This is a genomic window from Marinobacter lacisalsi, assembly GCF_042651045.1.
In the GTDB taxonomy this organism is placed as follows: Bacteria; Pseudomonadota; Gammaproteobacteria; order Pseudomonadales; family Oleiphilaceae; genus Marinobacter; species Marinobacter lacisalsi.
In genome coordinates, this window is the sequence record NZ_JBHSDI010000062.1 from 1 (window position 1) to 57,671 (window position 57,671).

Here is a 57,671-nt window from a genome sequence, read left to right on the forward strand (position 1 = left end):
ATCTGGCTGTCGGAAAAACGTGACCTCTTCATGCAGAATCTCCCTGCGTGTAGCTTACGGAAAATTCTACTTTTGATCACCGCTGTTTTTCGGGGGGATTACCATCGGAATTCTGACCGACCCACTACAAGCAAAGCTCGGAGTCCATCAAAAACGGTTGCGAAAACTGGTGAGGGCCATCGGGAGCGATTTAAGCGGAAAGGAGGGCTCAGACTTCCAGCTAAGAGAAAAGTACGCAGGGCGGCTCTTCGACATTGTTGATATCTTGTCCACGGTTGGGCGTTCGCTATAAATGACTTTGAGGCGGAGGGTGTGCGCCTAACAAGTGACTGTGGCATCAATCGAAATTACGCCAAAGCAGAGTAGCCACCAGGCGGGCAGAACAACCTCTAACCCGCCCGGCACCCCCACACTCACTGCTCACTCAACCAAACCCCCAACTCCTCCCGCTCCCCCTCACTCATCCCAGTACTATTCCCCAACGGCATATAATGCGTATCCACAGCCGCTTGTCTGACCTTGCCGTTATGGTCAGCCAGTAGTGACAGGCTGTCGAGCCGGATACCCGCCGGCGCGGACTGAAAGCCCGGATTGGATGGCGATTCGGCATGACAGGCCACACAGTGGGTTGTCACGATCCGCATCACGGCCTCGTCGCTGACAGCGGCGGTGCCGGTGCTGGCGGATGTAGTTGGCGTCGGCGCGATTACCCAAATCAGCAGCACAGTCATGGCCGCTGAGGCCACCAGGATCGAGGGCCGGTGGATGTCCCGGTGCTTCAGGTTGAAGTAGTGCCGTGCGAAAGCGGTGATAAAGCCTATAGCCGCCAGTATCGCCCAGCCGTGGGGGTGGCCGTACAGCATCGGGTAGTGGTTGCTGATCATGATGAAGATGACCGGCAGGGTCAGGTAGTTGTTGTGGGTGGAGCGTAGTTTGGCCAGGGCAGCCAGGCGGGCGACCCGTTCGTCCGGTTCCTTGCCCTCGTTGATGGCGTTCACCAGCGCCCATTGGGACGGCACGATGCCCAGGAAGACGTTGGCCACCATGATGGTGCCGATCACGGCGCCCACGTGGATATAGGCGCCCCGGCCGGAGAACACCTGGAACAGGCCCCAGTCCACCAGCAGCAGGATGGCGAACAGTACCAGGCCGAAGGCCTTGCCGTTATGGGCCAGGGGGCTGCGGATCAGTGCCTCGTACAGGGCCAGTACGGCGGCGATGGTGCCCAGGCCAATGGCAACGCCGGTGCCCAGGCTGATGTCGGCCTTGGACGGGTCAATCAGGTAGCCCGGTGAGCCCAGGTAGTAGACGATAAACAGCAGTGCGGTGCCGCTGAGCCAGGTGCTGTAGGCCTCCCACTTGAACCAGTGCAGTTCCCGGGGCATCTCCTTCGGCCCCAGCTGGTACTTGGCCACCTCGTAGATGCCGCCGCCGTGGATGGCCCACAGGTCGCCCTTGATGCCTTCCTGTTTTTTCCACTCCGGTGGTTCCCGCAGGTGGTTGTCCAGCCAGACGAAGTAGAACGACGCGCCGATCCAGGCGACGCCGGCAATCACATGAAACCAGCGGACCATCAGGCCAAGCCATTCGCTGAGGTATGCTTCCATCAATCAGGCTCCTTGGGTGGGGGATACGGGCGTCGGGGCGGTTACAGTCGCGCCGTCGGGCCTGCAATAGCGGACTTCGCCGGCCACGGCGGTGGCGGCGATGGCCCGGTCGTCCCCCAGGATCATAAGGTTGAACAGGGTGTCTGCCAGGGTGTGGCTGTGGGCCTGTTTCATGTTCAGGGCGGGTGAGGCGTTCTGGTCGAGCACCACGAAATCGGCGTGGCGACCGGGCCGGAAGCTGCCGGTCTGCTCCGCCTGGTGCAGCACCCGGGCATTGCCCAGGGTGGCCAGGTAGAAGGCCTGCCAGGGCGTCAGGGTCTGGCCCCGCAGGCGGCAGACCTTGTAGGCCTCGGCCATGGTGGCCAGCATCGACAGGCTGGTGCCGCCGCCGACGTCGGATGCCAGGCCGACGGTGATGCCGGCCTCCCGGGCGGTTCGGAAGTCGAACAGGCCGCTGCCCAGAAAGGTGTTGGAGGTGGGGCAGAAGGCGATGCGGGCGTCGGTTTCGGCCAGCCGCTGGCGGTCCCGGCCATCAATATGGATGCCATGGGCCAGCACCGTGCGATTCCCCAGCAGGCCGTAGTGGTCGTACACGTCCAGGTAGCTGTGGCGCTCCGGGAAGAGCTCGCTGATCCACTGGATTTCGCCGGTGTTCTCCGCCCAGTGGGTCTGGACCATGACATCCGGATGATCCGCGGCGAGCCGTCCGGCGAGGGTGAGCTGCTCCGGAGTGGAGGTCGCCGCAAAACGCGGGGTAATGGCATAGCGCTGGCGGCCGTGGCCGTGCCATTTCTGCAGCAGCGCCAGGCTATCGTCGTAGCTGCCCTGGGTGGTGTCGGTGAGGTTGTCCGGGGCGTTGCGGTCCATCATCACCTTGCCGGCGGTGAGGCCCATACCCCGGCTTTCGGCGGCTTCGAACAGGGCGTCCACCGAGGCGGGGTGGGAGGTGCAGAACACCAGGCCGGAAGTGGTGCCGTGGGCCAGCAGCAGGTCGGTGAACCGTTGCGCCTCGGCCCGGGCCCAGTCGCCATCGCTGAAGCGGGCCTCGTGGGGGAAGGTGTAGGTCTGCAGCCAGTCCAGCAGTTGGGCGCCGTAGCTGGCCATCACCCCCAGTTGCGGCATGTGCACGTGGGTGTCGATAAAACCGGGCAGGATCAGGCCGCCCTGCCAGTCGGTGACCGGGGTGCCTGCGGGCAATTGTGGCAGCAGGTCTTCCGCCGGACCGGTCGCGAGCACCTGGCCGTTCAGCACTACCAAAAGGCCGTCACCGAAATAGTCCAGGCTGCCGTCCCTGGGATCCGGCTCGTTGTCGGGGTCGTCGAGGAAGTGGAGCAGGGCGCCCCGGTGGGCCTCGCAGCCAGCCGGGAACGCGGTGTGGGTTGTCCTGGTCATCAGCTCCCCCGGTAGGTTGAGTAGCCCCATTGGTTCAGCAGCAGCGGAACGTGATAATGGGCGTCGGTGTCGGCCACGTAAAAGTCCAGGCTCACCTCGGGGAAGAAGGTCTCCAGTCCCTGATCCTGATACCAGGTACCGGTGGCGAAGGTCAGCCGGTGGTGGCCCACGTCCAGGGCTTCGTCGAACCAGTTCATGATGCGGCCGTCCTCGTCGGTGACGCCTTCGGCGATGAGGGTCTCCTTGCCACCCAGCACCTTGTTGAGGGTCACCGCCACGCCGGCGGCGGGGCGACCGGCGCCCAGGTCCAGGATGTGGGTGGTGATGGGGCTCTTTGCGGTCATGCCAGTTTCTCCAGTCGTAGCTCGGTGATCTTTGCCTGTTCCCGGGCGGCGATCTTCAGTTCCATCCCGCGGCCGTTGGGCAGCCTTGCCTCCAGCAGGGCGAGCATCTCGTCGGCAGACTTGCCGGTGGCGCACACAATGAAGATAAAGCCAAACTTCTCCAGGTAGGCGTCGTTGCCCTGCTTCAGGCGTCGCAGCACGTTTTCATCGGCGCCCCGGGCACCGGCCTGCTCGCCGCTGGCCAGGGCTTTGGTGCTGGCGTATTTCCTGCGCAGGCTGTCCACATCACCGATCTGCGGGTGGGCTTCGAAGGCCTGCAGCCAGTGGCTTTCGGTGAGTGTGGGCCACAGGCGATGGCATTGTTCCATCATCGCCTCGCTACTGACGTAGGGGCGGTTGTCCACCATGCCTTTCACCCAGGGGTCGGCGGCGCAACAGTCCCGGAAGCGAGCCTCGGCCTGGTCCCGGGGCAGGGTGTTCAGTTCTTCAAGACTCATTCGAATTGCTCTCTTTGGTTGACTGGCCGGTGTCGGGGTTCTGGATCAGGCCTTTCAGTTCCTTCCAGGGCAGGCCGCGGCGGGTGGCGGGCTGGTCCGTGGTGGCGGTCAGGCTGAGCAGTTCGGCGCTGATGGACACCGCCACTTCCATGGGGCGTTTGCCGGGTATGTCGGAGCGACCCACCGGGCAGCGGATGGTGTCGATCTGCTCCGGGCTGAAGCCTCGATGTTCGAGCCGCTGGCGGAATCGCTCCGCCTTGGTGTCGGAGCCGATCAGGCCGATGCCCGCGCAGTCTCCCGCCCTCAGCAGGGTGCGGCACAGGTCGAAATCCAGCTGGTGGTTGTGGGTGAGGATCAGCACTTGCTTGTCGTTGCACAGGGCCGGGGCGTCCCCCACCGGGTCATCGGTGTGGTGGACGCGCACATTGGCGGGCACCTCGGCGGGGAACTGGTCCGCCCGTTCGTCCACCCAGGTAACCCGCCAGGGCAGGTCCCCGAGGATGGTGACCAGGGCCCGGGCCACGTGGCCGGCCCCGAAGATCACCAATTCCTGCTCGCAGCCTGGGTGGGCCTCGATCAGTACCGATACGCTGCCGCCGCAGCACTGGCCCAGGCTGGCGCCCAGGGGGAAGTGGGCCAGCTCGCTGGTGTAGTCCTGTTTTGCCAGCCGCTCCCGGGCCTGCTGGCAGATACGGTATTCCAGGTGGCCGCCGCCAATGGTGTCGTAGCTGTGCTCGCCGGTGACCACCATCTTGCTGGCGGGCTCCCGGGGCACCGAGCCGGTTACCCCCAGCACGGTGACCAGCACGTAGGGTTCGCCATGGTCCTCGCAGTGGGCCACGGCCTGGTACCAGTTCAGTCGCCGTTCCATCACGCGGTCTCCTTCTGTTGGGTCAGCCACTGCTGGCTGGCGGTCACCGCCCCCAGCACCCGTTCCGGTGTCGCCGGGGTGTCCAGGGGCGGTCTGTAGCGATAGTCGGTGACGCTGGCGACCGCGTCCCGCAGGGCGCTCCATACGGCAATGGCCAGCATCAGCGGGGGTTCGCCCACGGCCTTGGAGTGGAAGACGGTGGCTTCCCGGTTCGGGCTCTCCGGCAGCAGGTCCACCCGCAGGTCCGGCGGGCAGTCGGACACGGCGGGGATCTTGTAGGTGGCGGGGCCGGTGGTCATAAGCCGGCCCTCGTCGCTGTAGACCAGCTCCTCGGTGGTCAGCCAGCCCATGCCCTGCACGAAGCCGCCCTCGATCTGGCCGATGTCGATCTCCGGGTTCAGGGAGCGGCCCACATCGTGGAGGATGTCGGTGCGCACCACCCGGTACTCCCCGGTGAGGGTGTCCACCACCACTTCGGAACAGGCGGCGCCGTTGGCGTAGTAGAGGAATGGCCGGCCAGTGCCGGTCTCCGGGTCGTAGTGGATCTTCGGGGTGGCGTAGAAGCCGGAGGACCACAGGGACACCCGATTCATGTAGGCGGTCTGGATGAAGGTTTCCCAGGGCACGGCCAGGCCACCAAGCATTACCTGGTTGTCGGAGAAGCTGATCTGTTCCGCCGGGGTCGACCAGTGTTCTGCAGCGAAGGCCACCAGCCCTTCCAGGATTTTCTCGCAGGCATCCAGCGCCGCCATGCCGTTCAGGTCCGAACCTGATGAGGCTGCCGTCGGCGAGGTATTGGCCACCTTGTCGGTGCGGGTGGCCGTCACTTTGACCCGTTCCAGATCCACCTGGAAGGCGGAGGCCACCACCTGGGCAATCTTGATATACAGGCCCTGGCCCATCTCGGTGCCGCCGTGGTTCACCACGATGCTGCCGTCGGTGTAGATGTGCACCAGCGCGCCGGCCTGGTTCAGGTGCTTGGCGGTGAAGGAAATGCCGAACTTCACCGGGGTCAGGGCCAGGCCCCGCTTGAGCACCGGGCTGGACTGGTTGTAGGCGGTGATCTCTGCGCGACGCTGGCGGTAATCGGAAGTTGTCTCCAGGGTGCCCATGAGCTGGGCCAGTACATGCTGCTCCACGGTCTGGCCGTAGTGGGTGGTGTCACGCCCGGGCCGGTAGAGGTTGAGCTTGCGGATATCCAGCGGGTCGCGGCCCAGGTGCCGGGCGATGTCGTCCATGGCCTGTTCGATGATCATCATGCCCTGGGGGCCACCAAAGCCCCGGAAGGCGGTGTTGGACACCGTATGGGTCTTGCAGCGGTGGCCCACCACCCGGGCCTGGTCCAGGTAATAGGCGTTGTCGGCGTGGAACATGGCCCGGTCGACAATGGCGTCGGACAGGTCCGGGGAATAGCCGCAGCGGCCGGCCACCATGATGTCCGCGCCCTGGATCAGGCCGTCGTCGTCGAAGCCGATGTCGTAGGTGTTGTAGAAGTCGTGGCGCTTGCCGGTCTGCATCATGTCGTCCGGCCGCGACAGTCGGTACTTCACCGGCCGGTGGGTGACATTGGCCAGCAGGGCCGCCACGCAGGCCAGGGCGGCCGCCTGGGTTTCCTTGCCGCCGAAGCCACCGCCCATGCGCCGGACCTCTGCCTGCACTTCGTGGATGGGCAGGCCCAGCACTTCCGCCACCAGTTTCTGCACCTCAGAAGGGTGCTGGCTGGAGGTGTGCACGAACATGCCGCCGTCTTCGGTGGGCTCCACCAGGCAGGCCTGGCCCTCCAGGTAGAAGTGCTCCTGGCCGCCCACGTGCTGCTCGCCTTTCAGGCGATTGGGCGCTTCCGCCAGGGCCCGGTCCGGCTCGCCCCGTTGCTGGGTATGGCTGGGGCGCACAAACAGCTGTTGCTCAAGGGCCTGTTCCACGGTGACCACGGCATCCAGCGGCTGGTAGTCCACTTTCGCCAGTCGAGCGGCCTTGCGGGCGGCCTCGTGACTGGTGGCGGCCACGGCGAAGAGGGGCTGGCCGATGTGTTCCACAATGTCGTCCGCCAGCACCAGGTCACCGGGGAACACCGGTCCGATATCCAGATGGCCGGGCACGTCCTTCGCGGTGAGCACAGCCATCACGCCGGGGTAGGCCCGCACGGCCTCAAGGTCCATGGACAGGATGCGGGCATGGGCCTGTTCGCTGTGGCCCACAGCGGCGTGGAGCAGGGCCTCCGGCATGGGCAGGTCGTCGATATAGCGGGCCTGGCCACTGACGTGCTTCCAGGCGCTATCATGCTTGACGCTGTGGCCGGCCAGGCCGCGGGCGCTGTGGGCCGGCGTCGGGGTGTTCAGGGGCAGTTTACGCATAGTCGGTCACCATCAGTGTCTCGCTGGTGTTGGCGTCTGACGCCAGCAGCGCCCGGCGCAGCAGGTTGCCGGCCACCTGCTGGCGGTAGGTGGCAGAGGCGCGTACGTCGGTCATGGGCGTGAAATCATTGGCCAGCGCCGTTATCGCAGCAGTCACGCTGTCGTCGTTCCAGGGCTGGCCTTTCAGGGCGGCTTCGGCTTTGGGCGCCCGGGCCGGGGTGGCGGCCATGCCACCAAAAGCCAGCCGGCAGTCGGCCACCACGCCGTCCGCCACGGTCAGGCGGAAGGCGCCCAGCACCGCGGAGATGTCGTCATCCAGCCGTTTGGAGATCTTGTAGATATAAAGCTGCTCGTTGGCGCGGGGCACGGGCACCCGCACCGAGTGCACGAACTCACCGGGTTTCAGGTCGGTCTGCTTGTAGCCGTGGAAGAAGTCCTCTACCGGCAGCTGCCGTTCGCCCTCCGGGCCGTCCAGCACCAGGGTGGCGCCCAGGGCAATCAGGGGCGGGGGCATGTCACCGATGGGGGAGGCGTTGGCAATGTTGCCGCCGAGGGTGCCCCGGTTGCGGATCTGCAGGGAACCCAGGCGCTCCAGCATCGGGTCAAACGCCGGCCACAGCTCTGACAGCGTTCCACGGAACTGCTGGTAGGTGGCGGCGGCGCCGATCACCAGTTCATCCCCGTGCTGCTCGCAGCCTCTCAGTTCCTCAACCCGTTCCACGCTGATCATGTGGTCCAGGGTTTTCAGTTGCTGGGTGATTTCCAGGGCCAGGTCGGTACTGCCGGCCACCAGACGCGAGTCGGGGAATTCCCGACGCAGGGCCCGCAGTTCATCCAGGCTGACCGGCGCGTTGTAGCGGGGGCCGTCTGGCACGTCCAGTGTGATGCTGTCCTGGTGGATGGCAGTCAATACGCCGTTAACCTGGCCACCATCCAGGCCGGCGGCCGGATGTTCTGCTCCCGGTGTCCATTCCTGCACCAGGGCCTGGCGGCCGGCGTCGATGATCGGCCGGTAGCCGGTGCAGCGGCACAGATTGCCGGACAGGGCTTCCAGCAAACGATCGTCGTTTGGGTCTGTGCCTTCTTTATTGGCGTGCAGGGCAATCAGCGACATGACAATGCCCGGCGTGCAGAAGCCGCACTGGGCGCCGTGCTTCTCCATCATGGCCCGCTGCACCGGGTGGCCCGGTTCCTGCTGGAAGGCGTCAACCGTAACCAGTTCCTTGCCGTGCAGGCTGCCTACCAGGCTGATGCAGCTGTTAATGGCCTCGTACCAGATCTTGCCCTGCTGGTCAGGGGTTCCGGTAATCACCGTGCACGCGCCACAGTCACCCGAGGCGCAGCCCTCCTTGGTGCCGGTGAGTCGCATTTTGGTGCGTAACCACTCCAGGATGCTCAAATTTGGGTCGACCTGGTCAACTTTTTCGATTCGACCGTTCAGAAGGAATTCGATCACGGCTCTCTCCGCTTGCAGGCTATTTGCGGTGTTTCACGGCTTCCTGTCTTTACTATAGACAGGCTTTCCGCTGCTTATAGGCCGGTTTCTGCAAAAATCTGACCAATTGGTTCATTTCGTCTTTTTCGGCCCCGGGTTAACTATTGGCAAGCATATTGCTCCGACTGGAAATGTTGATTGGTTGGTCAGTTTATGAATTGGCCAGGCCGGAATGCGGAACTAGAAGAGGCTGTGTATGACTGCGGCGCTGCGCCTGAAACTGGAAAACATCGTCAAGGAGTACCCGGGATGCCGGGCCAACGACGGTATTGATCTGACGGTGGAATCCGGCGAGATCCATGCGCTGCTGGGCGAGAACGGCGCCGGTAAAAGCACCCTGATGAAGGTGATCTACGGTGTGGTGCAGCCGGACGAGGGACGCATGCTGTGGAACGGGCACCCGGTAAAAGTGGAGAGCCCCGCCCAGGCACGGTCCATGGGTATCGGTATGGTGTTCCAGCATTTTTCGCTGTTTGAAACCCTGACCGTGGCGGAGAACATTGCCCTGGGGCTGCCTGCGGGTGAGGTCCGGGACCGCAGCGAACTGGACCGTCGCATTGGTGAGGTGTCCAAGCGTTACGGCATGGCCCTGGACCCCAGGCGTTATGTCAGCACCCTGTCGGTGGGCGAGCGTCAGCGGGTGGAGATCGTTCGCTGCCTGATCCAGGAGAGCACCCTGCTGATCCTCGACGAGCCCACGTCGGTGCTTACCCCGCAGGAAGTCAATGATCTGTTCGCCACGCTGCGCAAGCTGGCGAAGGAAGGCTGCAGCATCCTGTTTATCAGCCACAAGCTGGAAGAGGTCCGCAGCCTGTGCCACAACGCCACGGTGTTGCGCCAGGGGCGGGTCAGTGGTGACTGCCGGCCGGCAGAGGTGTCGGCTGCGGATATTGCCCGCCTGATGGTGGGTGACGATACGCCCATTTCCACCCGGGTGCCCGCTGCAGAGGCCGGTGACGTGTTGCTGCAAGTGCGCAACCTGAGCTGGAAGAGCAGCGATTCCTTCGGTACCAGCCTCCGTGACATCAGCCTGGAGCTACACCAGGGCGAGATTGTTGGTATCGCCGGGGTGGCGGGTAACGGTCAGGACGAACTGCTCAAGGCCCTGTCCGGCGAAGTCCGCACAGACCCGGACGATATGATGCTGGGCGGCATGGCTATTGGTGCCCTGTCGCCGGGACAACGCCGCAGGCTCGGTGTCGCCATTGTGCCCGAGGAGCGACTGGGCCGCGGTGCGGTGCCGGCAATGTCGCTGGCGGAGAATGCCCTGCTGACGGCCTCGGGCCAGGGGCTGGTGGACCGGGGGCTGGTCCGCTTCGGCCAGGTTCGCGAATTCTCCCGCGAGGTGATCCGTCGCTTCGGTGTGCGCTGTACCGGCGAGGACAGCACCGCTGCCAGTCTGTCCGGGGGCAACCTGCAGAAATACATTATTGGCCGCGAGGCGTTGCAGAACCCGAAGCTGCTGGTGGCGTCTCATCCCACCTGGGGGGTGGATGTGGGCTCGGCAGTGGCCATCCATGAGGCACTGGTGAAACTGAGGGACGAGGGTGCTTCGATCCTTCTCATTTCTGAAGATCTGGATGAACTGTTCCAGCTGTGCAGTCGCATCGGGGCGCTGTGCCATGGCCGGCTGTCGCCGATGGCGCGCACCGCCGACCTGAGCATCGAACAGCTGGGTGAATGGATGGCTGGCGGTTTTGAGACCGGGGAGGCGTCCCATGCTGCAGCTTGAACGTCGCCCCGTCGACTCGACCCTGATGCGCTGGACCTCCCCGGTGCTGGCGCTGGTACTGACCATCATTACCGGGTTCGTGCTGTTCCTGGCCATGGGCAAGGACCCGGTGGAAGGGCTCACCTTCTTCTTTATCACCCCGGTCAGTGACCTGATCGGCCTCGCCGAGCTGGGTCTGAAAATGGCGCCGCTGTTGCTGTGCGCGGCGGGCCTGACCGTTTGCTATCGCGCCAAACTGTGGAACATCGGCGCCGAAGGCCACTTCCTGATGGGGGCCCTGGGCGCCAGCGTGGTCGCGGTTCAGCTGGTGGATAGCTCTGGCTTCTGGGTTCTGCCGGTGGTGCTGCTGGCAGGCATTGTGGCCGGCGCCCTGTGGGCGGCCATCGCCGCCGGACTCAAGACCCACCTGAACTGCAACGAAATTCTCACCACCATCATGCTCAACTACATCGCCCTGAACCTGCTGCTGTATGCGGTGCATGGGCCGCTCAAGGATCCCTATGGCTTCGGCTTTCCCCAGTCGGTGATGTTTGGCGAGGCGGCCCTGCTGCCGAACCTGATTGCCGGAACGCGCCTGCACCTGGGGCTGGCGTTCGGGCTGCTCGCTGCCGTCAGCGTGTGGGTGCTGTTCGCCCGCAGCTTTATCGGTTTCCAGCTCAACGTGGTGGGGCAGGACCATCGGGCCGCCGCGTTTGCGGGCTTCAGCGCCCGCCGCCTGACCTGGTTCGCCTTCCTGGTGGGGGGCGCCACCGCCGGCCTGGCCGGGGCCTCGGAAGTCACCGGCCCCATTGGCCAGCTGGTGCCCCAGGTGTCCCCGGGTTATGGCTACACCGCCATCATCGTGGTGTTTCTCGGGCGCATGCATGCCCTGGGCATTATCGCCGCCAGTGCCCTGCTGGCGCTGACCTTTATCGGCGGTGAAATGCTGCAGATCGCCATGAACATGCCCAAAGCCATCACCGGGCTGTTCCAGGGGCTGCTGCTGTTCTACCTGCTGACCTGCGATGCCTTTATCCACTACCGCATCCGCCTGAAGCGGCCGGCGCGGCAGTCCACCCCGAAAGCGGCCATTGCCGCCACCCAGGAGGCCTGACATGGAACTGCTGGTTAATGTACTGGCGGCCACCGTGGTGGCTGGCACCCCGTTGCTGCTGGTGGCCTTGGGCGAACTGATCTGCGAGCGCTCCGGGGTTCTGAACCTGGGCCAGGAAGGCATGATGCTGATGGGCGCGGTGGCCGGTTTCGTGGCCACCCTGACCAGCGGCAGCCTGGTGGTGGGCGTGGCCGCCGCGATCCTCGCCGGGGTTGCCATGTCGCTGCTGTTCGCCTTCATGGCGGTGACCCTGGCCGCCAACCAGTACGCCGCCGGCCTGGCGCTAACCATCTTCGGTATCGGGCTGAGCGCCTTTGTGGGTGCCGGTTTTGTGGGTGAGTCCATTGATGGTTTCACCCGGGTGGCCATTCCGGTACTCAGCGACATCCCGGTGATTGGCCGGGTGCTGTTCGACCAGGATCCGCTGGTCTATGTGTCGCTGCTGGCTTTCGCCGGTGTCTGGGTGTTCCTGCGCCATACCCGTGGCGGCCTGCTGCTGCGGGCGGTGGGGGAAGACCCGGAAGCCGCCAACGCCAATGGCCTCAAGGTGCTGGTAGTGCGCTACCTGGCAGTGACCTTCGGCGGTGGTATGGCCGGGCTGGCCGGCGCCTACCTGTCCCTGGCCTACACCCCCATGTGGACCGAAAACATGACCGCCGGCCGCGGCTGGATTGCCCTGGCCCTGGTGGTGTTCGCCACCTGGCGCCCGGAGCGGGTGGTGCTGGGGGCCTACCTGTTCGGCGCCGCCAGCATTCTGCACCTGGTACTGCAGGGGCTGGGCTGGAACATCTCCACCGAGCTGCTGGCGATGCTGCCCTATATGGTCACCATCCTGATGCTGGTGCTGCTGTCCTGGAACCCGGCCCGCACCCGTCTGAACACCCCACTTTCCCTTGGCCAGCCCTATCGGCCGGGACGATAACAAGAACGATCCGACGCCCAACAATGACTCAAAAAGACAATCACCTGAAAGACTGTAACCAGAGAGGTATCACCATGAATGCATTTCGTAAGACACTGATCGCCAGCTGCGTGACGGCAGCTTCCTTTGCACCTGCGGCTCACGCCGAGAAGTTCTTCGGTGGTTCCAGCATCTCCATCCTCCACAGCAACCAGTACCAGGGCGTGGAATTTGACGCCGGCGGTGACGGTGGCATGGAATACGAGGCCACTTACTTCACCTTTGAGAATGCGACAGCCCATAACTGGGGCGGAACCTTCTTCTTCATTGATCGCGATCAGCCCCAGGGCGACCTGGAAGGCACCGATGAGGTCTATGGTGAATTCGCGCCCACCCTCAGTGGTAACTGGCTGACCGGTCAGGATCTGTCCTTCGGCCCGGTCAAGGATGTGGTGCTGGCAGGGCAGTACGAATTCGGTGGCGGTACCGAGGTTAACAACTACATGACCGGTTTCGGACTGGTGTGGGACGTGCCTGGCTTCAACTACTTCAACACCGCGTTCTACTATGTGAACAACAGCGAGGTCGCGGATGACTGGCAGACCACCGTCACCTGGGCCGTGCCTGTCAACGTCGGTCCGGCGCTGTTCCTGGTGGACGGGTACATCGACTGGTCCACCTCCGCCAGCGACCACGAGTCGGAGTTCCAGTTCACCCCGCAGATCAAGCTCGACGTGAGCAACTTCTGGGGTGAGCCGGGCGTTCTGTACGCCGGTATGGAGTACCAGTACTGGAACAACAAGTTCGGTCTGGACGATACCCTGATCGATACCCAGAGCTCCGTCAGTGCCCTGGTGAAATTCCACTTTTGATCCGTCACGGGAGTCCGGCAGAATATCCCTGCCGGATTCCTGAACACATGGACAACAAGTGAGAAGCCAATGACCAGTAACTCAGTTGCAGACGCTGTCGTATCAGCCGGGGATGGCAACAACGGCAACGGCCGAAAATACCGACCGGGCCGGATACGGGAGCGTAACAGGGAAAAGATCCTGCAGGCTGCGGAGGAAGAGTTCGCCCTGAACGGATACAAGGGCGCCACCATCCAGAATATTGCCGAGCGGGCGGGCCTGCCGAAGTCCAACGTGCTGTACTACTTCAGCAACAAGCAGCGCATGTACGCTGCCATGTTCGATGACATCCTGGGGCGCTGGAACAAGGTGTTCACGGATATCAAACCGGAGGACGATCCGGCGCAGGCGCTGGCCAGCTTTATCCGCGCCAAGGTCGAGATGTCACGCCGCTATCCGCTGGCCTCACGATTATTTGCCATGGAGATTATCCAGGGCGCGCCGTTCCTCATGGACCACCTGCGTACCAACATGCGGGAATGGGTGCGGGGACGAGCCGAGGTGATCCAGCACTGGATCGACGACGGCCGCATGGCACCCGTGGATCCGGTGCAGCTGATCTTCCTGATCTGGTCGTCCACACAACACTATGCCGACTTCCAGGTGCAGATCCTGATGGTGGAAAACAAGGCGGAGTATGAGCAACGGGACTTCGACCATGCCGCCGACTTTCTCACCGGGGTGATCCTGCGGGGGTGCGGCCTTGAGAAACCGACATGAATGACGATGTCTTATACCCCGGGGCCTCGTACCCGAGGGACATGCGGGGCTATGGTGAACACCCGCCCCACGCCTGCTGGCCCGGTAATGCCCGGGTCGCCGTGCAGTTTGTGCTGAACTACGAGGAAGGCGGCGAGAACTGCGTGCTCCATGGCGACGAGACCTCCGAGACCTTCCTGTCCGATATCGTCGGTGCCGAGGCCTATCGCGGCCGGCACATGAGCATGGAATCGCTCTATGAATACGGCTCCCGCGCTGGGGTCTGGCGCATCCTGAAGGAATTCCGCAAGCGCAGCCTGCCGCTGACCGTATTTGGTGTGACCATGGCCATGGCCCGTAACCCGGAGGCAGTGAAAGCGTTCATCGACGATGGTCATGAGATCGCCTGCCATGGCATGCGCTGGATCCACTACCAGGACATGAGCGAGTCGGAAGAGCGCCGCTACATGGAGCTGGCCATTGAACAGCACACCCGCCTGACCGGCGAACCGCCCCTGGGCTGGTACACCGGCCGCGACAGCCCCAACACTCGTCGCCTGGTGGTGGAGCAGGGTGGTTTTGAATACGACAGCGACTATTACGGCGACGACCTGCCTTTCTGGACCACCGTGACCACCCGGGACGGCGCCGAGGAGCCCCACCTGGTGGTGCCCTATACACTGGAAGCCAACGACATGCGCTTCACTTCACCCCAGGGTTTCAACTCCGGTGAGCAGTTCTTCCAGTACCTGAAGGACAGTTTTGACGTGCTCTACGAGGAAGGTGACGAGGTGCCGAAGATGATGTCCGTGGGCCTGCATTGCCGTATTATCGGTCGCCCTGGTCGTTTTCGCGCGCTGCAGCGTTTTCTGGACTACATCCAGCAGCATGAGCAGGTCTGGGTGTGCCGGCGTATCGACATTGCCCGCCACTGGAAGCAGCACCATCCTTACGAACCTGATCGGAGTCGCAGCGAATGAACGATGTCATGGTAGCCCCGGACGTGGACGGGCCCGAGTTTACCCGCACCGGCCTGAATCTTGCCGACGGATCCCTGGGAGCTGAGGTCCTGTACGTGACCGATGAGTTCTTTGGTGCCAGGGAGCGAATGCTGAACCCCGAACCACCGGTGTTCTATCCCGACAAGTATGATGACCACGGCAAGTGGATGGATGGCTGGGAAACCCGCCGCCGTCGCACCACCGGCCACGATTGGAGCATCATTCGCCTGGCCATGCCCGGGGAACTGACGGGGGTGGATTTCGATACCAGCTTCTTCAGCGGCAACTTCCCCCCGGCCGCCGCCCTGGATGCCTGTTACTGCCCGGAGGGCGACCCCGACGAGAGCACCGAGTGGAAATCGCTGATTCCCGCTACGCCCCTGCGGGGCAATGACCACTGCTTTCGGGAGATTGCTTCCGGGCGGCCCTGGACGCACCTGCGGGTGCATCTCTACCCGGACGGCGGCCTCGCCCGGTTGCGTGTCTATGGCAAGCCCCACCGGGACTGGAACAACCTGGATACCAGCACCGCGATCAACCTGCTTGCCCTGGAGAATGGCGGTGACCAGGTAGCCTGGAGCGATGCTCACTACGGCGAACCCCGCAAGCTGCTGCGGCCGGGTCGTGGCATCAACATGGGGGATGGCTGGGAGACCCGCCGACGGCGCGAGCCCGGTAACGACTGGTGCATCCTCGCCCTGGGCCACAAGGGTATTGCCGAGCGTGTCGAGGTGGACACCGCTCACTTCAAGGGCAACTTTCCGGCTACCTGCTCGATCCAGGCGGCCTGTGTGGAAGCCGGCGCTGAAACCGAACAGTCGCTGATCACCCAGAGCATGTTCTGGCAGACACTGATGCCGGAGCAGCCGCTGACTGCCGACGCCATCCATGAATTTATGGAGCTGGCGGACCTCGGGCCAATCACCCACATTCGCCTCAACATCATTCCCGATGGCGGCGTCAGCCGGGTGCGGCTGTTCGGGAAGCCGGTTCTGTGACTGGCCCCCGGGAAATCGTGGCCGAGCCGCTGACCCGGGAGGCCTTCGCGCCGTTCGGGGAGGTGATCGATACCAACGGCGCAGACTCGTTTCCCATCAACCAGGGGCGCACCGAACGCTTCCACGCCCTGGCGACCATGGAACTGCTGGGGGATGACCCCCGGGGGATCCTGTCCATTTTCCGGGGGCAGCCCCTGGATCCCCTGGAAATCACCCTGATGGAGCGCCATTCGCTGGGTAGCCAGGCGTTTGTGCCCATCAACGATGGCGCCTTCCTGGCAGTGGTGGCGCCCCCGGGCGAGTTTGACGAAGCGGCCGTGCGGGTTTTCCTGGTCAGGGGCGCGCAGGGTGTGAGCTACCGGGCCGGTACCTGGCATGCGCCGCTGCTGCCGCTGTTTGCGGATTCGGACTACCTGGTGGTGGACCGCCAGGGGCCGGGTAACAACTGTGATGAGATCGAACTGGCGAGGCCAATTGCCCCGGTTTTCCCCTCCCGGTAAAGAGAACGTCGGAAGCGGGGCTCGCCCTGTCAGCTGTTGCCGAGGCCGATCACCGGATTTTCCTCAACCGCATCGTTGGCCGCAGCCTGTGCTCGCAGCGAGCGAATGCGCCGGCTGAAGGCCAGCCTCGCTTTCTGTTCCAGTTCAAAGGCATGCATCACCCGTGCGCGGGTATGGGCCTGTCGTTCCAGGGTGGTGGCGTACTCCCTGGCGGCGCTCAGCCCCAGTACCATGGGCCACCGGGTCCGGGCCGATGTTGAGATGGGCGAGTCGGCGGGCAGGCCGGTGGCGTCTGGCAACAGCCTTTCGATGGCCTCCATGGGGGCCGGGTCCAGGGCCAGGGCATAGGCGATGATCCGCTCGGGGATGTCATCGGTGCTGGCATGGAACTCACTGACCCAGTGGCCCCACTCCGATTCCGGCGACCAGGTCGCGGTGGTCATGCCCAGCGTTTCCAGGTGGGTCAGCAGTTGCTGGCTCTGCCTGTCCTGGTCGGCCAACAGGGCGCCCAGGCCCGCCAGCCGTTCGTTGCCGGGGGTGCCGCTGAGCCATGAGTCGATAAAGCGGCTTTCCTCCTGAAGGTACCAGTACCGGAACTGGAGCCACTCGATCAGCTGCAGGCGGGTCAGGGGACACTCCCCCTCCGACAGGCTGGGTGTTTGCTGCAGTGCTTCCCTGCGTGCCTTGACGGTCTGGGCCAGGTCGTCGAAAAAGGCCGTCGGGTCCTTGGCCGGTCGTGGTCCGAGCGTTGCGGAATTCATTTGGTCTGTCCTTCTGTTCGCCTGGCTGGAGTCGCGGGTGTAACCGGAGTTACCTACTTTGGACGGGTTTTGCAGGATGTGTGCCAGCCAGAGGCGTTAATTCGTTTGTTGTTAAGATCCTTGTAAATTAGTGAACAGGCGGTCAGTAAAGCTGACTTGTTGTGGTGCAGGTCGGTTACGAGTGGTCGTCGGCGGTGCGTGCCACGCCGTATTGGCACGTAGAAAAGGGCGACAGGCAGGGCGTGGCGGGCTCCCCATCGTGGCACATGGATTGCTCAGAAAGCTGAGCGATTGGGCAGGTTATAGCAGGAATGTGCCATGCCCGGTTTTGATGGTCGGTCGGTGCGGGCCATAGAAGGTGGCAAAGTAGGAGGGGGCACCGGCTGAGGGCAGGGAAGGGCCGAGTTTCAGAAGATCCAGGCGATCAGCAGCCATAGCACAATGAAGAACAGGAAGAAGCCCAGCAGCATGAACTGCAACTCGCCCAGCAATCCGTCCCCGGCGGCTATGGCGAAGATGACAAGCACCACCATGGTGGTGGCAAAGGCAATAATGGCGGCATCTTTCAGGTCGACGCCGGACGCCAGGTAGGCCTGGTTGAAATCGGCCAGCATGGGCATGGCCAGCAACGCGGCGCCCGCCAGTGCTGCGAGCAGGATGAGCAGCACAATGGCGAGGGTTCTGGCTTCCTTCTTGTCCTTGGAGTCGTTATCAGTCGTCATTATTACGCCTGCTGCTGTGCCTTGATCAGCGTTCTGAGTTCGTGGGGGTTGGGCAGCCCGGCCACTTCAATCTCAGGATTGTCGCCGGCGGTATAGATGGAAATCTTGCCGACACCGAAGATGCGGTTGAAAAACGACTGGTACACGTTCACCGACCGTATCCGCCGCACGTCCAGCTCCATCCGTGCCTTGCTGAGCAGCCCTTTCTCGAGGACGAGATCATTGCCCACGAACTCCAGTTTGGTGGACATGCACTGAAGGTACCACCACAGCAGGATCAGGATCCCGACGGCGACCGGAATCAGTAGGATGGCCAGGATGAACCCCAGGGGATTGTTGCGGAACATGGACGGATGCTCTGAATATTGTGGCTCCACACGGGACTCCTTGAGATAGCGGCAAAATGCACAGGCATTAGACCACCTGTGGGCGCAAATTTCGACTCTGGTCCACGGCTTCCCTGTCTGTAACCGGGCCGAGCGGTCCAGCGTCCTGTTATCTCTCCAGCAGCCTGGCCGCCATCCGGTTCTGCTCCTCAATGATGTGGGGCAGTGACCGGGGCAGCAGCTGGCCATCCTCGATAACCACTCGACCATTGATGATGCTCCAGCTGACCCGGGGCGGGGTACAGAACACCAGTGATGCGATCGGGTCGCTCTGGCCGCCGGCCATGGCAATATCATCCGTGCGGAAAGCCACGATGTCGGCACAGTAACCCACCTGAATCCGGCCCAGGGCATCGTCCCGGCCCAGCACTTCAGCGCCGCCCCGTGTGGCCATGCGCAGGGCTTCGCGGGCGGTCATGTCGCCGGCGTTCTGCTCCCGTACCCGCGCCGACAGCATCGCCAGCCGGGCTTCGTCCAGCAGGTTGCCGCTGTCGTTGGAGGCGCTGCCATCTACCCCCAGGCCCACCTTGACGCCCGCGTCCAGCATTTTCCTGACAGGGGCGATGCCGGAGGCCAGCCGCATGTTGGAGCAGGGGCAATGGGCAACGCCGGTGCCAGTGCGGGCGAAGAGGGCGATACCGGGTTCGTCCAGGTGTACACAGTGGGCATGCCAGACATCGCTGCCCACCCAGCCCACATCTTCGGTGAACTCCGTCGGTGTCATGCCGTAGCGCTCCTGGCTGAACGCCACGTCCTTCCAGTTCTCAGCGGTATGGGTGTGCAGGCCAACCTTGAGGGACCGGGCCATGGTGGCGGCTTCCCGCATCAGGTCAGTGGTCACGGTAAACGGTGAGCAGGGCGCCAGCGCCACCCGCACCATGGCGTCGGGGCTGTGGTCGTGGTGGGCCTCCACCACCCGCTGCATGTCCTCCAGGATGGCACCCTCATCCGCTTCCACTAACGCATCCGGCGGCAGCCCGCCCTGGCTCTGGCCCAGGCTCATAGCGCCCCGGGCGCCGTGAAAGCGCATGCCCATTTCCGTGGCCGCCTGAACACTGTCGTCCAGGGTGATGCCGTTGACGTGCAGGTAAGCGTGGTCCGCCGCTGTGGTGCAGCCGGACAGCATCAGCTCCGCCATGGCGGTGCGGCTGGCGGCCCGTTGCATGGCCGGGGTGATGTTGCGCCACACCGGGAACAGGGCACTGAGCCAGTCAAAGAGTTCGCCGTTCTGGGCCGCGGGCAGTGCCCGGGTCAGGGACTGGAACATGTGGTGGTGGGTGTTGATCAGCCCGGGGATGACCACGTGACCGCTCAGGTCAATCGTGCGGTCTGCGGTGTCCGGGCATTCCGCCATGGGGCCGAGCGCGTCTATGCGGTTGCCTCTGATCAGAATATAGCCGTCATTAATCTCGCGCTGATCATCGTCCATGGTGGCGATAACTCTGGCGTTCTTCAGTAGCAGTGTTTGCGTCATTGCTGGAATGTTCCTGTGGCGGAGACTGGAGTGCTTTCCCTATGCAAGAGTAATGCCTCGCTGCATCGGCCGAAAGGCTGACTTATTGGTCATAAAAGTGGCACTTCGCACCTGTTTGAAGCACGCGTAGCCGAGGAAGTACCTATAAACAGGCGCATCGACGTGTTTTACGAGGTGGCATAGCCGTTGCAAATAACCTGACCAGTTGGCTAATAAACTTAAGGGAAAGCGGAGGCAGTATGGCGGATAAGGTCGGGAGAATTCCCGTTATTGATTTCGGGCCTTTCCTGGAAGGAGATGAGGCAGAGCAGCAGGCGGTCGCTGAACAGATGCGCCAGGCCAGCCGGGACTGGGGCTTCTTCTACCTGGCAAATTGCGGAATGCCGGCGGACCAGCTGGCAGAGGCCTTTGCGGCGTCGAAGGCGTTCTTTGCCCTGCCGACGGAAGAGAAGAACCAGGTTGCCTGGCAGAGCGCGGAAAGCAACCGTGGTTACGTGGGGATCAAGCGGGAGCGACTGGATCCGGCCCGGCCGGGTGACCTCAAGGAAGCCTTTAACCTGGCGCCGGAACAGCCGCAGCCGGACGCCCACAGGAACCTCTGGCCCGAGGGACACCCAAAGTTCGAGAAGACCATGACCCGGTTCCTGGATGAGTGCATCCACACCGCGGACCGGGTGCTGCAGGCATTTGCCCTGGCCCTGGGGCAGTCCGCAGACTTCTTTGTGGACGCCCACAACCTGCACCATCACACCCTGCGGTTACTCCATTACCCGCCGCTGCCCGAAGGCTTCGAACCTCATGATGGCGAAAGCCGTGCCGGCGCCCACACCGACTATGGCAGCATCACCCTGCTGTTCCAGGACGATGTGGGTGGTCTGGAGGTGCGCACCCGCGCCGGCGAGTGGATCCGGGCCACCCCGATACCCGGCACCGTGGTGGTGAACACCGGTGACCTGATGCACCGCTGGACCAACCACGTGTTCTGCTCCACGCCCCATCGGGTGAACGTGGCGCCGGAACATCGTCATCGCGACCGCTATTCCATCGCCTTTTTCTGCCATCCCAACAAGGATGCGGTGATTACCTGTATCGACACCTGTGCCACGGCGGAGAACCCGCCTCTCTATGGTCCGATCACCGCCGGGCAGCATCTTCACGAAAAGCTCACCAATACCTACGGAACCTGATTTTCCCAAACGAGGAAGTAATCATGACAAGATTGAAGACACTGGCAGCCGGAATCACCCTGTCCTTCGGCGCGCTTTCCGGTTTTGCCAAGGCGGAGGAACTGATCCCGGTCACCGTGGCGACCACCTGGTACGCCCAGGCGGAGCACGGCGGCATCTATGCCGCCAAGGCCATGGGTATCTACGAGGAGCACGGCCTGGATGTGACCATCAAAATGGGTGGCCCGCAGGTGAATAACGTCCAGCTGCTGATGGGCGGCTCGGTGGACTTCATCATGGGCTACGCCCTGCAATCCTTCAATGCGGTGAGCCAGGATATTCCGCTGGTTACGGTGGCGGCCTTTTTCCAGAAAGACCCCCAGTCACTGGTGGTGCATACCGGGGTCGGGCATGACTCGCTCGAGGACCTCAAGGGCAAACCCATGCGCGTACCCACCGCCGGCCGGGTGGCCTACTGGCCCTGGCTGAAGACCGAGTACGGTTACACCGACGACCAGTTGCAGGCCTACGACTACAGCTTTGCGCCGTTTATCCAGAATGATCAGACCATCCAGCAGGGCTATGTCACCAACGACGGCTTCTTCCTGGAACAGGCCGGGGTTGAAGGCAAGAGCCTGCTGCTGGCGAACTACGGCTGGGAAGCCTACTCCGCCACCCTGGATACCACCCGCGAGATGGTGGAAGAAAATCCGGAGGTGGTCCAGAAGATGGTGGCCGCCACGGCCGAGGGCTGGAAAGCCTACTTCGAGAACCCTGAGCCTGCCAACGCCCTGATCAAGGAAGACAACCCGGAAATGCAGGATGAATTGCTGGCGTACAGCCACGCCAAGATGCAGGAGGAAGGCATCCTGCTGTCCGGCGCAGCTGAGGAAGGCCAGTACGGCATGATGACTCGCGAGCGCTGGCAGGCCTTTTTCGAGGATATGGTGGCGGCGGAGACGCTGCCGGAGGACCTGGCCTGGGAAAAGGCCTTTGACCTGAGTTTTGTGGAAGCGGTTTACGCTGACTGAGTGGTGAGTCAATCAATGAGAAAAGGGGCGTACGTTGCGCCCCTTTTCTCGTTACGCTTATTCCGACGGCATCCATCGGTGGCGCCTTGTCAGAACCTGCCCTTGGAGGATTCTTCCTGTAAACGTTCCACCAACCACACCTTGATGATGGATTGGCGGGTAACGCCGATGCGGGCAGCCTCCCGATCAAGCGACTCTACAACCCAAGCCGGAAAATCGACGTTGATTCGCTTGGGCTCCTGATTCACCCGGCGAGCCGTGGATAAGTCGAGATCTTCAACGATATCCTCCTCGCCTTCCTCAAATTTCTTATCGAAGTCTTCAGCTTTCATAGAGCTCAACCTCCGCTTTGCGAGACCGCCTGACTGATATCAGTCGAATACGCTCCCCGCGATATGTGATGACAGCCGACCAATGCTTGTCATCAATTTTTCCGACCAGCAGGAATCTTTCTTCATCATCAGATTTTGCCCGGATTTCGATCAGGTATGGATCGTTCCAAAGCCTCTGGGCGGCCAGAAAATCGATGCCGTGCTTATCCTTGTTGGCCTTGCTTTTGTTCTCGTCGAACTCGAACGCTTCCATGAGTATAAATTATTCCCTTTTTACTCATGCTGCAATAGTTGGTGGTCACCGTCAATGGTCGACAAACGCTGCGAGGGCTTCGGCCACGGCCCCTGGAGCCGCCACCTGCGGTACATGACCGGTATCCAGAGACACCACCTGTGCCCCGGGCACCAGGGCCTGCATTCGACGCTGCACGGGCAGGATTACCGAGCGGTCCTGGCGGGCCTCCACGTAAAGCCTTGGCAGTTGCCCGAATCGCTCTGGGGTCCATTGGGGCACCAGCACACGGCTGCCTTCCGCCTGCGGACCGAAGCGGGGGATTGCCTGTTCTGCCTCCGATTCACTGACATCCTGCAGGAAAATATCGCGAATGGCGTGAGCGGGAACCCGGGAGACCTGCCGCCCGGCGTCCCAATGCAGATACGGGCCGATGCCGGCCGCTGCCGGGTGTTCATCCACCATTTCGGCGACGACCTCGCCAAAGCCGGTGCCAGAGGGGAGCATCATACCCGCCAGGTAGGCGACGCCAACGACCCGCTCATGGATCGCCTCAGCCAGTTGCGTGGCCACGGCGCCGCCGCCGGAATGGCCCACCAGCAACAGCGGCCCATCCACGTTTTCCAGACGCTGTTCGAGATCCTTCACGCATTGGTGCAGTGATGCTTCCTGCGGCTTACCCAGCCGCTCGCCACAGCCCGGCAGGTCCGGTGCGAGCACCATGAATCCACGTGCCTCAAGCAGCGGCGTGATGGTGTCCCACACCCAGCCGCCGGCCCAGGCCCCATGGATCAGCACCGCCGTCATCCTGGGTTCAGGCATAGGTCCTCCGGTACATCTCCATCAAATGAGCTTCCACGGTAGTCGGCGGGTAATGAGTTTGGTCACCTTCCGCGAGGCACGCCGGCAGGCAGGTCACCTCGTGGTCCGGGTTGCCGCTGTAGAAGAAGGGCACCGAGTAGCGTTCCGCGCCCGATGTATTGACTACCCGGTGCAGGGTGGAGCGGTAGCGGTCATTGGTCCAGCGGGCAATCATGTCCCCGAGGTTGACCACGAAGGTCCCGGGAATCGGCGAGGCGTTGATCCAGCGGTTGTTGGCGGCATCCCAGACCTGAAGGCCGGGATGGTCGTCCAGCAGCAGGATGGTGACACCGCCGAAATCGGTATGGGCACCGCAGCCTTTTTCCCCGGGAGCGGGGCTTGGGGGTTGCGGCGGATAATGCAGCAGCCGCAGGGTGGACATGGGATTGTGACAGAAGGCGTCGAAGTAGTTGCGGGGCAGGCCAATCGCCAACGCCAGTGCTTCCATGATTCGGGCACTCAGGTCGTTCATGGTTTCAAAGTATTTCGTCATGGTCTCCTGGAACGCAGGCAGACCTTCTGGCCACTGGTTGGGGCCCTGATTGAAGCGCCCTGCCTGAACCCGCGGGTCTGACTCGTCCAGCTCCTCGCCAATATAGAAGCCTTCCTTGAGGTCCGGCGGGCTGCCCGGCTCCAGGGTCTGTCCCCTGAGGGGCTCATAACCGCGGTTGGCACGGGAACGGGCCTTGTGAATCGCCTCCTTTTGCTCCGTAGGCAGGTCGAACAGGGCACGGGACTCGCGAAACACCGCCGCAATCAGCTCGTCGGCAATACCGTGGTTGCTGACATAGAAGAACCCCGTGTGCAGGCAGGCGTCGTTAAGGGCGCTGGCCAGGTGGTCCCGCTCCTGATCGGTTCCCGCCAACAGGGAAAGGTCGATGACGGGCAGGGCGGTGCCCGGTGGGTGCGTGCTCATGGCATGGCTCCAGGTTGGTCGTTCTATATTGTCCGAATGGTCAGCAATTCATGAAGCGTGCCAGAGCCGCCGTGGTTGCCCCTGGTCATTCATTCTTGGCAACGGTGCCTGGTGACCGTCTTTAACGCTGAGCTAGCTGCGGTCGTACAGCCTCATATCGGGGCGTGTCGTGTTTTTATGCACTGGATTCGGGCGCATCGCCAGGCCTCTTGAGGGATGAATCGTGGAGCTGGGCTTCGCGGCTGGTCGGTATCTGTCTCCGTCACCTTCCCGGCGCCAACGAAAAACGCGCGATTTTCAGCGCTTTTGACAATCGGTGGCGGGATTGTTGCAGCAACACCATCAAGCTGGCCTGCCCTTTGCTTTCTTTAGATAAAACCTGACCGAATGATCAATAAATTCGGCGAGCGATAAACCATGAAAGGGGAAAGCACATGCGAAAGGGTTTCACACACTCATTACTGCTGGTCGCCTCACTGGCTGGCGGGCTGATCAGCCAGGCCGCCCTGGCTGCCGACCAGGTGACCTTCCAGTTGGACTGGCTGCCGGGCGGGGACAAATCCCCGGTCTATGTAGGCGTTCAGGAAGGCTTCTTCGAGGAGGAAGGACTGGAAGTGAACATCGCCAGCGGCCGTGGCTCCACTGATGCCATTACCAAGATCGCCACCGGCCAGTCTGACATCGGCAGCGCTGACATCGGCGCCCTGATGGCGGCCAAGGCCCAGGACGACAGTCTGCCGGTGAAGGTGGTTTACAGCATCTTCAACCAGGCTCCCCATGCCTTCTTCACGCTGGAGAAGAGCGGCATCACAGAGATGACTGACATGGATGGCAAGAAAGTCGCCACCTCGCCGTTCACCTCGTCCAATGCTTTCCTGCCGTTGGTGCTGAAAGAGAACGGCATGATGGAAGGCGCCGTCAGCCTTACCAAGGCAGATCCGGGGGCGCTGGGGCCCATGCTGATGAGCGGCGGCACCGACGCCATTATCGCCTGGGTGACCAACATCGCCCTGTTTGAGGATCAGGCCGAGGCTACCGGAAACGAGCTGGTGGTATTGCCCTGGTCGGACGCTGGTCTGGAACTGTATTCCTCGTCCATTGTTGCCAGCGAAAAATTCCTGAATGAGCGTCCGGATGTGGCCAAGCGCTTCATGCGCGCCTTCGACAAGTCCCTGAAGTTCACCCACGACAACCCCCGCCAGGCAGCGGAAGCCCTCAAGACCATGGTGCCGGAAGTGGATGTGGACGTTGCCACCGCGCAGATCGGAGACACCATGAAACTGGTGGTCAATGATGTGAGCGAACGGGATGGTCTGGGCGCGCTGACCGAAGAGCGGGTGGCACTGACCTGGAACTGGGTCTCCCAGGCGGAAAAGCTGGATGCCGACGCCCTGGACCCGGAAGTGATCGTTGATCGTACCCTGCTTGAGGCCCTGTAAGCATGACCGAACCGGCCACCAACCGTTCGTTTGTCCGGCTCAGCGGAGTCGGACACCGGTATGACCCCGATCCGTCGGTACCACCGGCTGTAACCGGCATTGACCTGGATATCCGCCGCCATGAATTTGTGGCGGTGGTGGGGCCGTCTGGGTGTGGCAAGTCGACCTTGCTGCGGATGATCGCCGGGTTGCTAACACCGTCCGAAGGCGAGGTCTCCGTGCTCGGCCTGCCGGTCACGGGCCCCCGGGATGATGTGGGCATCGTGTTCCAGAAGCCGACCCTGCTGCCCTGGCTGACGGTGCGCAAGAATGTCCTGTTCCCGCTCAGGCACAAGTTCGGTCGCTACGGCCGTGACGATGAAAAGCGGGCCGACGAACTGCTGGCCATGGCGGGGCTGGAGAGCTTTGCCGACAAGATGCCGGATGAGCTGTCCGGGGGTATGCAGCAGCGCGTCGGTATAGTCCGCGCGTTGCTGCTGAATCCCGACATCCTGCTGATGGACGAACCTTTTTCAGCCCTGGATGCCATGACCCGGGAGCAGATCGGTTTCGACCTGCTGAAAATCTGGGAGGAAAACCCCAAGACCGTGTTGTTCATTACCCACTCTATCGCCGAGGCGGCGCTGCTGGCGGACCGGGTGCTGGTGATGAGCAAACGCCCCGGCACCTTACTGGAAATGATAGACGTCGACCTGCCGCGGCCACGCACCACCCGGACGATCTCCGAACCCCGGTTCGGGCAACTGACCGAACGCCTGAGGAAGCATATCTATGAACCTGACGCTGCCTGAGGGCAAGGCCAGGGCCTCGCTTCTGATGGTGTCGCCCTGGCTGTTTTTCCTGGCCCTGATCCTGTTGTGGGAGCTGGTCTGCCAGGTGTTCTCGTTGCCCGAATACGTGCTGCCGGCACCGACAGCCATTGTGGATGCCTTCTTCAAGGTGGAAATGAGCCGATGGTTCACCCATCTGTGGGTGACCCTGCGGGTGGCACTGATGGGGTTCGCGGTCTCGATTGTGGTGGCGATCCCCATTGCCATTGCCATGATGCGTTCGGAGCTTCTCAGCCGTACGCTCTACCCCCTGCTGGTGGTGATCCAGTCAACGCCGGTGGTGGCGGTGGCGCCTCTGATCATCGTACTGATGGGCTCCGACGATCCGTCACGGGTGCTGATCACCTGCCTGCTGACCTTCTTCCCGTTGGTGGTCTCCACCGCTACCGGCATCAACGAGACGCCGTCAGAACTCGTCGAGCTGAGCCGCTCACTGGACGCGCCGCTGCGCCGGGAAACCTGGCAGATCCGCATACCCTATGCCGTCCCCCACATCTTCAGTGGCCTGCGGGTGGCCATCACCCTCGCCATTATCGGCGCAGTGGTGGCGGAGTTTGTGGCGGCGGAGGAAGGGCTGGGCTATTTCATTCAGTTCTCCACATCGTTCTTCCGCATTCCCCAGGCTTTCGCGGGGCTGTTCTTCCTGGCCGTGGTGAGCCTGTTGCTGTTCAAGTCCGTGCAGTGGACGCAGCAGTGGTTCTTTCCCTGGAGCCTGCCCCGCAAGGGCGGCCATTGACCAAGAGGAGTGTTCCTTTGGCGCAGACAATGCAACCAACCGAAGACGATCTTCGGCTGATCCGCAAGACCCTGGACCTGGCCGGCAGCGCTGCGGCCCAGGGCATCCACCCGTTCGCCGCCCTGCTGGTGGACGAGCAGGGTGAGGTGTTGATGACCCAGGTGAATGCCTACCTGCCGCACCAGGACATGACCGGCCACGCCGAGCGGGTGCTGATGACCCGTGCCAGTCAGACCTGGCGCCCCCATGAAATGGCCGGTTTCACCATGTATGTATCGGTGGAACCCTGCTGCATGTGTGCCGGCGCCGCCTACTGGGCGGGGCTGGGGCGGCTGGTGTACGGCGTCAGTGAGCACCGTCTGAAACAGATGACCGGCAACCATCCCGAAAATCCCACGCTGGACCTTCCGTGTCGTCAGGTATTTGCGTCCGGCCAGCGGGCGGTGGAGGTCCTTGGACCGTTGCTGGAGGACGAAGCCGCAGAAGTCCATGAAGCCTTCTGGCGCAACCAGACTCAGTGAGAATGTCATCATGAACGAAAGTCGCGTCACTATCGTGGTGGACTCCCGCTACGGCAGCACCCTGGCTCTGGCGAAGGCCATTGCGGATGGCGCCCGCAGCGAAGGTGCCGAGGTTCGCCTGTGCCGGGTGGAGATTGATGAGCCAGAGTTCAGTGTGGACACCGAGCGGGATGACTTCATAGCTGCCCAGGCGGAGTATCGCGACCTGCCAAGGGCCAGTGCTGCTGACCTGGAGTGGGCCGGGGGCATCCTGTGGGGTTCGCCCACCCGCTATGGCCTGATGAGTACGCCGCTGCGGGCTTTTATCGATGAAGTGGCGCCGCTGTGGCGACAGGGTGCGTTGATCGGCAAGGTCGGAGCCGCCTTCACCTCCACGGGAGGCATGCATTCCGGTAACGAGATGACCCTGCTGTCGCTGCTGCTGCCGTTCCTGCAGCACGGCATGGTGCTGGCCGGCGTGCCCCACAGCGTGCCGGAACTGGTGCGAACCACCAAAGGCGGCTCACCTTACGGTGCCTCGGTGGTTACCGGCTTTGACGGCACCCTGGGCGTGGATGCCAATGAACTGGCCATCGCCCGTGCCCTGGGTGCCCGGGTCGCACGCCTGGCCCGGTGGGTTGAGGCGGAACCGGCCTCGGTGGAGCTGGCTGCCTGTTCCGGATCCCCATGAACTTTCGAAGCGTTGTCTTCCTTTGTTGCCGCCTCCGGGCGGCTTTTTTATGTCTGATCGGGTCGGGCTGAGGGTATTCGTGCTGGGCGATACCGGTGCAGTGAGCCTGCATCCGGTTCAGTCTGGTGCATTCATCTGGTTCTTGTGAGTCTTCAAGGCACTGAAAAATAGGAGTTATTCGTTGATCTGGTGACTGGCACGGCGGTTGCTTTTGAAAACCTGAACAAATGGTCAATTAAAGCGCCGCGGCAGTCGCCGGTGCTCACAGGAGAGACTCAATGGCACCAAGAAACCCCATGGCCCTCGGTGGCCCGATCATGATCGCTGGCTTGCTGGCCCTGTCTCCGGTGTCTGCCGAAGAGCTGGACAAGGTGGTGTTCGGCACCAACTGGTACGCCCAGGCCGAGCACGGCGGGTTTTATCAGGCCCTGGCCACCGGCCTGTACGAGGATTACGGGCTGGATGTGGAAATCAGGATGGGCGGGCCGCAGGTCAACGGCACCCAGTTACTGGTCACCGGGCGTTACGATCTGCTGATGGGCTATCCCATTGGCAACGTCAATGCCGTCGAGAAGGGCCTGCCGGTAATGACCGTGGCGGCGTCCATGCAGGGCGATCCGCAATCGCTGATTGCCCACCCCCACGTGGAATCCCTCGAGCAGGTCAGGGAAGAGGGGCTGCCGGTGTATGTGGCCACCTTTGCCCACTCCACCTTCTGGCCCTGGCTGAAGGCGGAATACGGGTTCACAGATGACGTGGTGCATGCCTATACCTTCAGCGTCGCGCCGTTTCTCAATGACAAGGATATCGTCCAGCAGGGCTACCTGTCGTCAGAGCCGTTCGCCATCCGCAAGGGCGGCATCGAGCCCAATGTCTTCCTGCTGTCGGACCATGGCTACCCTCCCTACGCCACCACCATTGAAACCACCACCGACATGATCGAGGAGCGGCCGGACGTGGTGAAGCGGTTCGTGCAGGCCAGCATGGAGGGCTGGAAGAGCTACCTGGAAAATCCGGCTCCGGGTAATGAGCTGATCCGCAAGGAGAACCCGGAAATGACACCGGAGCAGATCGCCTACGGCATCGAAAAGATGAAGGAATACGAACTGGTGACCGGAGGCGATGCCCAGACCATGGGCATTGGTGTGATGACCGAGGCGCGCTGGCAGAAGATCAAGGACTTCATGGTGGAAGCGGGCCTGGCGTCTGCAGACCTGGACCTGAACGACGTCTACACCCTGGAGTTCCTGCCCGAAGAGCCGGTTCTGCCGTAGAAAATCAACACCCTGATGCCGGCCGGGCAACGGGCCCGGCCGGCCTGGAGAGAAGATTATGACAGCGACCAAGGTAACGCCCCTGAACCCGGCGCCTGAACCCGAGCCTGCGGTGGATGAAGCCGGCGCTGGTGCCCGGCGTCCGGTCCTTGAGGTGGACGGCGTCAACAAGGTTTATGGCAACGGCACCGTGGCCCTGAAAGGCGCGGATCTTACCGTACGGCAGGGGGAATTTGTCAGCCTGCTGGGCCCCTCCGGCTGTGGCAAGAGCACGCTGTTGCGCATCATGGCCGGCCTGGGGGAGGTGTCCACCGGATCGGTCAAGTGGTGGGAGCAGGACTACAACGTGGTGGGCAGCAAGGGTCGCAAACTGGCCTTCGTGTTCCAGAATGCCACCCTGATGCCCTGGGCCCGGGTTCGCAAGAACGTGCGCCTGCCCCTGGACCTGGAACACGCCGGCAAGTCGCCGGAGGTGGACCAGAAGATTGACGATGCCCTCGACATGGTCGGACTGAAAGGCTTTGACAACAGCTTTCCACGGGAGCTGTCCGGCGGTATGCAGATGCGGGCCTCCATTGCCCGTGCCATGATTACCGAGCCCAACCTGCTGCTGATGGACGAGCCTTTCGGCGCCCTGGACGAAATGACCCGCAACAAGCTCAACGACGACGTGCTCCGGCTCTGGAAGGCCAAGGGCTGGACCATCGTGTTCGTTACTCACAGCGTCTATGAGGCGGTGTATCTGTCCAGTCGCGTGGTGGTGATGGCGGCCCGACCGGGGCGGATTGTGGATGACATCGCCATTGATGAACCGTACCCGCGGTCCCCCGACTTCCGGGTATCGACGGAATTTGCCGGCTACTGCCGTCAGGTCTCCCAGGCCCTGGAACGTGCCAGCGCCATGGGCGAAGACCGCAAGGAGGACCAGGCATGAGAACTCCCCTGATTCGCAATGAACGCTTCGTGCAGATTGCCGCGCCGGTTCTGGTCGGCGTACTGGTACTGTTGGTGTGGCAACTTTCGGTGATGGCATTCGACGTACCCAAGTACCTCGTGCCCAGTCCGGTGGATATCGGCCACTCCCTGGTGAACGATTTTTCCTCCCTCTTCAATGCGCTGCTGATGACCCTCAAGATTACCTTCCTGGCGTTTGCCATTGCGGTCATCCTGGGAGTGGCGGCGTCATTGCTGTTCGTGCAGAGCAAGTGGATCGAGATCAGCCTGTTTCCCTATGCCGTGTTGATGCAGGTAACGCCGGTGGTGGCCATTGCGCCGCTGATTATCATCTGGGTCAACGACACCACCTGGGCGCTGACCATCTGTGCGGTGATCGTCGCCATCTTCCCGATCATTTCCAATACCACCCTGGGCCTGCGCAGTGTCGACCCGAACCTGCTGAGCATGTTCCGCATGTACCGGGCCAGCCGCTGGCAGGAGCTGATTCGCCTGCGGATACCGGGCGCGCTGCCATACTTCTTCGGTGGTCTGCGCATCAGCTCAGGGCTGGCACTGATCGGGGCCGTGGTGGCGGAATTCGTGGCGGGCACCGGGGGCGCCAAAGCAGGGCTGGCCTACATGATCCTGCAGTCCGGCTATAACTTGCAGATTCCCAGGATGTTTGCCGCCCTGATCCTGATTACTGTCACCGGGATCCTGCTGTTTGCGCTGATGGTCTGGATGTCTGACAGGGCCCTGCGTAACTGGCATGAGAGCGCGCTGAAGGTTGAGCATTGATCATGTCCCGGGTCATCGCCCGGCACGCTGCTCCATCAGTCGGGCTATGTCCAGCAACAGCTCGCGGTCTTTCTGGAGGAGGGACACGAAGACAGCGTTGAGGGCGACCTGGGAGGTGTCCTGACTGGCCTTTTGATCGCCCGTTGCCAGGAAGATGTCCGCTACGGAATAACCCAGTGCGCCGGAAATGCGATACAGCAGCTCCAGGCTGGGGTTGGCAAGATCCCGCTCGATACGGGACAGGTTGCCCACGTAGGACCCGGTCTGTTCTGCCAGTTCTGACAGGGTAAGACCCTTCTGTTTCCTGAGTTGGCGTATTGCCTGACCTAGATTCATGGTGCCATTGCCTGCAACGAATGCGCATTTATCTCTTCAATAATGCATGGAGCGCACTTATTGCGGAAAACTATGCATTCATTAAAAAATACTATTAAACAGGTAAAATAATCTCAGGTTTTGAAGTCACCAGGCAAGAGGGATTGCGGTTAGTTGCAGGGTAATTGATGTGTATCACGCTTCGGTTGAATGGCGGATAAGCTGACAGGCATCGCTCACCGAAACAGGCCTCGACAGATAAAAGCCCTGTACCCGGTCACAGCCCATCTCTTCCAGCATAGTCAGCTGCGAGGCTGTTTCCACGCCTTCGGCGGTAACCAGCAGGTCAAAGGCCTTGGCAATCAGCACCACGGCCTGCAGCACGGTTTTACCAGTATGGGTCTCCAGTTCATCGGTAAACGACTTGTCGACCTTGAGCTCATCCACCTGCAGGTTCTTGATATAGCTGAGGGAAGAGTAGCCGGTGCCAAAGTCGTCGATGGCGACGCTGACGCCCGCGGCCCGCAGTGTGGCCAGGTTATTGGTGACGTTGGCATTGGGCGTCAGGAACACCCCTTCTGTCAGCTCGACCTCCAGCAGGTGCGGACTGAGTCCTGACCGTTGCAGCTGGTCCAGTATGAAGCCTGCCAGGTCCGGACTGGAAAAGTGTGGCGGGGTGATGTTGACCGCAACCGGTAGTGGCCTGTCGCTACTGGCGGCGACGTCCTGAATGGCTGCTATCGCTTTGCGGATCACGTAGCGGTCGAAACGCTGCCCGAGTTTGGCGTGCTCCACCAGTGGTACAAATTCCGCCGGTGAAATGGGACCCAGCTCCGGATCATTCCAGCGGATCAGTGCTTCGAATCCCGAGATGCGACGTGAGGGTATGGCGTATTTGGGTTGCAGGAGGATGTGCGGAATGCCTTCTTCCATCGCCCGTTTCAGCGCCTGTTCGATGTCGAGGCGGCGGCGAAGCTGACTGTGCGACTCCTTGTTGAACAGGGCGATTGCTTCCCTTTGTGTCCGGGCGTCTTTCATGGCCGATTCGGCCAGGTTCGGCAGGTGCTGGATATCATCGCTGTCGCCGGGATAGAAGGCCACGCCCATGGCCGCGTCGATAGACAGGGTTTCGCCGTCCACCTGGAGGTTCCGGCGGATGCCGGAAGCCAGGCGGCCGGTGAGGTTCTTTACCTCCCTCAAGGTGGAGACCGGAGCAGCGACCAGGAAGTCATCGGCCCCGCTCCTGGCAATCAGACAATTCTTGCCGGCGATGGTTCTCACCCGTTTGGCAACCTCCCTGAGCATATGATCGCCGGCCTCGAACCCATGTTTCTGGTTTACCAGCCCGAAGTTGTCCAGGTCGATGTGAATCAACGAGCAGGTTGACTCCGCTTCGGCCCAGGCGGGCAGCGCAGCCATGAACGCCTGCTTGTTGTAGAGGCCGGTCACCGTATCGAAATTGCGGAAGTAGTTCGCTTCGCGCCGGGCCTCCTCCCTCTCGGAGATATCGACACCAAAACCCTGGAGTTCGATGCTGTCACCGTTGCCGGTGCCTGGCCGGGTAAAGGTCCACTCCACCTGCGGGTTACCGGGCGGCGCCGCCATGGTCATCTTCACGGTAAGCTGCCGGACACCCCCGGACGTGAACAGCTGGGTCAACAGGTCGCGGATGGCGGCCTCGTTGTCTATCGCGAACTGATACAGGGGGGTGCCGATGAGTTCCCGGTGGGATTTGCCGAGGCAGTCCATGAATGAACGGTTAACGAAGGTGATGTTCAGGTCCGAGTCAACCCGGCAGATCATCTGGGTCTGGCTGTGGACGATATCCTTGTAGCGTTTCTCGGCCAGTGCCAGTTTCCGTAGTGCCTCGTGGTAGTCGGACAGGTCGTGGCAGATACCGATAAAGTGCTTCTCATCGTGGTGCCAGGCTTCGCCGACGGACAAGTGCAGGGGGAAGCGGGACCCGTCCTTCCGTTGTCCCACCACATCACGGCCGATGCCGATGATCCTGGCCTCGCCAGTGCGCAGGTAGTTGTCGATGTAGCTGTCGTGGTTCTTCGCGTAGTGCTCGGGCATCAGCATGGCGACATTCTGGTCCAGCACTTCAGCCCGGGTGAAGCCGAACAACGTCTCTGCGGCCTGGTTGAAAGAGCGTATACGTCCCTGGGAGTTGATAGTAATGATGCCGTCGACCGCAGCGTTAAACAGGGCGCGATTCAGGTTGATGGCGGACTGTCTTTCAAACCCGTTTTCGTACTGTGCAGAGAGGTCGCGGCAGACGCACACGAGCCGGCGGTATTCCGGCAGTTGCGTTTCACCGATTTCCAGGGCCATGGGGAATTCCGCTCCCTGGCTGCTCCGGGCCACAACCCGATAACAGGAGACGTTGGAAGACGTCCCGCCATTACCCAGTTCCGCCAGGCGTTCCCTGATCTCCTGGTCGTAGCCGGCGGCGAGGAGTGTTGTCAGGTGAGTGCCAACACAGGCGCTGGCCTCAACCCCGAACAGATTCCCGGCTGCCTGGGAAAGGTGTTCAATGTGCCCCCGGGTATCGACCATGATCATGGCCTCCGCGGTGGCATCCATCAGGTCCTGGGTGACGTCCCCCATCCGGGTTATGTCATTCATGGATCAGCTCCTGCCGTTAGCTGAATGACGGGCTGCTGTCGCCTGATGGATCCGTCACTGGTCCGGGAGTCGGTGAATGAAAAACAGGAGCGTAGGTATCACTCAAGAAGAGCTGCCTGACTTCCCCGACCTGCGATCCGTTCGATGCCGGCGACTCACGACAGTATGGTTCAGGATGTGCGTTCTGGAAAATATTTAATGTCCTGATTGCATTTTGTGGGCTCTCGATCTGGACGGTCGGGCACGGCCTATTGAGTTCTGCGGTTCAGTCACAGATGATTGTCCGCTGTTGTCGACCAGGAGCCGCAGGTTGTATGGGCTGCCCATGCTATAGGTCGTAATGACATCCGGACACGGGTACCGCAGGCTTCCGCATCGATAGTCAGCTATATTGCTACGCTCAACCAGAATGACGTATCTCTATCGGATTCGTCCTTTGCCCTGAATGGGCCCCGTTATATGTTTGCGAGTGTGTTATGCCGGTGCCTTTTTCAGGTCGTGTGGAGTTTACTGGGCAGTGGCGAGCCGGTCTTTTCCGGTGCCGTTTTACTATGGCCAGGGTGGTTTTTCTGCTGATCGTCCTGTGCCAGGTGGCAGAGGGCCATGCCGCCACGTCAACGTTGACACTGGGCCCCGATCTTTCCTATCGGGTCATTGCCGAGGACGGCAAGCCCCTCTCGTTTCAGGAGGTGAGGCAGAAGTTCGAGGAAGCTGACGCCGGCCCCTATCAGACGGACATTTTCTCGGCCGGATACTCAGACACCACCTACTGGCTGACTTTCCACCTGCCACAGAAGGCCTTCGCGGAGGGGAAACGGTTGCTCCGGCTGGCCCCGACCTATCTGGATCATGTGCGGGTGCACTACCGGGAAGTGGCCGCCGGCGATGCACCGTGGCGCATCTATAACACCGGTGACCTGTCTCCCATGCCGCGGGGAGACCTGGATTACCGGTTTGCCGTTATCGAACTGCCGGTTCCGGATGCCGGACGTGGCTATGAGTTCCTGATTCGCGTCCAGAGCACCAGTGCCACGCTTTTGCACGCAACCTTCTGGAGTGAAGCGAGCTTCGCCAACTCAACGGCATCCGCTGACAGTTTCTGGGGCTTCTATTTCGGACTTGCTATCTTCTCTTCAACTTTTGCTTTGTATCTCGCACTGGTGTTCTCAAGCCGACTTTTGTGGGCGGTGTTTTCATTTTCTGTGAGTTACGTGCTGGTTGCCTGTATCCAGGGCTACATTGACTGGCTGAGTCCGCTGCCATCACTGCACCTGCAACACTATCTGACCAGTACTTCGGTAATGTTGTCGTACCCCGTGCTGATCTGGATGGCTGCCGAGAGTATCCGCCTCCGTGAGCATCTTCCGGTGCTATACCGTTATGTCACCCGGACGGCGTTCGCCATGGCGTTTATTCTGCTTAGCATACCCTTGGGTTTTTTCGGTCAGGGGATGGCGATACTGGTCTCCATCTATCTTGTCCTGGTGTTGGTTCTGCTGGTTTCTACCGGTTATGTGATCTGGGTAGAGCGTTTCAGACTTTCCACGCTGCTACTGGCAGCGGGGCCTTTGATACTGATGGGGGTCAGTGGTATCGCCTTGTCATCGGCATTCGGGTTTATCAGGTTCAATGCCAACATCTATCTGATCTGGCAATACATGCTGGTGGTTAATATGATGTTGGCGATAGGCATCACGGTGGCCCGGATTGTCGGTCAGAAACGGGAACAAGCGGACAAGGAAAAGCTGGCCCTGGAGCTGGATATCGAGCGGGAAGCACGGTTCCATCAGCGGCAGTTTATGGGGCTGGTCTCCCATGAGTTCCGCACGCCGCTGTCGATCATTTCCGCGACACTCCAGAATCTTGAGGGGGGCGAGGTACAGAGTGAGGCGCTGGCGATGCGGTACCGCAAGATGAGCCGCGCCATAGACCGCTTGATCCAACTGACCGATAATTGTCTCGCCGATGCACGCCTGGCAGCACAGTCGTTATATGTGGATCGACAGCCCACACTCCTGCATGTTCTGGTTCATTCTGCGGCTGCGATTGTCGGCCTCTCTGAACGGCACCAGCTCCGGGTGACCGTGGACGGATTAGATCGTTCCGACACCGAGGTGTTCGGGCCGACGGTGCTGGTAGATACCGCCCTGATGAAGATTGCCTTGTCCAATGTTCTCGATAACGCCGTAAAGTATTCGGAGGGCGGCGTGGTACACCTTGACTGCAGGACTGGCCGGGAGAGACTGACGATGTCGGTGATTGATCAGGGCTGTGGCATATCGGAATCGGAAGCCCCTTACGTCTTCGAACAGTATCACAGGGTGAGTGCCGGTGGCGGCTCTGGAAGGCAGGGCGTAGGGCTGGGGTTATTCGTTGCGCGACAGATCGCGGAGTCCCACGGCGGTAAACTCGAACTCACCGATTCCGGGGCGGAAGGGTGTCGCTTTGAGTTTACGATCCCTTTCAGGGAAGAAAGTGACCGGGTGCAGTGATCTGGCTGCCCCGCAAGCGTAACCGTTGCCCCTGATCGACAGTGAACCCTACGGAGGAGGGATGGTACTTCAATGAATGTTTCAAAGCCGGCAGTGGCGGTGATCGAAGACAATGAAGACCTCCAGGAAGAGTTGGTCTTTTTCCTGGAAAACAGAGGGTACAGTGCCTGGGGCGTGAACAGCGCTGAAGCATTCTGGAAGCAGCTGCATGTTCAGGGCACCGATATTGTCCTTGTCGATATCAGCCTGCCGGGTGAAAACGGCTTCCGTGTGGTTGAGTACCTCAGGCAGATGGACCGTCACGGGCTGATTATTGTCTCGGCCCGGGGAGATCAGGAGTCCAGCTCAAAGGGACTGGAGCTGGGGGCGGACCTGTATCTCGTGAAGCCAATCAGCTTTCCGCACCTGCTCTCGTCCATCGAATCCCTTTGGCATCGCATGGTTAAGCACAATGATGCTGCAGCTGGTGACAATGCCCGGAATCCGGTTCGTGCCGGTCAGTGGAAGGTGGACCCTGTCGCGAATACGCTGGTCGCTCCGTCGGGCTCAACGATCAGGCTCTCGCATCAGGAGTACGCCCTGATGGCTATCCTGCTTCAGTCCCCCGATGTGGTGATGTCGAAAGAGTCTCTGGGCGAGCAGATGTTCCGGCATGACAATGAACCCGATGGTCACCGGATTGATGTCATTATGAGCCGGCTGCGGAAAAAGGCCCGCGAGCAGAAGCTCAGGCTGCCCATAAACGCGATATTCGGGAAAGGCCTGGTGTTTGTCAGCAACGGAGCCTGACAGTCGTAATGGTTATCATTTTGGGACGGCAGATCAAGATTTTACAACGGTTAACAAGAAAAGACAGATGCCACCCCTGTTATCGAGAGTTTTGAGAGTTTTGTGAGTGGGGGGGCGTAAGCGTCTCGCGTAGATTTCCCTGTAAGCCTTTTCACCCCCTGCGGGTAAAAACAACAGGACCGAAATCTCCGATGTTCTCCAAAAAAATTCTCGTTGCTTGTATTTCCTTCGCCGTCGCCGGTTGTTCCGTTTCCCCTGAGCAAATCAGTCAGCAGGAGGTCAGTCGTGTTGTCGACTCTGACGTCAGCCAATTGTCAGAGCACCCTCCGGTAACGCGGCCTGTCACGCTGGAAGATGCCATCGCCCGCGGCCTGCTGAACAACCGCGACAAGCAGCTGAAGGCCCTGGAGGCCGCCCTGGCCCAGGGGCAGATTAGCCTGGTACGCCACGAAATGCTGCCCAGCCTGACCGCTTCGGCCGGCTACTCAAGGCGCGACGAATACGCCGCCTCCGCCAGCGTCAACTTTACCGACGGGGAGCCGGATGCCCTGGGGTCAGACCCTTCCTATTCCATCTCCCAGGAGCGTGAACGGTACACCTCGGATGTGACCTTTTCCTGGAATGTTCTGGATTTCGGGCTGTCCTACGTGCGCGCCAAGCAGCACGCCGACCGCTACCTGATTGCCAAGGAGCGCGAGCGCAAGGTCGTTCACAATATCTCCCAGGATGTGCGTGCGGCATACTGGCGGGCGGTTTCCGCCGAGCGCCTGCTGGTCAAGATCAATCCTCTTATCGATCAAGTGAACGAAGCTCTGGGCCAGTCCCGGGAAGTGGAAAGCCGCCAACTCCGGTCGCCCCTGGAAGCCCTTTATTACCAGCGGGAACTGCTGGATATCCTGCGGGCGCTCCAGTCCATCCGGCAGGATCTCATGGGTGCGAGAACCGAGCTGGCCAGTCTGATGGGGCTCAGGCCCGGAACCGCCTTCGAACTGGCCGACGTCGAGGCGCCTTCCTTTGAGGTACCGGCCTTCCAGCTGCAGCTTGAGCGCATGGAAGAGCTGGCGCTCAACCAGCGCCCCGAGCTGAAGGAAACCCATTACCAGAAGCGGATTTCCGCGGCTGATACCCGGGCGGCCCTGATTGATATGTTGCCTGGCATCAATCTGACAGCCGGTATCTATCAGGACAGCAACGACTATCTGCTTAATCAGGACTGGACCAGTGTGGGCGCGCAGGTCAGCTGGAACCTGCTCGATGTGTTCAAGTACGGGGCAGAGCGTGACCTGGCCGAGACCCGGGAGGCACTGGCCGAACAGCGTCGACTGGCCACGTCCATGGCGGTACTGACCCAGGTCCACCTGTCGCGGATCCGCTACCAGCAGGCCGTCAAAACCTTCGACCTTTCCGATGATTACCTGCAGGTGGCGCGCCGTATCGGTGAGCATACCGAAAACTCGGCCCGCGCCCAGCGCTCTTCAAAGCTTGACCTGATCCGGGAGTCGCTCAACACCGTGCTGGCAGAGCTCCGCCGTGATGTCGCCTACGCCGAGGTACAGAACAGCTATGGTCGTCTGTTTGTGACCATCGGTATGGACCTCGTGCCGGAAGCGTACAACGGGTTGTCGATAGACGAGCTTAGCCAGCAGGTGGGGACACGATTTGAAGACTGGAAATCAGGCCAGATGACCCCGGTTCCCGAGGCGCCCCTGCCCGAGTCAGGCGCGGAGAAAGGTGTCTGACCATGAAAATTGCCGCCATGTTGATCGCTTTCGGGGTCGGTTGCTCGGCTGTCACGCCGGCTCTGGCCGAGTATAAGGCCAGGGCGGTGGTTCAGGCGGTCAATCGCGCCGAGCTGTCCAGTGAGCTGGCCGGCAGAATCACCCGCCTGCCGCATCGTATGGGTGATGCTTTCAGCAAAGGCGACGTGCTGGTCGGTCTGGATTGCCGGCTGTACGAGGCCCAGGCCTCCAAAGTGGCGGCTGAGCTGGACGCCGCCAAGGTAAAGCTGGAGAGCACGGAGGAGCTGAAGGAACTCAACGCCATTGGCGATATGGACGTGGCCCTGGCGGAGTCGGAATACGCCCAGTCCAGGGCGGAGCTGTCTATCGCCCGGATCAACACGCGCCGGTGTAATGTCCAGGCCCCGTGGGATGGTCGCGTGTCCGAGCTTCGGGTCAGCCGCCATGAAAACGTCCAACAGCAGCAGCCTCTGATCATCATTGTCGATGACTCATCACTGGAAGCTGAAGTGGTGGTCCCGGCTGCCTGGCTGGCCTGGCTTGAGCCGGGCCAGGAGGTGGAGCTTCGGGCTGAAAGTCTTGGGGTGACAGCCGAGGCCAGGGTTTCTGCCATTTCCCCGGCCATTGATGCTGTCAGTCAAACCGTTCTTTTACGCGCGACTCTGTCGCCGGATGCCGCGCTGGTGCCTGGTATCACCGCCACTGCGGTCTTCCTGCCAACGTTATCGAAAGATCAATAAGAAAGGACGCCTGTCCTCTCGTGGAGAATAGCTATGAGTAACCGTTTCCCCCATGCTCTGGAAAAATTTCGCCGCAAGCCTCTGATCACGGCGCTGGAACCACGGGTGCTGCTCGATGGCGCTGCTCTCGCTACCACGATGGAGATGGCGACAGACGTTGATCATCAGGTAAGCGATTCCCAGGCCACAACTGAGTCGATGGTCCACTTTGCCGCCCCTGCACCCACGGGTGGTGACGCCAGCCAACGTCGTGAAATCGCCTTCGTCGATCGGGGAGTAGAGGATAGCCAGGCGCTGGCCGACGGCCTTGGTGACAATGTCGAGGTGATCTACCTGGACGCCGACACCAACGGCCTTGAACAGATGGTTGCGGCTCTTGAAGGGCAGCAGGGTATCGATGCGGTGCACGTGCTGTCCCATGGTGATGTCGGCGAACTGAAACTGGGCACACTTACGCTCAACGGCGATAACCTCTCAGACCATGCCTCAACACTGGAAACCCTTGGCCAGAGCCTGAGCGAATCCGGCGATGTGATGCTGTATGGCTGCTATGTGGGCGCAGATGACAGTGGTCGCCATTTTATAGACGCCTTTGCTGGCTTGACCGGCGCGGACGTGGCCGCCTCCGATGACCTGACCGGGGCAGCGGCTCTCGGCGGGGACTGGAACCTGGAGGTGGAGAGCGGATCCATCGAAACCAGCGGCGCGGTTGTTGCGGAGTACAGCAGGACACTCGCTCCTCTGGTGGTTTCGAACCTTTCTGATCTCAATTATGTGGAAGGCGACGGGACCGTGCTGATCGATGGCGATGTGGCTATCGGCGGCAGCACTGACTACACCGGTGGCTATATTGACTTCGCCATCGATAGTGCCACCACCGACGAGTCGCTGGGTTTTCAGACCGATAATGCGCCTTCCATCGTTAGCGGTCAGATTTCTATCGTAGGCTCGACGGTATTTCGTGGCGATGGCACCAATTCCGTCGTTATCGGCAGCGTCGATGCCACCCTGAACGGCCAGAACGGTCAGCCATTACGCATCAACTTCTCCAATGCGTTCGAGAACGGCGACTTCCAGGATGGTACTGACGGGTCCACTGTCATCAAGGGCTGGACGTCCGTCCAGCAAAGCGTCCGCCTGGATGGAGTTGATCAGATAGCAGGCCAGAATACGCCGATTGACCAGACCTACACGAACGAAAACCTCACCGATGCCAAAAATAATAACGGTGGTCAGCCTATTTACGATGACACCAGTGGAGGGTCTTTCACTAAGACTGCAACGCTTTCCAGTTATGACGCAACAACGGCTGATGATCTCGCGATACGCATGAACACCGGTGAGTCCTCCATCAGTGAGGGCTATGGCGTGATACGGGGGCCGTATGTGTATAGCGATGGGACAGTCTCATTGCAGGCGGGTGACTCGGTATCATTTGACTGGAAAGCGTTGAGCGGTGGCGACGCCTATGATGCCTACGGCTATATAATTGACGTCAATACCGGCGATACGATAACCATTCTGGATTCCACTGGTAGCAGCTCCAACCAGGAAACCAATTGGGCCAACGAGGTTATTACCATCGGTCAGGGAGACGAGGGCGTGTATCGTTTCGTCTTTGTGGCAGGCTCGTATGACTTTACTGGCGGGCGCCTGCTGGGTGGCGAGCTGATGATCGACGACATCCAGGTCACTCAGGCCAATCCGCCCGGTTCCGTTGGCGATTCAGACATAACCTCAATCTCTCAGCGTGTTACCTATACAAATACGGCTGTTGACCACCAAACCCTGACCCGCAATCTGACGGTATCCGTTAGGGATAAGGCTGGAAATACCGGCGCAGACACAAGCACGATCAACCTTTCCGAGCAAAACAACGCCCCAGCTTTCAGCGGAGACGCCAGTCTTACCCCGGTGGCTGAAGATACGGCGGCTCCATCCGGAGACTCGGTCGTGAATCTGTTCGGGGCGCTGTTTTCCGATGTTGATACCCAGTACGAGCCCAGGGACGACCTGGCCGGAATCGTGATCACAGGTGACGCCAGCTCCGCCTCGGAGGGGGAATGGCAGTACTCGACCGATGGCAGTACCTGGTATTCGGTGGGAGCCGTATCGAATGACGCTGGCCTGTTGCTTTCTGGCAGTTCCAGCCTTCGTTTCGCCCCAGCTGCCGACTACAACGGCACTCCGGGCAGCCTCAGTGTCCACGCGGTAGATAGCTCCAATTCAGCCATTACGTTCACCAATGGCCTAACGCGCGCGACGTTCGACACCCTTGCCACTAATGCCACTGGAGGAGTATCTGCCGTTTCAGCCGGGTCGGTCAGCCTGGACACCAGCATCACCCCTGTAAACGACGCTGCGGCTATTACCAGCAGCCCCGTGACGATTACGCACACTGATACGGCTACCAACGACAGCTTCGGGGTGGTCAACGGCACGGTGACGGCCAGCGATGTGCACGGCAGCGCCCCCAATGAAAATGGAACGCTGAGCTTCAGTCTTCTGGGTGGCACGGTCGGCAACGGCGAGTCCGTTCTGGCGGGCAGTTATGGCTCGCTGACACTGAACACCCTCACCGGCGATTACACCTGGACCCCGGACAGCGCCGTGATCAACAGCCTGCCGGCAGGCAGTCGTGTAACGGACAGCTTTACCGTTCAGGTGTCGGACGGACAGGGCGGGCTTACCGATCAGACCTTTACCGTCAATGTGGACCCGGCCAATGACACACCCACGGTAACGACCCCGGCTGACATCAATATCACCGAAACATCCGGGGCGACGATCGTTGGCACCATTGCCGATACCCTGCAGGCCAGCGACCTGGATACCGGCGCCGCTCTGGTTTTTGCGATCAAGAGCGCTTCGGGCTCCCTCCAGTCATCCAATGGTCAATTTGGCAGGCTGGAGCTGGATTCTGGCACCGGCCAGTACACCTTTACCCCGGATCTGGCGGCGCTGAACGCCCTCGACAGCGATACCACCGAGACCTTCACCCTGGAGGTGAGCGACGGTACCGATACGGTTGAGACAGCGCTGAACATCAATGTCACCGCGGCCCCGGACACGGCTGCCAACTATGTGGAGCAGGGCTCGGCCATCCCGGTGCTCGACGACACCGCCATCGATACGGACCTGTCCTACGGTGGTGGTTACATCGATTTTGACCTGGATAGCAGCCAGGGCACTGAAACCCTGGGGCTACAGCGCGTGGCCCAGGCGGATACCACTGCCGGGGCCGTCAGCATCGTGGATAATGCGGTGTACCTGGGCGACGGCAACGCCGCACGGGTGATCGGCCAGGTGGACAGTGTCCGCAACGGACTGGATGGCCAGCCGCTGAGAATCAATTTCAGCGTGGATTTCGTCAACGGCAGCTTTGAAGACAGTTCCGCTGGCCGCGTGACCTCGACGCTGGGTGAAAAGGTGGAAATCACCGGCTGGACGGTCGTCAATGACCGCGTCACCCTGGGGGCGGAACAGCACTACGACTATGTGCAGGACAAGTGGATCGACAACACCATTGCCGGTCTGGCCACTCCGGAGGACACCACCTATCCCACCGGCAACCTCAACCGCACGCAGCCGGATTCCGGCAGCATCGGGTCTGAAGCGACTACGGACAATGGTGGTACCAACCCGTACGCCGGTGGCATGCAGGACTTCGGTAACCTGGATAGCCAGAGCTACTACTCCAATATTGCCTCAGGCACTGTGTCTAATGGTGGTAGCGGCAACTCACTGCAGATGGGTAGCCGCCTGAATTCCGAGGCCGGATATGAAGTGATCCGGGGTCCATACGTCCACAGTACCGGTACGGTCAGTCTTGAGGCCGGGGACGAGGTCGCCTTCAGCTGGAAAGCTGAGGGAGGCGGTGATGCCTACGACGTATTCGGCTACATCGTTAACGTCGAAGACGCCAGCGACTACCAGGTCATCCTGGATGCCACCGGAAACAGTCCCCGTGCCCAGACGGCCTGGGCCCGTGAGTCAGTGTCGGCGGACAGCGCGGGTGAATACCGCTTTGTGTTCGTCTCCGGCACCTTCGATGCGACCGGTGGCGAGGTCCTTGGGGCCCAGTTGTACATCGATGACGTTGAGGTTCAGCAACAGAACCCGGCCGGCAACATCGGTTCGGATGTTCTGCAAGCCCTGGCGCGTCAGGTTACTTTCGCCGACAGCTCGGATCTTTCGGCAATCAATGGCACCGACAGCCGTGTTCTCAAGGTAACCACTGCCACGGGCGGGGATTCTCCTGAAGTTCATACCAGTGAGAAGGCCATTGCCATCGGCGAGGTGAACGATCCGGTTGCCCTGGATACCCCGGCCACGATTCGCTACACCGACACCGCGGCCATCGACAGTTTTGTCGCCACGTCCGGGCAGCTGAAGGCTACCGATGCGGATGCCGGAACCACCTTCGAGTTCGGGCTGGGCGGCAATGACGTAACCATCGAGAATGGTCTGGTGACGCAGACCGGAGCGTACGGCACGCTCAGCGTGGATTCCACCACTGGCGAATACACCTACACGCCGGATGCCAGCAAGCTGAATGCCCTGGTTTCGGATGCCACGGATACCTTTGTCGTGCGGGTAGCGGACGGCAGTGGTTCTTCCGACGAGCAGACCCTGACGGTGGAACTGCAGGCGGCCAACGATGCGCCGCTGCTGGGGGGTAACGCTTCTACTCCTGTCTTTGTGGAAAATGGCGCCCCTGTCCAGGTGGATGCGGGCATCACCATTGCCGATCCCGAAGGTCTGCCCTTTGACGGTGGCAGCCTCACGGTCTCCAATACCGGTGGCGGCGAATCCTCTGACCAGTTGTCCGTGCTGGCCCTTAACGGCGTCAGCCGTGACGGGGCTGAGGTGAGCGTGGGCGGCGTAGTGGTCGGTCGCATCGACAGCCATTATAACGGTGACAATGGCAAGGCGCTGCGGATCGACCTGAATGGCAACGCCAATGCGCTGCAGGTACAGGCACTGGCAAGGGCCATTGCCTTCAGCAACGATACGGACACCGTCGGTGAGTCGGTTCGCGATTTCCACATCGAAGTCAGCGATGGCGGCGGTGCAGAAAAGCCGCTGTACAGCAGCCGGTCCGCCCAGGTAGAGGTTCAGGCGATCAACGATCTGCCGGAAATCACCCTGTCCGACAACGCGTATGTGGTTGAAAAGGTGGTGGGCACCAACCCGGACGGCCGCATGCAGCTGACTGGACTGCAGGTCAGTGACGCCGACCATGATACGCTGAGCGTCACGCTTGCCACTTCGCAATACGGTTCCTTGACCGTGCTGGATAATGTCCCGGGCGGGCTTGCCCCAGCACAGATTAGCGACAATGGCAGCCGGTCCCTGACCCTGACCGGCACCCAGGCAGCGATCAATGCAACGCTGGCCGCCTCCCTGGTGTACGAAGCGGGAAGCGGCAATGACATCGTGACCCCTGGTGCAGACTACTTGCAAGTGACCGCCCGTGATGCGGCCAACGGCGAAACCCTGGCCAGTAAGCTGGTGACTGTGGTGCCGGCTGTGCCAAATGCCGACAGCGCGGCTCGGGTGGCGGCGGAAGATGCTGTGATCTCGGTGAACCTGCGTGACCTGGTGGCGGATATCAACGACAACGCTGGCTATTACGAGCTGGGAACAGGCACTGCCGATCAGACCGATGGCAATGATCAGGTGATGGCACCGGGCAGCCTGTCCGCTTTTGATCCCGCACGCCTTATCTATGCCGATCACGATATCGATGGCGATGGCGACATTGACGCCAGTCAGGCGATCGGTTTCCGGCTGGATCACGGACAGCTGATTCTGGGCAATGACGAAGTCCTTGAGCAGGTCAACGGCAACTGGCGAATCCCCGGGGACGCCCTGGCCAACCTGACCTACACGCCGGATGCCGACTGGTCGGGTACCGAACAGTTCGTTTACCAGTACACCTCAGGCGATGGCAACCGGCAGTCCCATATTGCCGAAGTCGCTTTCTATGTCACCGCCGTGAATGATGCGCCGGAGCTGGAGGCGCCATCCGCCCAAACCGTTAATGAGGACACACCGCTGGTATTCTCGGCGGCCCAGGGCAACGGTATCGGCCTGGCGGATGTTGATGCGCAGGGCGGTGAGCTTGCCCTCAGTCTCAAGGTTGACCGGGGTACTCTCAGCCTCTCCGGCGAACAGGGTCTCACGGTGCTGGAAGGCAGCAATAACAGCGGTCAGATGACGGTGAAAGGAACCCTGGCGGACCTGCAGGCGGCCCTTGAGGGCCTGACCTACACCGCCATGGCGGACTACCACGGGCAGGATATCCTGGCCGTCACCCTGGACGATCTGGGTGGCAGTGGTGATGGCGGTGCTGCCTTCGCCACGGATCAGGTCAGCCTCACGGTCGCGCCGGTGAATGACGCGCCCCAGGTGGGTGTTGTGGATGCCAGCGGTTCCGTTCAGGAAGACGTGGCTACCGTCACCGATAACCCGAATACCGTTGAGGTTGAGGGAGGATCCTTCCTCGTCGATAGCGGCGCCATAACGTTCAGTGATGTGGATGTGAGTGATAGCTCAACCGTAACCTGGACTCTCAGTGACGGAGGCATTCGCTACAGCAGCGGCGTTGAAGGCACTGCGGCTTTCGAGGCTGCATTGGCCGGCGCCCTGAAGTTGTCAGGCGATACCCGGGGTCAGCAATTCGGTACCGTGAACTGGCAGTTTGCACTGGACAACAGCCTGGCTCAGTTTTTACCGGAGAACGGATCCGCTGAGGCTGAATACACCCTGACGGTCACCGACAGTCAGGGCGCGACAGCGAGCTCGACGGTGACCCTGACGATCACCGGTACGAATGATGCACCGGCTTTAGCAGCTGACGTGGCAAACGACATTGCAGAAGTGGCGGGTGATTCCAGTACCCAGAGTCTCGGCGATAGCGGCGTTGTCCGTTTTGATGATCTCGACCAGACCGATGTCGTGGATGTCAGTTTTGTTTCCAATAGCGATACTGCCTGGAAGCGTTCGGATGGAAGCCTGGTTGAAGGCTTGCCGACTGACCTGGCCAGTACGCTCGTTGCCGGTTTCAGTACCGGAGCCAATGGTCTGCCGAACACCGGCCAGATCGACTGGAGTTATGAGGCTGCCAATCTCGATCTGGACTTTCTCAATGCCGGTGACACTCTGAGCTTCAGCTATACGGTCACAGCGAAAGACAGCCAGGGCGCCAGTGCTTCGGAGGTTGTCAGGGTCACCGTGGTCGGCACCAATGACGCACCGGAAGTGGCCCGTCAGTTCACCAGAGAGGACAGCAACGTTCAGAAAGGGGCTGACTACCGAGTGGATGTCGGCACCCTGTTCACGGACAAGGACAGTAAACTCAGTGGCGAAAGCCTGGGCTACAGCGTTACAGGCCTGCCGCGCGGAGTTGTCTTTGATCCGTCGACCAATACCATCAGCGGAAAGCCCTCCGAAGCGGGCGTGTTCACAATCACCGTGACAGCCGTTGACGCCGAGGGGGCCACTCTCTCGCGGACCTATGGGTTGACCGTAACGGCGGTCGTCGACGGTGACACACCAACCACCCCTGGTGAGACAAATCCGCCACCAGCGCCTGACACCACCTATCAGCCTGTGGATGTTGGCAGCGTCGCGTCCGACGGCCTGCCAGACGGTCTGGTCGGTCAGGTTGAATCCGGTGACCCGGCAGACAGCAGCGGGTTCGTCTCCAGTGAGCCGGTAACGGAACGATTGGAGTCCCCGGACACGGACGGTGAACTCGGAGAACCGGTCGAGGAGTCAGCTGAATCCGGAGCCCGGCCGGGTGAGCGGGTGCTGCTTGCAGAGGAGGGAGCCCTGGTTGTCCAGAACCAGAACCCGGATGGCAACACCACAACCCGGGCCTCGGTGGATGTGAATGTGGGTGACGACGGCCAGGTGGTGTTCACGGACGTCCAGCGGGAAGCCTTCAGCACCGTGAGCCTGTCGGTGGCGAGCATCGGGCGTACATCCGACGCCACCATCGAGATTGATATCGAGGACACCAGTCCCAATGCCAGTGCCCAGCAATACAGTGGCAGCCTGGCCGGCGGTCAGAGTCTGCCGTCCTGGATACAGGTGGACCCATCCACCGGCTCGGTGACCATTGATAATCCCCCGGCCGGACAGTCGAAGGTGGACATCCGTGTTCAGGCCATTGGCAGCGATGGTCAGGTGCGGATCCTCGAGCTCAAACTTGATCTGGAGGAGTTGCTCAGGCGCCAGCAGATGGATGCCCAGCCGGAGGCAATGGTCCCGGACGATGTTTCCGCGTACCGACCCCTGGCAGACCAGCTGGAAGCTGAACTGGCGTCCCGGGATAACTATGGAAGCCGGCTTGTGGCGATGCTGGGAGCCTGATCGGGTGCAACCTTGAGCGAAGCAGTTGCGGCCCTGCTGGGCCTCGAACAACAGTTGCGCCGGGCGACGGACCCGTCGCAGCTGTATTTCACGGTGGTCAACCAGCTTGACCGGTGTGTGCCTTTCACCCTCGCGGTCATGCTTGTGGGCGACCAGCCCGGGCGGGCCGACGTCATGGCGATTTCGGACGTGCCGACGGTGGACTACACGTCGCCCTTTGTGCTCTGGGTAGAGCGGCTGGCAAAGCACTGCGCGAGTAAAGCCGATGACACCACGCAGCAGGTACTGACGCCCTCGGGTGTTCCTGCTGAACTGGCGTCGGAATGGCGCGAGCTAGGCCTGCCGGAATGCCTGCTGTGGCAGCCCTTGCCCGTGGAGGCGCGTGACAACACGCCGGCCGGTGTGTTGCTGCTTTTTGCGGAGCAGGAATGGACCAGCGAAGAGTTGGGTGTCAGCGGCCACCTGTCGGCCAGCATCGGCCATGCCCTGTTTGCCCTGCGTCGCCACCGTCCCCTGGCGGGTCTGTGGCAGCGTTTGCGTCAGCGTCGTCTCTTTTTCGCACTTGTGCTGCTGGTGCTGGTTATCCTGTTCCTCCCGGTACGGCTGACCACGCTGGCACCGGCCGAGGTCATTGCGGACAGCCCGGCCATTGTCGCCGCGCCCCTGGACGGAGTGGTGGCGTCGGTGGACGTGATGCCGAACCAGCAGGTGGTGCCGGGTGATGTTCTGGCCCGTATGGAAAACAGCGATCTGGAAAGCGAGGCGGAGGTGGCCAGGCAGGCACTGGCCGTGGCGCGGGCCCGGCTCCTTACCGCCCAGCAAAGCGGCTTCATGGACCCCACCCAGAAAGCCAGGCTGGCTGAGTTGCAGGCGGATGTCAGCCTCAATGACTCCCGATTGAAGTATGCCGAGGCCCGTCTTCAGCGTTCGGTCATCCGGGCTGAATCGGCAGGCATTGCGGTGCTGGAGGACCCGGCCGAATGGCGTGGGCGCCCGGTAAAGACCGGGGAGCGGATACTGCAGGTGGCTGATCCGGATAGGGTGGCCTTCGAAATCAGTCTCCCGGTCAAGGATTCCGTTGCCCTGGAAACGGGCACTGAGGTGAAAGTCTTTCTGGACAATGATCCCCTGCACCCCTGGCGTGGAACTCTCAGGCATGCCGGGTATGAGCCCCGACCCTCACCGGACCAGCAGATGGTCTATCGCCTGGTTGCCGAGCTTGAAGCGACCCCGTCCGCCGAAGCCGCCTTCCCGCGGATCGGGTTACGGGGCACGGCCAGGATTCACGGCGACAAGGTCAGCGTGTTCTTCTTTCTGTTCCGGCGACCGATTACCGCCGTGAGGCAGTGGCTGGGATGGTAGAAGCTCGCCTGCCCCGGTTGCGCCCGGACCTGAAGTTGCTGCCGGGAAGTCACGATGAAGACGGCGCCCCGCGCTGGCTACTCTACGATGTGGTGAGTAACCGCTACTTTTCCCTGTTCGAGCGCACCCTGAAGCTGATTCGTCACTGGCAGCCTGGTGTGCTGGTGGACGAGATGGTGGCAAGCCTTGGTAAGCAGGGCCTTGATTTCGACGCGGATGAGATACGCTCCTTCGCCCATTTTCTGGTGACTAACCACCTGGTCCAGGCCCGTACCGACGGCGCGGCTGGCCATTTTGCCGGACAGAAACGGGCCCAGCGCAAGGGCGTCTGGAGCTGGCTACTCCACAATTATCTGTTCATCAAGATTCCGCTGGTGCGGCCCGAACCCTGGCTGAGGAAGGTCATGCCCCGCATGGGCTGGCTGTTCCAGCCCTGGCTGTCCCGTCTGATCATCATGCTTGGGGTGATCGGTGGTTTTATGGTGTTGCGCCAGTGGGACACGTTCACCGCCACGTTCCTGTATTTCTTCAGCCTCGAAGGCATGGTGCTCTACGCCCTCACCCTGGTGCTGGTCAAGAGTGCCCACGAGCTGGGCCACGCCATGGTTTCCCATCGGCTGGGTTGTCGGGTGGCCTCCATGGGCGTGGCTTTCCTGGTGATGATGCCGGTGCTCTATACCGATACCACCGATGCCTGGAAGCTCAGGCGCAAGAAGGATCGTCTGAGAATTGTGACCGCCGGTGTCCGGACCGAACTCTATATAGCCATGCTGGCGACGTTCCTGTGGTCCGTATTGCCCGACGGCGCCCTGCGCAGTGCGGCATTCTTCCTGGCCACAACCAGTTGGGTGACGTCGCTGTTGGTCAACGTCAGTCCTTTTCTCCGGTTTGACGGCTACTACGCGTTCTCGGACCTTATCGGCGTGGAGAACCTTCAGCAGCGGGGTTTCGCTCTGGGCCGCTGGAAGATGCGCCAGTGGCTGTGGGGGCTCAGGGATCCGATGCCAGAGCCGATGCCCAGGCCCCGTGCCCGGCTGCTGATCCTCTACGCCTGGGGCACCTGGGTTTACCGTTTCGTGCTGTTTCTGGGTATTGCCCTGCTGGTCTATCACCTGTTCTTCAAGGTGCTGGGTATTCTGCTGTTTGTGGTCGAACTTCTCTGGTTTATCGCTATGCCAATCTATCGGGAACTCAAGGCCTGGTGGGAACGCAAAGAGCAGTTCCAGTGGGGGGCGGGTCGCCTGCTGGCCTGGTTAATCCCGGTGGCGTTGCTGGTCTATGCGGCTATCCCTCTGCCGTCGGAAGTAAAGATGCCTGCGGTGGTACGGGCGGCTGAGATTCAGGACCTGTTTGCGCCGGAAGCGGGCCGGATCGTGAGGCTGCCGATTGTCGACGGGCAACGGGTCGAGCGGGGTGAAGTTTTACTGGAACTCCACTCGCCGGAACTGGAGCAGCGTCTGGAAGAGACCTCTCTTGAGCTGAGGATGGTCAATGAGCGTCTGTCACGGCAGGCATCGTCTGCGGAGCAGCGGTCACTGGTAGCGGTCAATGAGCAGATGCTCCGACAGTTGCAGGGACGTCTGGAAGGGCTGCAGGCTCGACTGGACCGACTGACCCTGCGTGCGCCCTTTGCCGGCATCGTCGATACGAGGCGCGCCCTTCATGAAGGCCAATGGATAGGGGAAGATGCTGACCTGATAACGGTCCACGGCACGGCCGAGGTTGTCATTGATGGTCTGGTCGTCGAGCAGGACCTGGTAATGCTGGAGGCCGGTCAGTCCGGCGTGTTTATCGCTGATAGTGGTGAACATGCTGCCTTGCCGGTAAGGCTGTCGGATATCAGTGTCAGCGCCATCCCGTTCCTGCGTTACCGGGAATTGGCCTCTGATCATGGCGGCCCGGTTGCCGTCCGTTCTTCCGAAGACCGGCTGGTGCCCGAGTCGGCGTATTATCGCATCCAGGCCGTACCGCAGGCGGGCACTCCACCGTGGGCCCCGGATCGGCGACAGTCAGGGTTACTGGTGGTTGAGGGTGCGACCCGAAGCTGGCTGGTGCACCAGGCACGTAGGGTTGTTGTGGTCTTTCTCAGGGAAACCGGCTTTTGACACTGGAACGCCCTTATTTCGCAGCTATGGGAAGGAATTGCCTCATTCCTCGATACAGATCGCCCGACGCTTGATCGCCTGCGCCGTCTTCATCAGCAGAATGATGATCAGCAATGTCAGCACTCCTAAAAGCACCATGCCGAGGCCCAGGAAGAAGCGAAGCTGCAGTTGCTGGTAAAGCAGTAGTGTGGCGATGGTGATCGCTGCCATGGGGAACGAATAGGCCCACCAGGACAGGAAGAACTCCAGTTTCGTGAAGCGGTTTACCTGGGTCAGGAGCATCAACGTCAGGAAGAGAGCGATGTAGTAAAGGATGCGGGCAAAAGCATCCACTTCGCCCGTCAGCTGTAGCCAGGAGACGAAGCCGACAGCTGGCGGCGCAATCAGGATGAACAGTGTTGGCAGCAGCTTGGCCGGCAACGGCTGATGGAAAAACATGCGGTAGAAGATGATGGTCAGCAGCACCAGCCAGAACACCAGGCCGATACTGAAGAAGAACCAGGAAATCTCCGGCGAGGCGTGATGGATACCGGCAATCGGTACCAGGATGTTGCCGACAATGGGAATGAACCAGGCAGGGCTGATGTGGTTGATTTCAAAATGCGTCTGGTGCATCCAGGCGGACAGTACGTACAGGGTAAAGATCAGGTGCAGGGTGGTCCCGACACACCAGCAGATTGCCGATATGGCAGGGTTGTAGGGCATGATGGCGATACTCAGCAGGATCAGGCCAATGGAAATGGTGGGGAAGAAGTTCAGCTTCACCGGGTGAGCAAACTCGGCCTTTACCTGTTGTGGATATTTCGCCAGTTTGGCGGCATAGAAGATCAGCAGCAGGATAAACAGACCGATGGTCAGCGTCAGTAGGACCGGGCTAGGCTCTACCGGCAGGGTCAGCAGTGATTCGGCACGGTGCCAGGCAATGGTGAAGCCGGTCATGCCCATGACCATGGCAAACCAGGAAATGGGAAAGTTCTGCAATCGGGATGGCTGGATGTCAGTCATTGCGGGCTAATGCTCTTCGATCATACAAGCCGTTTGCCGGAACGCGGTGTCCGGCAAACGGGTGTGGATGGTTCAGAAGCTGAAGATGCGGATCTCCGGGTCGAGCATCTGCCCGGCCATGTCCGGCGGCGTCGCGACGCCAACACCTTCCATCAGGTCTTCCTGAGTGTAGTCGCTGTTGGGCAGGTACAGGGCGCAGACATTGATCTCGCCACCCTGTTTGGCCAGGCCACGGAGCATCTGGCCGGGCGTGAGATCTTTCGGCTTCAGGGCGTCCGCACTGTAGGACTTGAGAGCAAGGTCCCCGGCCTGGTCACAAAGCAGAACGTTTACCTGCGCACCCTGCTGCGCCATGGTATTGGACAGCACCATGGCCATGCCCTGGGTCTGCAGCGAGTCGCTGGAAAGAATGACCAGCACTTTGTCGGCGGTGTCACCGTGTTGGTCAGCATGGGATATCAGGGGGGCGGTGGCCAGCAGCGTGGCGGCCACCAGTGTGGTTAGCAGGCGTGGCATGGGTTTTCTCCTGTGGCAGTGGCAAGACGTCATGACACTTTAGGGAGAAAGCTGCTGCGGCTCAGTGACTAAGTCACCATGGGTGGGATTTCAGTTTACGCAATGGCTGTCAGCCACCCCGGTGAAACGCATCCGCCCAGGCCAGGGCCTCGGCGGATGGCAAAGGCCTGGTGAAGTAAAACCCCTGCGCCAGATAACATCCCATTTCCAGCAGCCGGTCCCTGGTGGCCTCGTCCTCGATGCCTTCGGCCACTACCCGGCGGTGGAAGTTCTGTGAGAGGGCGATGATGGCCCCCACCACCTTTTCATCGTCGGGGTCGTTGAGCATATCCGTGACAAAGGACCGATCAATCTTGATTTCCTGTACCGGCAGCCGGCGAAAGTAATCCAGGGAGGAATAACCGGTACCGAAATCGTCCAGCGACAGATCCACTCCAAGCGCCCGGCAGGTTTTTAGGCGTTTGATGACGATGCTGGCATCATCCAGGGCTGTGGTCTCGAGCAGTTCCAGGGTGAGCCGCGAGCACAGGGACTTGTCACAGTCAGCCAGGGCGTCCTTCAGGTCCTGGCTGAAGCGTTCGCTCAGGAAATGCGACGGGCTGAGGTTAATGCTCAGGGAGTAGTTCTGGCCTTCGGCTTGCCAGGACTGCAGCTTCCCGATGGCATCTGCCATGACAAAGCGACTGATGTCAGCGGCATACTCCGTGTACTCGATATAGGGCAGGAATTCGAAGGGGCCGACTAGCCCACGCTCCGGGTGGTTCCAGCGAATCAGTGCCTCGAAACCTTCCACCTTGTTCTCCCGCAGGTTGATTCTGGGTTGGAGGAAGAGTTCGAACTGTTGCTGTTCAAGCGCTGCGGAGATCTGTTCCACCACCTGGAGTTTTTTCTTGCGGCTGACATGACTCCTGACGTCAAAGACACGGTGCTGGTTCCTGCCCTGCTCCTTGGCGGCGTACATGGCCTGGTCTGCGTGCCTCAGGAGGAGGTCTGGTCCCGCCTGGTCATCGGGGTAGACAGTAATGCCCAGGCTTCCGGACAGCTGAAGATGGTAGTGGCTGTGGGGTATCGTCTGCCGGATGGTTTCCAGCATCCGGTGATAGACGCCGTCATCGCTCACGTCCCGCAGGATGGCAACAAACTCGTCACCCCCCAGCCGCGCCACCAGATCGTGCTCCCGCATGGATGTTTTCAGTCTTTCGGCCACGGTCTTGAGTACCATGTCGCCCACGGAGTGCCCGAACTGGTCGTTGATTTCCTTGAAGCCATCCAGGTCGATGAAGCACACGGACAGCCGCCCCTGACGCCTGTCGGCTTCCACCAGTTCCTGCTCGAACAGTTCCGTGAGTCGTCGTCGGTTGGGCAGGCCGGTAAGCGAGTCGTAATTGGCGGCCTTTTCGAGACTTTTCTTGTGATCCAGCCTTTCCTTGTAGAGGCGTTTTCGCTCGATCAGCTGGCCGACAGTCTGTAGCAGCGGTTCCAGGGCGAGGGCGAGCTCTTCCGAATAGCCCTCGACCCGGTTTCCCAGGCCCACCAGGCCGATCAGCTGGTCGCCGGAATGGATCGGAATGCCCTGGTAGGCTTTGATCGCCGGATGGCCCTCCGGCAGTCCGCCACGACGCGGGTCGGAATCGAAATGGTTGGCGATGACCAACTGCCCGGTAGCGAGGGACGCACCGATCAGGTTGCTGCTGTTTTCGAAGATCATGCCCCTGCGCTTGACCTGCTGGTAGAGCCCTTCGGTTTCCGGGCTCCAGGCGATATTGGTGATGGCGCCGATCTTCAGGTAGGGCGTGTTGTCGGGATGGTGCAGTACCTCCCCGATAAAGCCGAACTGGCTGTCAGTCAGAGCCAGCAGGTCATTGAGCATGAGCTCGAAGGCGGCGCTTTCGTCCTCATGGGTCAGGAAGACGTTCTGGGCCCGGTAGATCGCCCGGGTCAGCTGGGACACCGGGAAGAACTCCTGGCTCTGCGCTCCCTGGTAGGCCCGCTCGATTTCGTCTTCCACCAGGCTGGCGAGACTTCGCAGCACGTCGAGTTCGAACTCGGGGATTCGGCGAGGTACCCGGTCGAGGATGCAGAGGGTGCCGATCTTGAAACCGCTGGGTTCCCTTACCGGCATGCCGGCGTAGAAGCGGATGTGGTGCTCGCCCGTGACCAGCGGGTTATTGCGAAAGCGTACGTCGTGGGAGGCGTCCTCCACGATAAAAAGCTTGTCCTCACGGATGGCGTAGTCGCAGAACGCAATGGAACGTGGTGTTTCCTCAATGACCAGTCCCTGCTTCGACTTGAACCATTGACGGTGGTCATCGATGAGGGTGAACAGGGCAACCGGGACCTCATAGAACCGTTGGGCAATGCGTGTCAGGCGCTCGAAGCGCTCATCCGGAGGAGTGTCGAGAATGCCAAGGCGTTTGAGTGCTTCAAGCCTGCGTTGTTCGGCCCTGGATCTTTCCACGGATACTCCTGGGTAGACGGCCTCAGCCACATGCATTGACCTGGGAGTCTTATAGTGTAGGCAGAAAGGTCGCTTTTATCTTCCCTGTTCTTTGATTCGGATGGCCCGGCGTTTGAGCGCCGCTGGCATGCCGACAGGGCAGACGTCTACGGCTCAGGCTGTCTCTCTTTCAGCAAGGCGCCGGAGGGTTGCGATAACAGTTCTTTCAGCGCCGGTGTTTCGAATTGCCGCCGGATGTTGATGGCGTAGAACTCCTCGTATACGCCTGGCAGTACACCATACTCCTGTAGCACGCCATTGGTGAGTTCGTCCCGCACAACTACCGGCGGCAGTATGGCGAGGTGCCCGGTGTCCCGGGTCAGCAGTCGCATCAGGGCCATGTCATCCACTTCCGCTGCGATGGTGGGCCTGATGCGGTGGTATTCGCAGATCTGCTCGAACGCCTGGCGTATGTTGTTGTTGGCACCCGGCACGATCAGGCTGCGTTCCAGCAGTATCCGTGGTAGCTCTTTCGACAGTTCCAGGTCTGGCGGGCCGATGACACTGACCGACTGCCGCCCGATGAGGCGGGATCGCCAGGGGTATTGTTCATCGCCCTGGACGGACTGGTTGGAAAGGATCAGGTCCAGCCTGTGAGCCGACAGGCGCCGCAACAGTTCATCCAGGTGGCCGCTCTGCAGGCTCAGCTCCAGGTCCTCGCGCCCCAGCAGTGGCTGCAGGAAACCTTCCTGGAAATTCCGCGACAGGGTGGCAACGGCGCCCACCCGCAGTACTTCCCGGTTGGGCTGAGCCCCGGACGCAAACATGGCGGTCAGCTCTTCTCCCTGCCGGAAAATGTCCTCGGCGTAGGAAAACGCCAGCCGTCCGGCTTCGGATAACTTCAGGCGACGGCCTTCACGGATGAACAGGTCATGCCCAAGGCTCTCCTCAAGCTTGCGGATCTGGCCGGACAGGGCCGACTGGGAGATGTGCAGGGCATCCGCCGTGCGCGTCAGGTGCCCGGCCCGCGCCACCCGCCAGAAGTAATAGAGGTGATGGTAATTAAGCTTCACGGTGATTCATTCTCTATAAGTGAACGGATGGTTCGATATAAACTATTTTATCTATGATTGTGGGTTGCGCAAACTGGTCTCGACATCAAGGAGACTGGCACTCATGAACTCACTTATGGATATTCCTGCCTTTGGCCTGCTGGCAGCGTGGCTGCTACCCGTTGCCCTGATGCTGCTGCTCGCGGCTGGCTGTGGCTGGTTGCAGAATCCCCTCAAACTGGCGCACTGCTGGCGGATCGCCCAGCGGCTGCTGCTGATTTCCATGGCTGCCTCGGCAGCGGTCGGAGCCTGGTTGCTCACGGAATCTGTCTGGTCAGCAACGACTCGACTGCAGGACAGCGCCCGAGCCCTGGGGCTTTACCCAGACGGTATCAGCGTCTGGATGGCGCTGATGGTGAGTTTTATCGGCTGGGTCATTCTTCGTTTCGCGGATACCTACCTGCGGGCTGATCCCGGTCATCAGCGGTTCCTGCCCTGGCTGCTGGTGATCATCGGGTCGGTGCTGGTGCTGGTGTTCACCAATCACCTGCTGATACTGGCTTTCGCCTGGGTCGCCATCAGCCTGGCACTCCACCATTTGCTGACGCTCTACCAGGATCGACCCCAGG

General features: G+C 61.2%; 47 protein-coding genes (1 of these 47 running past the window's edge). 26 read left to right on the forward strand and 21 right to left on the reverse strand.

The window, feature by feature from the left end; translation table 11 throughout:
• Positions 1-413 precede the first annotated feature (413 nt).
• The 7 genes from ACFOZ5_RS17865 to xdhA are packed head-to-tail and all read right to left on the reverse strand — an operon-like array spanning position 414 to position 8,521.
• Complete coding sequence (locus ACFOZ5_RS17865) at positions 414-1,607, reverse strand: urate hydroxylase PuuD (RefSeq protein ID WP_379889873.1); 1,194 nt, start codon at positions 1,605-1,607, stop codon at positions 414-416.
• Between the two features lie 3 nt (positions 1,608-1,610).
• Positions 1,611-2,999 (reverse strand): guanine deaminase, encoded by a 1,389-nt coding sequence (gene guaD / locus ACFOZ5_RS17870; protein ID WP_379889875.1) that lies wholly within the window; start codon positions 2,997-2,999, stop codon positions 1,611-1,613.
• Entirely contained in the window at positions 2,999-3,343 is a 345-nt protein-coding gene (gene uraH / locus ACFOZ5_RS17875) for a hydroxyisourate hydrolase (RefSeq protein ID WP_379889877.1), read from the reverse strand. The genes guaD and uraH overlap by 1 nt, the downstream gene beginning before the upstream one ends.
• Complete coding sequence (gene uraD / locus ACFOZ5_RS17880) at positions 3,340-3,840, reverse strand: 2-oxo-4-hydroxy-4-carboxy-5-ureidoimidazoline decarboxylase (protein WP_379889878.1); 501 nt, start codon at positions 3,838-3,840, stop codon at positions 3,340-3,342. Before uraD ends, uraH begins: the two co-directional genes overlap by 4 nt.
• A complete protein-coding gene (xdhC, locus tag ACFOZ5_RS17885) occupies positions 3,830-4,711 on the reverse strand; it encodes a xanthine dehydrogenase accessory protein XdhC (RefSeq protein WP_379889880.1) in 882 nt (293 codons plus the stop codon). Before xdhC ends, uraD begins: the two co-directional genes overlap by 11 nt.
• Positions 4,711-7,065, reverse strand: a complete 2,355-nt coding sequence (gene xdhB / locus ACFOZ5_RS17890; RefSeq protein WP_379889882.1) for a xanthine dehydrogenase molybdopterin binding subunit — start codon at positions 7,063-7,065, stop codon at positions 4,711-4,713. The genes xdhC and xdhB overlap by 1 nt, the downstream gene beginning before the upstream one ends.
• Positions 7,058-8,521, reverse strand: a complete 1,464-nt coding sequence (gene xdhA / locus ACFOZ5_RS17895; protein WP_379889884.1) for a xanthine dehydrogenase small subunit — start codon at positions 8,519-8,521, stop codon at positions 7,058-7,060. Before xdhA ends, xdhB begins: the two co-directional genes overlap by 8 nt.
• Positions 8,522-8,756: 235 nt before the next feature.
• On the opposite strand from xdhA, the gene ACFOZ5_RS17900 reads away from it, so the two are divergent.
• From ACFOZ5_RS17900 to ACFOZ5_RS17935, 8 genes are all read left to right on the forward strand, one after another.
• The gene (locus ACFOZ5_RS17900) at positions 8,757-10,292 is read left to right on the forward strand and encodes an ABC transporter ATP-binding protein (RefSeq protein ID WP_379889886.1); all 1,536 of its coding nucleotides are present in this window, start codon (positions 8,757-8,759) and stop codon (positions 10,290-10,292) included.
• Positions 10,279-11,385, forward strand: coding sequence for an ABC transporter permease (locus tag ACFOZ5_RS17905; protein WP_379889888.1), 1,107 nt, complete (start codon positions 10,279-10,281; stop codon positions 11,383-11,385). Before ACFOZ5_RS17900 ends, ACFOZ5_RS17905 begins: the two co-directional genes overlap by 14 nt.
• A 1-nt stretch (position 11,386) precedes the next feature.
• Positions 11,387-12,307, forward strand: coding sequence for an ABC transporter permease (locus tag ACFOZ5_RS17910; RefSeq protein ID WP_379889890.1), 921 nt, complete (start codon positions 11,387-11,389; stop codon positions 12,305-12,307).
• A gap of 74 nt (positions 12,308-12,381) precedes the next feature.
• Positions 12,382-13,158 (forward strand): outer membrane protein OmpK, encoded by a 777-nt coding sequence (locus tag ACFOZ5_RS17915; RefSeq protein ID WP_379889892.1) that lies wholly within the window; start codon positions 12,382-12,384, stop codon positions 13,156-13,158.
• Positions 13,159-13,227: 69 nt separating this feature from the next.
• Entirely contained in the window at positions 13,228-13,917 is a 690-nt protein-coding gene (locus tag ACFOZ5_RS17920) for a TetR/AcrR family transcriptional regulator (RefSeq protein WP_379889894.1), read from the forward strand.
• Positions 13,914-14,876 carry an allantoinase PuuE gene (gene puuE / locus ACFOZ5_RS17925; RefSeq protein ID WP_379889896.1) on the forward strand — a complete coding sequence of 321 codons (963 nt, stop codon included), beginning with the start codon at positions 13,914-13,916 and terminating at the stop codon, positions 14,874-14,876. The genes ACFOZ5_RS17920 and puuE overlap by 4 nt, the downstream gene beginning before the upstream one ends.
• Positions 14,873-15,895, forward strand: coding sequence for an allantoicase (gene alc, locus ACFOZ5_RS17930; RefSeq protein ID WP_379889898.1), 1,023 nt, complete (start codon positions 14,873-14,875; stop codon positions 15,893-15,895). The genes puuE and alc overlap by 4 nt, the downstream gene beginning before the upstream one ends.
• The gene (locus tag ACFOZ5_RS17935) at positions 15,892-16,395 is read left to right on the forward strand and encodes an ureidoglycolate lyase (protein ID WP_379889900.1); all 504 of its coding nucleotides are present in this window, start codon (positions 15,892-15,894) and stop codon (positions 16,393-16,395) included. Before alc ends, ACFOZ5_RS17935 begins: the two co-directional genes overlap by 4 nt.
• Positions 16,396-16,424: 29 nt before the next feature.
• Here the strand turns inward: ACFOZ5_RS17935 and ACFOZ5_RS17940 are convergent, their stop codons facing one another.
• From ACFOZ5_RS17940 to ACFOZ5_RS17955, 4 genes are all read right to left on the reverse strand, one after another.
• Positions 16,425-17,156, reverse strand: coding sequence for a hypothetical protein (locus ACFOZ5_RS17940; protein ID WP_379889901.1), 732 nt, complete (start codon positions 17,154-17,156; stop codon positions 16,425-16,427).
• A gap of 407 nt (positions 17,157-17,563) precedes the next feature.
• Positions 17,564-17,878 carry a hypothetical protein gene (locus tag ACFOZ5_RS17945; protein WP_379889903.1) on the reverse strand — a complete coding sequence of 105 codons (315 nt, stop codon included), beginning with the start codon at positions 17,876-17,878 and terminating at the stop codon, positions 17,564-17,566.
• A gap of 2 nt (positions 17,879-17,880) precedes the next feature.
• Positions 17,881-18,255, reverse strand: coding sequence for a PH domain-containing protein (locus ACFOZ5_RS17950; protein ID WP_379889905.1), 375 nt, complete (start codon positions 18,253-18,255; stop codon positions 17,881-17,883).
• Between the two features lie 118 nt (positions 18,256-18,373).
• On the reverse strand, positions 18,374-19,738 hold the full coding sequence (locus ACFOZ5_RS17955) for an 8-oxoguanine deaminase (protein ID WP_379889907.1): 1,365 nt from the start codon (positions 19,736-19,738) through the stop codon (positions 18,374-18,376).
• 239 nt (positions 19,739-19,977) lie between these two features.
• On the opposite strand from ACFOZ5_RS17955, the gene ACFOZ5_RS17960 reads away from it, so the two are divergent.
• Positions 19,978-20,925, forward strand: a complete 948-nt coding sequence (locus ACFOZ5_RS17960; RefSeq protein WP_379889910.1) for an isopenicillin N synthase family dioxygenase — start codon at positions 19,978-19,980, stop codon at positions 20,923-20,925.
• A 23-nt stretch (positions 20,926-20,948) separates the two neighbouring features.
• Positions 20,949-21,935 (forward strand): ABC transporter substrate-binding protein, encoded by a 987-nt coding sequence (locus ACFOZ5_RS17965; protein ID WP_379889912.1) that lies wholly within the window; start codon positions 20,949-20,951, stop codon positions 21,933-21,935.
• A gap of 89 nt (positions 21,936-22,024) precedes the next feature.
• On the opposite strand, the gene brnA is transcribed toward ACFOZ5_RS17965, so the two are convergent.
• From brnA to ACFOZ5_RS17985, 4 genes are read right to left on the reverse strand one after another with little or no spacing between them, the layout of a single operon-like run.
• Complete coding sequence (gene brnA / locus ACFOZ5_RS17970; RefSeq protein WP_379889914.1) at positions 22,025-22,267, reverse strand: type II toxin-antitoxin system BrnA family antitoxin; 243 nt, start codon at positions 22,265-22,267, stop codon at positions 22,025-22,027.
• A complete protein-coding gene (locus tag ACFOZ5_RS17975; protein ID WP_379889916.1) occupies positions 22,257-22,520 on the reverse strand; it encodes a BrnT family toxin in 264 nt (87 codons plus the stop codon). The genes brnA and ACFOZ5_RS17975 overlap by 11 nt, the downstream gene beginning before the upstream one ends.
• A gap of 51 nt (positions 22,521-22,571) precedes the next feature.
• On the reverse strand, positions 22,572-23,321 hold the full coding sequence (locus tag ACFOZ5_RS17980; RefSeq protein ID WP_379889918.1) for an alpha/beta fold hydrolase: 750 nt from the start codon (positions 23,319-23,321) through the stop codon (positions 22,572-22,574).
• Positions 23,314-24,276 (reverse strand): isopenicillin N synthase family dioxygenase, encoded by a 963-nt coding sequence (locus ACFOZ5_RS17985; RefSeq protein WP_379889920.1) that lies wholly within the window; start codon positions 24,274-24,276, stop codon positions 23,314-23,316. The genes ACFOZ5_RS17980 and ACFOZ5_RS17985 overlap by 8 nt, the downstream gene beginning before the upstream one ends.
• Before the next feature lie 434 nt (positions 24,277-24,710).
• On the opposite strand from ACFOZ5_RS17985, the gene ACFOZ5_RS17990 reads away from it, so the two are divergent.
• The 8 genes from ACFOZ5_RS17990 (at position 24,711) to ACFOZ5_RS18025 (ending at position 31,480) form a co-directional block, all read left to right on the forward strand.
• Positions 24,711-25,715: an ABC transporter substrate-binding protein gene (locus tag ACFOZ5_RS17990; protein ID WP_379889922.1), complete on the forward strand. Its 1,005-nt coding sequence runs from the start codon at positions 24,711-24,713 to the stop codon at positions 25,713-25,715.
• 2 nt (positions 25,716-25,717) lie between these two features.
• Positions 25,718-26,506, forward strand: coding sequence for an ABC transporter ATP-binding protein (locus ACFOZ5_RS17995; protein WP_379889924.1), 789 nt, complete (start codon positions 25,718-25,720; stop codon positions 26,504-26,506).
• A complete protein-coding gene (locus tag ACFOZ5_RS18000; RefSeq protein ID WP_379889926.1) occupies positions 26,487-27,281 on the forward strand; it encodes an ABC transporter permease in 795 nt (264 codons plus the stop codon). The genes ACFOZ5_RS17995 and ACFOZ5_RS18000 overlap by 20 nt, the downstream gene beginning before the upstream one ends.
• 29 nt (positions 27,282-27,310) lie before the next feature.
• Positions 27,311-27,802 (forward strand): nucleoside deaminase, encoded by a 492-nt coding sequence (locus ACFOZ5_RS18005; protein WP_379889928.1) that lies wholly within the window; start codon positions 27,311-27,313, stop codon positions 27,800-27,802.
• Between the two features lie 10 nt (positions 27,803-27,812).
• Positions 27,813-28,472, forward strand: coding sequence for an NAD(P)H:quinone oxidoreductase (gene wrbA / locus ACFOZ5_RS18010; protein ID WP_379889930.1), 660 nt, complete (start codon positions 27,813-27,815; stop codon positions 28,470-28,472).
• A gap of 278 nt (positions 28,473-28,750) precedes the next feature.
• Positions 28,751-29,746: an ABC transporter substrate-binding protein gene (locus ACFOZ5_RS18015; protein ID WP_379889933.1), complete on the forward strand. Its 996-nt coding sequence runs from the start codon at positions 28,751-28,753 to the stop codon at positions 29,744-29,746.
• Between the two features lie 58 nt (positions 29,747-29,804).
• Positions 29,805-30,680: an ABC transporter ATP-binding protein gene (locus ACFOZ5_RS18020; RefSeq protein ID WP_379889935.1), complete on the forward strand. Its 876-nt coding sequence runs from the start codon at positions 29,805-29,807 to the stop codon at positions 30,678-30,680.
• Complete coding sequence (locus ACFOZ5_RS18025) at positions 30,677-31,480, forward strand: ABC transporter permease (RefSeq protein ID WP_379889937.1); 804 nt, start codon at positions 30,677-30,679, stop codon at positions 31,478-31,480. Before ACFOZ5_RS18020 ends, ACFOZ5_RS18025 begins: the two co-directional genes overlap by 4 nt.
• Positions 31,481-31,492: 12 nt before the next feature.
• On the opposite strand, the gene ACFOZ5_RS18030 is transcribed toward ACFOZ5_RS18025, so the two are convergent.
• Both ACFOZ5_RS18030 and ACFOZ5_RS18035 read right to left on the reverse strand, forming a co-directional pair.
• Positions 31,493-31,816 (reverse strand): helix-turn-helix domain-containing protein, encoded by a 324-nt coding sequence (locus ACFOZ5_RS18030; protein WP_379889939.1) that lies wholly within the window; start codon positions 31,814-31,816, stop codon positions 31,493-31,495.
• Positions 31,817-31,990: 174 nt separating this feature from the next.
• Positions 31,991-34,423 (reverse strand): EAL domain-containing protein, encoded by a 2,433-nt coding sequence (locus tag ACFOZ5_RS18035; protein ID WP_379889941.1) that lies wholly within the window; start codon positions 34,421-34,423, stop codon positions 31,991-31,993.
• A 551-nt stretch (positions 34,424-34,974) separates the two neighbouring features.
• Here ACFOZ5_RS18035 and ACFOZ5_RS18040 point away from each other — a divergent pair.
• The 7 genes from ACFOZ5_RS18040 to ACFOZ5_RS18070 all read left to right on the forward strand — a co-directional run bounded on the left by ACFOZ5_RS18040 (position 34,975) and on the right by ACFOZ5_RS18070 (position 52,032).
• The gene (locus tag ACFOZ5_RS18040) at positions 34,975-36,915 is read left to right on the forward strand and encodes a sensor histidine kinase (protein ID WP_379889943.1); all 1,941 of its coding nucleotides are present in this window, start codon (positions 34,975-34,977) and stop codon (positions 36,913-36,915) included.
• A gap of 72 nt (positions 36,916-36,987) precedes the next feature.
• Positions 36,988-37,704 carry a response regulator transcription factor gene (locus ACFOZ5_RS18045; RefSeq protein WP_379889945.1) on the forward strand — a complete coding sequence of 239 codons (717 nt, stop codon included), beginning with the start codon at positions 36,988-36,990 and terminating at the stop codon, positions 37,702-37,704.
• A 191-nt stretch (positions 37,705-37,895) separates the two neighbouring features.
• Entirely contained in the window at positions 37,896-39,443 is a 1,548-nt protein-coding gene (locus tag ACFOZ5_RS18050) for a TolC family protein (RefSeq protein WP_379889947.1), read from the forward strand.
• 2 nt (positions 39,444-39,445) lie between these two features.
• Positions 39,446-40,183, forward strand: a complete 738-nt coding sequence (locus ACFOZ5_RS18055; RefSeq protein WP_379889949.1) for an efflux RND transporter periplasmic adaptor subunit — start codon at positions 39,446-39,448, stop codon at positions 40,181-40,183.
• Positions 40,184-40,216: 33 nt separating this feature from the next.
• Complete coding sequence (locus ACFOZ5_RS18060; RefSeq protein WP_379889951.1) at positions 40,217-48,565, forward strand: DUF4347 domain-containing protein; 8,349 nt, start codon at positions 40,217-40,219, stop codon at positions 48,563-48,565.
• Between the two features lie 12 nt (positions 48,566-48,577).
• On the forward strand, positions 48,578-49,927 hold the full coding sequence (locus ACFOZ5_RS18065; protein ID WP_379889953.1) for an efflux RND transporter periplasmic adaptor subunit: 1,350 nt from the start codon (positions 48,578-48,580) through the stop codon (positions 49,925-49,927).
• On the forward strand, positions 49,921-52,032 hold the full coding sequence (locus tag ACFOZ5_RS18070) for an HlyD family efflux transporter periplasmic adaptor subunit (protein WP_379889955.1): 2,112 nt from the start codon (positions 49,921-49,923) through the stop codon (positions 52,030-52,032). Before ACFOZ5_RS18065 ends, ACFOZ5_RS18070 begins: the two co-directional genes overlap by 7 nt.
• Before the next feature lie 42 nt (positions 52,033-52,074).
• On the opposite strand, the gene ACFOZ5_RS18075 is transcribed toward ACFOZ5_RS18070, so the two are convergent.
• The 4 genes from ACFOZ5_RS18075 to ACFOZ5_RS18090 form a co-directional block, all read right to left on the reverse strand.
• Positions 52,075-53,037: an SLAC1 anion channel family protein gene (locus ACFOZ5_RS18075; protein ID WP_379889957.1), complete on the reverse strand. Its 963-nt coding sequence runs from the start codon at positions 53,035-53,037 to the stop codon at positions 52,075-52,077.
• 72 nt (positions 53,038-53,109) lie between these two features.
• Entirely contained in the window at positions 53,110-53,553 is a 444-nt protein-coding gene (locus tag ACFOZ5_RS18080) for a hypothetical protein (protein ID WP_379889959.1), read from the reverse strand.
• Between the two features lie 109 nt (positions 53,554-53,662).
• A complete protein-coding gene (locus tag ACFOZ5_RS18085; protein ID WP_379889961.1) occupies positions 53,663-56,011 on the reverse strand; it encodes a sensor domain-containing phosphodiesterase in 2,349 nt (782 codons plus the stop codon).
• 146 nt (positions 56,012-56,157) lie between these two features.
• Complete coding sequence (locus tag ACFOZ5_RS18090) at positions 56,158-57,063, reverse strand: LysR family transcriptional regulator (RefSeq protein ID WP_379889963.1); 906 nt, start codon at positions 57,061-57,063, stop codon at positions 56,158-56,160.
• 103 nt (positions 57,064-57,166) lie between these two features.
• On the opposite strand from ACFOZ5_RS18090, the gene ACFOZ5_RS18095 reads away from it, so the two are divergent.
• Positions 57,167-57,671 carry the 5' portion of an NADH-quinone oxidoreductase subunit L gene (locus tag ACFOZ5_RS18095; RefSeq protein WP_379889965.1) on the forward strand. It continues 1,112 nt past the right edge of the window, so the window shows 505 of its 1,617 coding nt (coding positions 1-505); the start codon lies at positions 57,167-57,169; its stop codon lies beyond the right edge, outside the window.

What these genes read in the sequence shown, in the direction of transcription:
- ACFOZ5_RS17960 (WP_379889910.1), top strand. Translation starts at nt 19,978, where the DNA reads ATGGCGGATAAGGTCGGGAGAATTCCCGTTATTGATTTCGGGCCTTTC.
- uraD (WP_379889878.1), bottom strand. Translation starts at nt 3,840, where the DNA reads ATGAGTCTTGAAGAACTGAACACCCTGCCCCGGGACCAGGCCGAGGCT.
- ACFOZ5_RS18080 (WP_379889959.1), bottom strand. Translation starts at nt 53,553, where the DNA reads ATGCCACGCCTGCTAACCACACTGGTGGCCGCCACGCTGCTGGCCACC.
- ACFOZ5_RS17940 (WP_379889901.1), bottom strand. Translation starts at nt 17,156, where the DNA reads ATGAATTCCGCAACGCTCGGACCACGACCGGCCAAGGACCCGACGGCC.
- ACFOZ5_RS17910 (WP_379889890.1), top strand. Translation starts at nt 11,387, where the DNA reads ATGGAACTGCTGGTTAATGTACTGGCGGCCACCGTGGTGGCTGGCACC.
- puuE (WP_379889896.1), top strand. Translation starts at nt 13,914, where the DNA reads ATGAATGACGATGTCTTATACCCCGGGGCCTCGTACCCGAGGGACATG.
- alc (WP_379889898.1), top strand. Translation starts at nt 14,873, where the DNA reads ATGAACGATGTCATGGTAGCCCCGGACGTGGACGGGCCCGAGTTTACC.
- ACFOZ5_RS18020 (WP_379889935.1), top strand. Translation starts at nt 29,805, where the DNA reads ATGACAGCGACCAAGGTAACGCCCCTGAACCCGGCGCCTGAACCCGAG.
- ACFOZ5_RS18045 (WP_379889945.1), top strand. Translation starts at nt 36,988, where the DNA reads ATGAATGTTTCAAAGCCGGCAGTGGCGGTGATCGAAGACAATGAAGAC.
- ACFOZ5_RS17865 (WP_379889873.1), bottom strand. Translation starts at nt 1,607, where the DNA reads ATGGAAGCATACCTCAGCGAATGGCTTGGCCTGATGGTCCGCTGGTTT.
- ACFOZ5_RS18000 (WP_379889926.1), top strand. Translation starts at nt 26,487, where the DNA reads ATGAACCTGACGCTGCCTGAGGGCAAGGCCAGGGCCTCGCTTCTGATG.
- wrbA (WP_379889930.1), top strand. Translation starts at nt 27,813, where the DNA reads ATGAACGAAAGTCGCGTCACTATCGTGGTGGACTCCCGCTACGGCAGC.
- ACFOZ5_RS18030 (WP_379889939.1), bottom strand. Translation starts at nt 31,816, where the DNA reads ATGAATCTAGGTCAGGCAATACGCCAACTCAGGAAACAGAAGGGTCTT.
- xdhB (WP_379889882.1), bottom strand. Translation starts at nt 7,065, where the DNA reads ATGCGTAAACTGCCCCTGAACACCCCGACGCCGGCCCACAGCGCCCGC.
- ACFOZ5_RS17980 (WP_379889918.1), bottom strand. Translation starts at nt 23,321, where the DNA reads ATGCCTGAACCCAGGATGACGGCGGTGCTGATCCATGGGGCCTGGGCC.
- ACFOZ5_RS18005 (WP_379889928.1), top strand. Translation starts at nt 27,311, where the DNA reads ATGCAACCAACCGAAGACGATCTTCGGCTGATCCGCAAGACCCTGGAC.
- ACFOZ5_RS18055 (WP_379889949.1), top strand. Translation starts at nt 39,446, where the DNA reads ATGAAAATTGCCGCCATGTTGATCGCTTTCGGGGTCGGTTGCTCGGCT.
- ACFOZ5_RS17975 (WP_379889916.1), bottom strand. Translation starts at nt 22,520, where the DNA reads ATGGAAGCGTTCGAGTTCGACGAGAACAAAAGCAAGGCCAACAAGGAT.
- ACFOZ5_RS17945 (WP_379889903.1), bottom strand. Translation starts at nt 17,878, where the DNA reads ATGACGACTGATAACGACTCCAAGGACAAGAAGGAAGCCAGAACCCTC.
- ACFOZ5_RS18025 (WP_379889937.1), top strand. Translation starts at nt 30,677, where the DNA reads ATGAGAACTCCCCTGATTCGCAATGAACGCTTCGTGCAGATTGCCGCG.
- ACFOZ5_RS17900 (WP_379889886.1), top strand. Translation starts at nt 8,757, where the DNA reads ATGACTGCGGCGCTGCGCCTGAAACTGGAAAACATCGTCAAGGAGTAC.
- ACFOZ5_RS17920 (WP_379889894.1), top strand. Translation starts at nt 13,228, where the DNA reads ATGACCAGTAACTCAGTTGCAGACGCTGTCGTATCAGCCGGGGATGGC.
- brnA (WP_379889914.1), bottom strand. Translation starts at nt 22,267, where the DNA reads ATGAAAGCTGAAGACTTCGATAAGAAATTTGAGGAAGGCGAGGAGGAT.
- ACFOZ5_RS17985 (WP_379889920.1), bottom strand. Translation starts at nt 24,276, where the DNA reads ATGAGCACGCACCCACCGGGCACCGCCCTGCCCGTCATCGACCTTTCC.
- ACFOZ5_RS17990 (WP_379889922.1), top strand. Translation starts at nt 24,711, where the DNA reads ATGCGAAAGGGTTTCACACACTCATTACTGCTGGTCGCCTCACTGGCT.
- uraH (WP_379889877.1), bottom strand. Translation starts at nt 3,343, where the DNA reads ATGACCGCAAAGAGCCCCATCACCACCCACATCCTGGACCTGGGCGCC.
- ACFOZ5_RS18060 (WP_379889951.1), top strand. Translation starts at nt 40,217, where the DNA reads ATGAGTAACCGTTTCCCCCATGCTCTGGAAAAATTTCGCCGCAAGCCT.
- xdhC (WP_379889880.1), bottom strand. Translation starts at nt 4,711, where the DNA reads ATGGAACGGCGACTGAACTGGTACCAGGCCGTGGCCCACTGCGAGGAC.
- ACFOZ5_RS18015 (WP_379889933.1), top strand. Translation starts at nt 28,751, where the DNA reads ATGGCACCAAGAAACCCCATGGCCCTCGGTGGCCCGATCATGATCGCT.
- guaD (WP_379889875.1), bottom strand. Translation starts at nt 2,999, where the DNA reads ATGACCAGGACAACCCACACCGCGTTCCCGGCTGGCTGCGAGGCCCAC.
- ACFOZ5_RS17905 (WP_379889888.1), top strand. Translation starts at nt 10,279, where the DNA reads ATGCTGCAGCTTGAACGTCGCCCCGTCGACTCGACCCTGATGCGCTGG.
- ACFOZ5_RS17915 (WP_379889892.1), top strand. Translation starts at nt 12,382, where the DNA reads ATGAATGCATTTCGTAAGACACTGATCGCCAGCTGCGTGACGGCAGCT.
- ACFOZ5_RS18075 (WP_379889957.1), bottom strand. Translation starts at nt 53,037, where the DNA reads ATGACTGACATCCAGCCATCCCGATTGCAGAACTTTCCCATTTCCTGG.
- ACFOZ5_RS18050 (WP_379889947.1), top strand. Translation starts at nt 37,896, where the DNA reads ATGTTCTCCAAAAAAATTCTCGTTGCTTGTATTTCCTTCGCCGTCGCC.
- ACFOZ5_RS18035 (WP_379889941.1), bottom strand. Translation starts at nt 34,423, where the DNA reads ATGAATGACATAACCCGGATGGGGGACGTCACCCAGGACCTGATGGAT.
- ACFOZ5_RS17955 (WP_379889907.1), bottom strand. Translation starts at nt 19,738, where the DNA reads ATGACGCAAACACTGCTACTGAAGAACGCCAGAGTTATCGCCACCATG.
- ACFOZ5_RS17965 (WP_379889912.1), top strand. Translation starts at nt 20,949, where the DNA reads ATGACAAGATTGAAGACACTGGCAGCCGGAATCACCCTGTCCTTCGGC.
- ACFOZ5_RS17995 (WP_379889924.1), top strand. Translation starts at nt 25,718, where the DNA reads ATGACCGAACCGGCCACCAACCGTTCGTTTGTCCGGCTCAGCGGAGTC.
- ACFOZ5_RS18070 (WP_379889955.1), top strand. Translation starts at nt 49,921, where the DNA reads ATGGTAGAAGCTCGCCTGCCCCGGTTGCGCCCGGACCTGAAGTTGCTG.
- ACFOZ5_RS18040 (WP_379889943.1), top strand. Translation starts at nt 34,975, where the DNA reads ATGGCCAGGGTGGTTTTTCTGCTGATCGTCCTGTGCCAGGTGGCAGAG.